Below are 57,671 nucleotides of genomic sequence, written 5' to 3' on the forward strand. Positions count from 1 at the left end.
TGGTTCCGTATCCGCAAGGCGGCATTGGGCTATGATGTTCCATAATCGCTAACACGTTGACTTTCGGTTCATGTTTCCGCCAGTGGTTTACACTTAACAGGCTACCACTTGTAACGGAGGTTTTATGAAGCGATTGAGTTTGGCAATGGTGACGCTGCTGGCCTGTGCCGGGGCGCAGGCCGCAAGCGAAAAAGTAGAGATGAACCTGGTGACTGCACAGGGTGTGGGGCAGTCAATCGGTACTGTGATTATCGATGAAACCGAAGGCGGATTAAAATTTACCCCGCACCTTAAAGCGCTACCGCCTGGCGAGCATGGTTTCCATATTCATGCTAAAGGCAGCTGCCAGCCGGCTATTAAAGATGGCAAAGCCGTTGCGGCAGAAGCTGCTGGCGGTCATCTGGACCCACAAAATACCGGCAAGCATGAAGGACCGGAGGGCCAGGGGCACCTGGGCGACCTCCCGGTACTGGTCGTTAATAACGATGGCATCGCAACCGAGTCGGTTACTGCGCCACGTCTGAAGACGCTTGATGAAGTAAAAGATAAGGCGCTGATGATCCATGTTGGCGGTGATAATATGTCCGATCAGCCGAAGCCGCTTGGCGGTGGCGGGGCGCGTTACGCCTGCGGCGTTATTAAATAACCTGACAGCGTGCCTTGCGCTGGCGCCTGTTCCAGCTGCGACAGCGAACAGTGTAAACGCCAGATAATCGCCGCCAGCTCATGCGCGGCAGGTTGATGATGATGTGCGAGCGTGTCGCAGATACGTTGTAGTTCCTGTAGCGTGACGGCAAGCGGGCGTTGCTGTACGCCGCGCTCGCTCATCACATCACGTAGCAGAGAAATACACATATCCCGCACGCGGGAAAGCGGATCGGAACGCGACTCCCAGGCACGTAGCTGCCACACAACATGCGAACAGTTCAGGAGTACCACTCCCCATCGTAATAACCAACGTCGTGCCAGCGCGTCCTGGCTGTTGCTGAGCTGGCTGACATGGTGATACGTCAGGGATTCAAACTCACTTTCACTGTGAGAAGGGTGGCGGCTAAGCTGATCGACGAAGTCCCGGCGTAATGCGCGGATATGGCGGCGGCTTTTTACGGCATCAGAACCGGGGCGCAAAATCGCAAACGCCAGCCAGGAGATCGCGACGCCGACGATCTTGGCGGTATTATCGTTAAGAAAGTCGGCGAAGTCGTATATCGGCGGATTGGTCACCGCAATGAAGGAGCCCATAAAGACGATAAGTTGTCCCCACAGACCTGCCAGCCTGGGCATTTGCAGTTTAAGCAGTTGCATTGTGGTGAGCAGGGGAAAAAGGAAAAGCAGGAATTGCCACAGATCGGTGATTTGTACCATCAGGCCAAATTTAACCACAAAACTAAATAATGACAGCAGGATTAAGGTGCGCATTAATAAAGAAATTGACTTAAACGGCGTCGCGACGATGGAGTAGAGAACGCAACTGATCGCCGCCAATGTTAACGCGCCGGATCCTTCTTCCCACTGCGCGCCGATACTCCAGGCGCCAATAACCGTTAGTGTGCAAAAGGTACGCACGCCGCTCCAGATAGCCTCTGCGTTATCCGTATGGCGTGCGAGACCGGGAGTGCGACGGATTTTGATTTGATCCATTGGCGCGCCGCTTTCAATCAAATATAACTGGCGGCTGCTGCGCAGGTATAACTGGCAAAAATAGCGTAATCGCTGCCAGAACGCGAGGTGGCGATAATCCTGTTCATCCTGCGGACGTAGCGGCGCAATAATACGCGCCACCGTATAGCTATCCGCACGAGGTTTTGCCAGCTCGGCCAGGAGTTGTTCAATGACATCACGGCTATTTTCTGGCGGCGTCGGCCAGTTTAAAAGCATCCTGCGCAGACTGGAGATCACGCTGGTCAGCCGTAACTGCTGGTGTAACAATGCATTTAGTAACGCATTCTGGCGACGAAAGCGGTAATGACTCCAGAAGGCCTGGATACGCAGCAGGTTCATGGTCAGTATTTGCCCAATAACACCCTCATGCGCAGAGCGGATAGCGTCAGTGGTATCCGGCTGCCAAAGTAGGCTGGCATGTTCCAGCAGGCGCGCGTGCATGTTTTTCAGCGCGGTGAGCAACGCGGTGCCATCGGAGGTACTGGGCAGAATCATCATCATTGTGCCGCCGCAGAGAATGCCGACGATAACTTCACATACGCGCGCCTGTGCAATATCCCACAGTTGCGTGACTTCTATAATATTGACCATCGGGAACGCGATAATCGCCGCGGTGTAACCAGACAACTGAAATGCATAAGCGGCGTTATTGGTAAAATGCGCGCAGGCCCAGGTACAAAAACCGATCCAGGCGGCCATGCTAAATAAGAACAACCAGGGTTCATTTAAGGTATGACCGGCAATCATTAACGCGGCGGTGGCACCAAGCAAACTGCCGGCAATACGTCCCAGGCTTTTACTGATCACGCCGCCTACGGTTGGAAAACTGACCACTGCAGCTGAGGTCATCGCCCAGTAGGGCTCATCCAGATTAAGGTAATAGGCGAAGGTCAACGCAAGACACATGGCAATCGTGTTACGCAAAGCGTAACGCCACTGGCCGGAGGTCGCTTTTAACCAGGGGGTATTGCGTAGTGTCGGCAGGGAGAGTTTCATTAATGCTGTCCAATCGCCACGCTACAGGTCGTGCCGGAGACCAGCGTTATATCGTGCGGTAGGGCGTCAAAATCGATACGTACCGGTACTCGCTGCGCCAGACGCACCCACGGTACATTGGGTTTGATATCTGGCACCAGACCGGAATCGCTTTCAACGCTTTGGTCGTAGATCGCCCGCCCAATACTGGCAACGTGACCCTGTAACTTAATATTGCCACTATACAGAGTTATTAATGCGGGTTCTCCTTCGCGGATATGGCGCAGTTTGGTTTCTTCGAAATATCCCATTACATAAAAGGAGTGGCTATCCACCAGAGCGAAAAGCGGCTTACCGGTACTCGCATAATCACCGGTGCGAGTGGAAAGATTGGTCACCCAGCCGGAGACAGGCGCTTTCACTTCTGTCTGGCTAAGCTGCCATTGCGCCTGTTTTAAGGTTGCCAGAGCAACATCCACACTGGCTTGCATTGCTTTCACATTCAGATTAGCGCTATCCAGATCTTCAGCGGAAATGTAATTACGTGATAAATGTCGACGTCGGTTGGCTTCGTTATTCGCTTTTGCCAGATCGGACTGCGCTTTAGCTAACTGCGCCTGAGCGTTAAGTTCAGCGATATGGAAGGGGGTTTTGTCAATGACAAACAGGACGTCACCCGCATTGACGAACTGATTATCGTTGACATTGAGTTGGGCAATGCTGCCAGAAACCTGTGGCGTTATGCTGACCTGTTCCGCGCGGACTTTGCCGTCGCGTGTCCACGGCGACTGCATATAGTAATTCCACAACCACCACGCGGCCAGGACGGCGACGGCGGCGACAAGGAGAGTAGAAAAATATTTAATTGTTTTAAAAGACATATTTACCACGCGATCAGTAAAACGAGGCCCAGACACACGCAAAGCGTAAAGAGTGAGAGATCCATTAACAAAGGGTGCCAGACGTCACCAGAGTATATCCGTTCACGCAGGAGTCGGTGAATAAACAACCAGATAACGAAGCCAAGCGCAAAGGCTTTAAAGAATGGCGGAAAGTAAACGGATGCTCCCAACATGAGATCTTGTAAGGGCAATCCTGTGGCGTTGAGTATACACTTCACAAGCAATGTTCCTTTGCGTCAGACAACGATGCTTTAGTTTTAGCCAAAACTGAAGTCATTGGCGCTAATTGCGTACTATGTCTGAAAAAATGTCTATTGGTAAGCAAATTTAGCAATACATTTGTTTTGAGAATGCAAATACTGCACACTATTCTAAAATCAGCATAATAACTTAGCAAGCTAATTATAAGGAGATGAAATTGGAATCGCCACTAGGTTCTGATCTGGCACGGTTGGTGCGCATTTGGCGTGCTCTGATTGACCATCGCCTCAAGCCTCTGGAATTGACGCAGACACATTGGGTCACGCTGCACAATATTCATCAATTGCCGCCCGACCAGTCGCAGATTCAATTGGCTAAAGCGATAGGCATTGAGCAGCCATCGCTGGTACGCACGCTGGATCAACTTGAAGATAAAGGGCTCATTTCGCGGCAAACCTGTGCCAGCGATCGCCGCGCTAAACGCATTAAACTGACCGAAAAAGCGGAGCCGTTAATCACCGAGATGGAAGCGGTCATTCATAAAACGCGTGGTGAAATTCTTGCCGGGATTTCGTCAGAGGAGATTGATCTTCTGATTAAACTTATCGCGAAACTTGAACACAACATTATTGAATTGCACTCTCACGATTGAGACGCAGGGGCGTACGTGTGGCCATGACTGACCACACGTAAAGCCTGTTCTAGCGTGGTGAAACAGTCACCTGGCTGCCGTTGCTGGCCAGCACGACGCGTTGACCTGGTGAGAAACGTGTGCTCCCTTGTTTCTGCACTACCATAATGGTGTTGCCATCGTCCTTACGAATTTCCAGTTCTACACCCTGCGTTTTGTTCATCGCGCTTTCGACGCCCTGGCCTGCCACGCCGCCAGCCACCGCGCCGGCAGCCGTCGCCAGTGAACGGCCCGTGCCGCCGCCGATAGTGTTACCAAGGAAACCGCCCAACACCGCGCCGCCGATAGCGCCAATCACGTTAGAATCATTACCGCCCTGAATTTGAACCGGACGAACGTTAACGATAGTACCGTACGTTACATTCTGAACCTGTTTAGCCTCAGATGCGGTATAAACATCACCCGAAAGGCTATCATTGTTAACACAGCCGGCTAAAGATAACCCCATCAGTGAAACGGCCAGTACACGTTTAATCATTTATTCATCTCCTGTTCTTCACGAAACGCTATTTCAGCATCCCTATTGCTAAATTATATGGCATTTATGCAGTTAAGGTCATATCTTCTGCTGAAAGAATGTAAAAATCATAACCAGATGTTAATTAACCAACCTTCAACGAAATGTGACGGATGTATGACATGAGGAAAGGCAGATAACAGACATCCGCGAACGACACGGCAAAAAACGTTACGCGAGCGTGCCATTACAGCATATTTTTTGCTGGTGTGTTAACGCGTAATCCAGCTTAAAAGGAAGAGGTATGAAATCAGGCCGTTTTATTGGCGTTATGTCCGGAACCAGCCTTGATGGCGTCGATGTTGTACTGGCGGCGATTGATGAAACAATGGTTGCCCAACAGGCAAGTCTCACCTGGCCTATTCCCGTTCATCTGAAAAAAGGCATTCTTGATATTTGTCAGGGGCAGACGCTTACACTCTCGCAACTTGGGCAACTTGATACACAGTTAGGCCGGCTTTTTGCGCAGGCAATTAATGCACTATTGGCGCAACAACATTTGCAGCCACGGGATATTGTCGCTATTGGTTGCCATGGACAAACGGTATGGCATGAACCTACCGGCGATGCTCCGCATACGCTACAAATTGGTGATAATAATCATATCGTCGCCCATACCGGGATCACGGTGGTAGGGGATTTCCGGCGGCGGGATATTGCGCTGGGCGGACAAGGCGCGCCGCTGGTGCCCGCGTTCCATCACGCCTTGTTGGCGCATCCGACGGAAAGACGTATGGTTCTGAATATCGGCGGCATCGCCAATTTATCTCTGCTTTTCCCCGGACAGGCGGTGCGCGGATATGATACAGGCCCGGGCAATATGTTAATGGACGCGTGGATTTGGCGGCAATGCGCGCAGCCTTACGACAAAGACGCGGCGTGGGCGAAAGAAGGTAAGGTTATTCTTCCTTTGTTGCAAAAGATGCTGAGTGATCCGTACTTTGCTGCGTCAGCGCCTAAAAGTACAGGGCGCGAGTACTTCAATTATGGTTGGTTAGCACATCATCTGGCGGCTTTCCCCGGCGCAGACGCGCGTGATGTACAGGCCACACTGGTAGAACTCACGGCGGTCTCTATCGCACAACAGGTATTGCTTAATGGCGGTTGCGAACGCTTGATGGTCTGTGGCGGTGGAAGCCGCAACCCATTAGTCATGGCCCGTCTGGCTGCGCTGTTACCGGGTATTGAAGTGTCAACCACCGATAAGGCGGGGATCAGTGGCGATGATATGGAAGCGCTGGCATTTGCATGGCTTGCCTGGCGAACCCTTGCGGGTCTGCCGGGCAATTTACCTTCCGTGACAGGGGCTACACAAGCCAGTGTTTTAGGCGCTATTTATCCGGCTAACCCAGCAACTCAGAGTTAACTGAATTTTTTTCGGGCGATATATCGGTACACTAGGCATGTCAGGAAGGGGCGTTGGTCCCTTCAGAAGCAGGAGAGCTTTCGGGATATGCCTATGAAAAAGATAGTAATAATGTGTTTACCTGTGCTTCTGACAGGCTGTAGCGTTTACCAGCAATTTGTTGAACGTATGCAAACGGATACGCTGGAATACCAGTGCGATGAGAAGCCGCTTACCGTCAATGTCAATAACCCGCGTGAAGAGGTCAGTTTTGTTTATGACAATAAATTGCTGACCCTGAAGCAGGGGTTATCGGCCTCAGGCGCACGCTATACGGATGGGATTTATGTTTTTTGGTCACAAGGTGAAAACGCCACCGTCTATAAGAGAGACAGAATTGTGCTGAATAACTGCGAGTTACAAAATCCGAAGCGTTGAGATTTTCAGTCCGGGGGCGCACAATAGCGCCACCTACTGATTATTTCTGATCAACGCCATGTCTGACAACGACCAATTGCAGCAAATTGCGCATCTACGCCGTGAGTACACGAAAGGTGGCCTGCGTCGCCGTGATTTACCCGCGGAACCGTTAACCCTGTTTGAGCGCTGGCTTGGACAGGCGTGTGACGCCCGCCTCGCCGATCCGACGGCGATGGTCGTGGCAACAGTAGATGACACGGGGCAGCCGTACCAACGTATTGTATTGCTCAAGCATTACGACGAAAAAGGGCTGGTCTTTTATACCAATCTGGGAAGCCGTAAGGCTCACCAGATTGAGCATAATCCGCGTGTCAGTCTGTTATTTCCCTGGCATATGCTTGAACGCCAGGTGATGGTGACAGGCAAAGCCGAGCGTCTCTCCCCCCTTGAAGTGGTGAAATATTTCCACAGTCGCCCGCGTGACAGCCAGATTGGCGCATGGGTCTCTAAACAATCCAGCCGTATTTCCGCACGTGGTATCCTCGAAAGTAAATTCCTGGAGCTCAAGCAAAAGTTTCAGCAAGGTGAAGTCCCGCTGCCCAGCTTCTGGGGCGGTTTTCGCGTTAGCATCGAACAGATGGAATTCTGGCAGGGCGGTGAACATCGCCTGCACGATCGCTTTTTATACCAACGCGATGACGGCGCGTGGAAAATCGACCGTCTTGCGCCTTAAAGATGCAAAAATCTTGTTGTAAGCACTGGTGCGGATGAATCCGGCGTTTTATGCTATGTCTCTTTCGCGTCTGGCGAAAAGTCGTGTACCGGCAAAGGTGCAGTCGTTTTATACATGGAGATTTTGATGGCAAGCAGTAACTTGATTAAACAATTGCAAGAGCGGGGGCTGGTAGCCCAGGTGACGGACGAAGACGCGTTGGCAGAGCGACTGGCGCAAGGCCCGATCGCGCTCTATTGCGGATTCGATCCTACCGCTGACAGCTTGCATTTGGGGCATCTGGTTCCATTGTTATGCCTGAAACGCTTCCAGCAGGCAGGGCATAAACCTGTCGCACTGGTGGGCGGTGCAACCGGTCTGATTGGCGACCCCAGTTTTAAAGCCGCCGAGCGTAAGCTGAATACTGAAGAGACGGTTCAGGAATGGGTGGCTAAAATTCGTAAACAGGTTGCCCCGTTCCTGGACTTTGATTGTGGTGAAAATGCCGCCATCGCAGCCAATAACTATGACTGGTTCGGCAGCATGAATGTGCTGACTTTCCTGCGTGATATCGGTAAACATTTCTCCGTAAATCAGATGATCAATAAAGAAGCGGTAAAGCAGCGTCTGAACCGTGACGATCAAGGGATCTCTTTCACCGAGTTCTCTTATAACCTGCTACAGGGGTACGACTTTGCCTGCCTGAATAAACTCCACGGTGTTTCGTTACAGATTGGTGGTTCTGACCAGTGGGGGAATATTACCTCCGGTATCGACCTGACCCGTCGTCTGCACCAGAATCAGGTATTTGGTCTGACCGTTCCGTTGATCACCAAAGCTGACGGCACGAAATTCGGCAAAACCGAAGGCGGCGCTGTCTGGCTGGATCCGAAGAAAACCAGTCCGTATAAATTCTATCAGTTCTGGATTAATACCGCGGATGCTGATGTTTATCGCTTCCTGAAATTCTTTACCTTTATGGATATTGAAGAGATTAACGCTCTGGAAGAGGAAGATAAAAACAGCGGTAAAGCGCCGCGTGCCCAATATGTGTTGGCCGAACAGGTGACGCGTCTGGTTCACGGCGAAGAGGGATTGATTGCAGCGAAACGCATTACCGAAAGTCTTTTTAACGGTAATCTGAGCGATCTTAGCGAGGCGGATTTTGAGCAACTCGCCCAGGACGGCGTGCCAATGATCGAACTGGAAAAAGGTACCGATCTGATGCAGGCGCTGGTAGATGCCGAGCTCCAGCCTTCTCGTGGACAGGCGCGTAAAACTATCGCCTCCAATGCAGTCACTATTAATGGTGAAAAACAATCCGATCCTGAATACATCTTTAACGATGAGGACCGCCTGTTTGGCCGCTATACCTTATTGCGTCGCGGCAAAAAGAACTATTGTCTGATTTGCTGGAAATAAGGCATTAAGTAACAGGGAGTGAGAAATCACTCCCTTATTTTTGATGTTCAGGTAAAAAAATGAAGAATATCCTCGCTATCCAGTCCCATGTTGTTTTCGGACATGCGGGCAACAGCGCTGCCGAATTTCCTATGCGTCGTCTTGGCGCTAATGTCTGGCCGCTGAATACCGTTCAGTTTTCTAACCACACGCAATATGGTAAATGGACTGGCTGCGTCATGCCGCCCAGCCATCTGACGGAGATTGTCCAGGGAATTGCGGACATTGGCCAGTTAGCGCATTGCGATGCCGTACTCAGTGGTTATCTGGGGTCCGCCGAGCAGGGTGAACATATTCTCGGTATTGTGCGCCAGGTTAAAGCGGCCAATCCGCAGGCAAAATATTTCTGCGATCCCGTGATGGGACATCCGGAAAAGGGCTGTATTGTGGCGCCCGGCGTCGCAGAGTTTCATGTGCGTTATGCGCTACCTGCCAGTGATATTATCGCGCCTAATCTGATTGAGCTGGAAATACTCAGCCAACATGCCGTCAATAATGTGAACGATGCTGTACAGGCTGCACGTGAACTGATTGCCCAGGGACCAGAAATTGTGCTGGTGAAACATCTCGCTCGCGCAGGATATAGTCCGGATCGCTTTGAAATGCTGCTGGTGACAGCGCAGGAAGCCTGGCATATTAGCCGCCCTCTGGTGGATTTCGGCTTACGTCAGCCGGTTGGCGTTGGCGATGTCACCAGTGGCTTACTGTTAGTCAAACTTTTGCAGGGCTCGACGTTGCAGCAGGCGCTGGAGCATGTTACGGCGGCAGTATATGAGATTATGATCACCACCAAAGCGATGCAGGAATACGAACTGCAGGTCGTGGCAGCGCAGGAGCGGATCGCGAACCCTGAACATTATTTTAGCGCGACGCGACTGTAATCCGTGATACTGAAAGATGCCGGATAGCGGTAAGGATAAGCTATCCGGCAAAATAACATTAATTTAATCCTTCCGCTTTAAGCGCGGCTGCAACAGCCGGTCTTTCCGCAGCGCGCTTCATATAACTCTCAATATGCGTGAACCCGTCAAGAGGCAGTTTTACCCCATACGCCCACCGCAAAACGGTAAACAGATAAGCGTCTGCGATAGTAAAACGTTGACCGCAAATCCATTGATCGTCTGCAAGCGCCTCATTAACGTATTGTAATTTCTTTTCCAGTCCGGCACGGACGGCAGGCTTAAGCGTTTCGGGTGTGTCAGGGCGAAACAGCGGCGTAAACCCTTTATGCAGTTCCGTTGCAATATAGTTTAGCCACTCCAGCGTATGATAACGCGCAAGACTGCTTATGGGGGCCAGAAGCTGGCGGTCGGGAACGCTGTCTGCAAGATACTGCATAATGGCGACCCCTTCAGTCAATAATGTGCCGTCATCCAAAAGCAGAGCAGGAACCTGTCCTTTCGGGTTTAGCGCAAGGTAATCATCGCCATTTTCCAGACGCTTTTTCGCGAGATCGACACCCTCAAGCGTGAAGTCTTTGCCAATCTCGCGAAGGGTAATGTGGGAAGCAAGAGAACAGGCACCCGGTTTGTAGAACAGTTTCATCGGTAACTCCTTTTTGCTGAGGTTTAAAGTATGGTAGTGCGGGGATGGGCAAAAAAAAAGCCGCTAACGCACAGTTAGCGGCCTGAATGTTGTTTCCCGGAAAATTAAACTGTAGCGGCTTTAGCGCCTTTCTCAGCGGTATCATCATCCTGAGTCATACGGTTCAGCTTAGGTGCTGTCAGCAGCATCAGGACGGCGATAACGGCGGTTGCTACGCCAATCTGCATAAATACGCGGCCGTAGACTTCCAGGGACATCAGCGGGTCAGTCACGTCGCTTGGCACCGCCATCATGTTGGCGACATAGCCACCAATGATGTTGGCGCCTGCCGTTGTCAGGAACCAGCTCCCCATGATGAAGCCCATCAGACGCTGCGGAACCAACTGCGCAACCATTGCCAGCCCCAGACCGGAGATCATCAGTTCACCGATACTTTGCAGACAATAACTCATGATCAGCCAGTTTACGGATACGATGCCGGCATCGTTCGCAAATTTAGCGCCCAACGGCAGAATGAGGAATGCGCCAGAGCACAGCACCATGCCAATGGCAAATTTCATCGGCATTGGGAGGGTATCGCCCATCTTGTTATAAATTGCGGCCAGAATCGGGCTACCGATAATGATCCAGAACGGGTTTAGCGCCTGATACTGTTCCGGTTCGAAAGCGATACCGAGAATAGAATGCTCAACGTTACGAATCGCGAAGAAGTTCAGAGAGGTCGGCATCTGGCTGTACAGTACGAAGAAAATGATCGCCTGCAGCATCAGAATGAAGGCAACGATCATTTTACGACGCGCGGCGCCATGCATGGAAAACGCTTCTTTACCAAAGATAATAACGATGCCAAGCGCGATAACGCCCAGTGCCATTCGCGCGATATCCTGGTTATGCAACAGCCAGGTCGCCACCGCAATCAGGACGATAACGCCAACAATAGTCAACAGCAGATTACGGAAGTTGATCGGTTCAAAGTCAGGTTTGGAGCCGTAACTTTTGACCCAGCGTTGGCAGAAGGCAAAGTTAACGACGGTTATCAGCATACCGACGACGCTAAGCGCAAACGCGGTGCTCCAGCCATAACGCGCCGCCAGCCATGGCGTTGCCAGCATGGAGAAGAAGGAGCCGATGTTGACGGACATATAATACATGGTAAACGCGCCGTCGAGACGCGGATCGTCCTTCGCATAACAGGTAGAAAGCAGAGAAGACGGGTTAGCTTTAAACAGACCGTTACCCACCGCGATAGCCGCCATGCCCATATAGACGATGCCGGCGTCATGGCCAGACCACGCGACCAGCGCATAACCGATAGCCAATACCACGGCGCCCAACATGATAACGCGTTTAGTACCCAGGACTTTGTCACCTAACCAGCCGCCAATCGCGACCAGACCGTATACCAGCGCGCTGAAGGAAGAGAAAAGGGTGATAGAATCCGCTTCTGACATACCCAGTTGTTTTACCAGGTAGACGGCCATAATGCCTTGCAGGCCGTAATAACCAAAACGCTCCCACAACTCTATCGAGAAGATGAGATAGAACGCCTTCGGTTGTTTGAAAGCGTTCATACTAACGCTTTCAGTTGGTTTATTGTTTGCAGTAGACACTTTTACCTCTTTTTTTACGCCCTGTATTAACAGGGATTGTCTGGCGCGTGATGAGACAGACTCATCCGTCCGATTGTTATATTGGAGGGGAAACGGCAGGTAATGTTCACTATCTTTCCTTTTCAGACAAGTCTTTTGTAATAATCTGTTACATATAACTCGCGTGGTCGAATCGTCGGGCAACGGAAATGTTATACAGCGTTAAATTTCTTCATTTGAAGAATGGCAGATTTTTACACTGTGAAACGGCCATAATTTTGGGTGAAAGGCGATATCTTCTGCTATTTAATGCAAAATGCAGTGATATAGGCCATTATCTGAAAAAAAGCCAGATTAATATTTTGTAGTGAAAAGGTACCTTCAGTCCATCTGGTTGAAAATGTAACCTTAGATGACACTAAATTTCACATTAAGTTATCAAAGTGATCTTGATCACGTATAGATAGAAATTTTTGCTATTAAAAAAATGATTAACCTGGTATGGCGCTAAAACGAAAGCACATGACGTCAGAAAAGCAGCGAGAACGGGTATTATTAGCGGCTGTAATAGAGAGAGCGGGCAGGGGAGCGCGCTGGGGCACTCCCCACCTTTCAGATGTCGGCTTTTTCTTTGTATTCGCAAAGATCTTCAATGATGCAAGAGCCGCAGCGGGGTTTCCGGGCGATACAGGTATAGCGACCGTGTAAAATTAACCAGTGGTGGCAATCTACTTTGAACGCATTTGGCACCACTTTCAGCAGTTTCTCTTCTACCTGCTCGACATTTTTGCCTGGGGCGAACCGGGTTCGGTTGCATACACGAAATATATGCGTATCAACGGCAATGGTCGGCCAGCCGAAGGCAGTATTCAGCACCACGTTAGCCGTTTTACGCCCCACTCCGGGAAGCGCTTCCAGCGCCTCTCGATCCTCGGGTACTTCGCCGTTATGCTTTTCCAGTAAAATACGGCAGGTCTTAATCACATTTTCCGCTTTACTGTTAAATAAGCCGATGGTTTTGATATAGGATTTCACGCCCTCAACGCCCAGTTCCAGCATTGCCGCTGGCGTGTTGGCGACCGGGTAAAGTTTAGCGGTGGCTTTGTTCACGCTGACATCAGTCGCCTGTGCGGAAAGCAGCACGGCAATCAGCAGCTCAAACGGCGAGGTAAAATTAAGTTCCGTCGTGGGATGCGGATTGTTGTCGCGCAGGCGTGTCAGAATTTCCAGCCTTTTTGCTTTGTTCATCAGACTTTCCCTGTTTCACCTGCCGGAACGGCGGAGGGTGCGGTTTCGGCACGGCGTTTTTTCATTTTTTCATCAATAAGATATTTTACTGCCAGCATAAGGCCCAGGCCGATAAACGCGCCGGGCGGCAGCATTGCCAGTAGAAAAGGCGAGTCGGTGTGAAATATCTCAACCCGTAATGCTTTCGCCCAGCCCCCCAGCAGACTGTCAGCGCCATCGAAAAGCGTTCCATTCCCCAGGATCTCGCGCAGCGACCCCAGTACAAACATGGCGCCTGTCGCGCCCATGCCGATGGAAAAACCGTCCAGCGCGGAAAGCCACGGGCCTTTCCTGGCAGCAAACGCCTCGGCGCGCCCGACAACAATGCAGTTGGTGACGATCAGCGGAATAAAAATGCCTAAAGACTGGTACAAACCGAAGGCGTATGCATTGATCAGCATCTGTACTGCGCTTACCACCGAGGCAATGATCATCACGTAAATCGGGATACGGATTTCCGCGGGTGTCCAGCGGCGCAGGGTGGAAACCGTCAGGTTTGTTAGTGTTAATACCAGTGTCGTGGCAAGACCCAGCCCCAGGGCATTGGTTGCCGTAGAGGTAACCGCCAGCAAAGGACACAGGCCAAGCAATTGCACCAGAGCGGAGTTATTTTTCCACAACCCCTGAACAACAATATTTTTTATTTCGCTCATGGTTATTCTCCACAGGCGGTTAAGTAAGGAAGTTGCGCGGGCAAAGATTCGGCATACAGTCCTGCGCGCTTAACTGCATTCACTACTGCGCGCGGCGTAATGGTGGCGCCGGTAAATTGGTCAAAATCACCGCCATCTTTTTTCACCGCCCAGTGTGTATCATTTTCACCGCTGATCGTCTTCCCGCTAAAGTGGGTAATCCAGTCAGACAGGCGGCGCTCAATTTTATCACCCAATCCTGGCGTCTCATGATGTTCCGTAACGCGCGTACCCATGATAGTGCCGTTGAAATCTGTGGCAACGATGAGCTGAATAGCGCCGGAATAGCCGTCTGGCGCGGTGGCTTCAATGATGGCGGCTACGGGTTTATCATCTTTGCGAGCGATAAAAACACGGTGCGTGCCCTTTCCCAGAGCAGGCGCATCGACCAGGTAGCAGCTCTCTTGCAGGTTATTATTGTAATGCTCAGGCGGCAATACCTGATCGAACAGCGCATGTTGTTGTTGTAGCGCCTGTTCGTGAATGGTTGATTTGGTCATCTGATTGATCACCGCGGTTAGTCCCGTAGAGCCTGCGGCAAAAAGCGCCAGCGTAATTCCGTGTTTACGAATCGTTTTTAGCATGGTTTATCCTTTACGATGTCCATAGACGCGGGGACGCGTGTAGTAGTCGATCAGAGGAACCGTGATATTCGCTAACAGGACGGCAAAAGCAACGCCGTCCGGATAACCGCCAAAGCTTCGAATCAGCCACACTAATACCCCAGCCAGCGCACCGAAAATTAAACGTCCCCGGTTGGTCGTGGAGGCGGTTACCGGGTCTGTTAAAATAAAAAACGCGCCCAGCATGGTAGCGCCTGACAGCAGATGAAGCTGCGGCGATGCCAGCGTATCGGGTGAAAAAAGCCAGCCTAACGCGGCGCATAACGCCAGCGTGAACAGGAAACTGGCCGGGATATGCCAGCGAATCGCTTTTTTCCACAGCAGAAATATACCGCCAATAAGCCAGGCAATATTAACCCACAACCAGCCTACGCCAGCCAGCACGCTGCTGTATATCGGGTACTGCATGATTTGCTCAACGGAATGCCCGGCGCGCAAAGAGGTTTTAAACGTATCCAGCGGCGTTGCCTGGCTGATACCGTCAATTCCTATACGTAGCATCGCCATATCGCCACCGCTGGCGGTATGGCCAGTAAAAATCATCCATAGCGCATCCAGCATACCGGGAGGCGTTGCCGCTATTTCATATGGCGGTAGCCAGCTTGTCATTTGTACCGGAAAGGAAATTAATAATACTACGTAACCGATCATCGCTGGATTGAAGGGATTTTGTCCCAGCCCGCCATACAATTGTTTGGCGATAATAATGGCAAATCCCGTCCCTAATACTACCATCCACCAGGGGGCGAGCGGGGGAATACTGACCGCCAGCAAAAGTCCTGTTAGTAACGCAGAATAATCCTTCAGATGAGTGGCGACCGATTGTTTGCGCAGCCTCAGGACAATGGCTTCAGCGACGAGCGCCGTGACGGCAGCCAGAACGATCTGGAAAAGCGTTCCCCAACCAAAAAACCACGTCTGCGCGGCAATCCCCGGTAGAGCGGCGATTAACACCAGCAACATAATTCGTGATGTCTGGCGCTGGTTATGGGTATAAGGCGAGCTTGCGATTCTGAATACCATTTAGTCCTCGTTAACAACCGGCTGCTGTGCTGCTTTTTTTGCCTGAACGCGGGCGATCGCCGCAGCAACCGCGGCTTTACGCGGGTCGACCGGTTCGGCGGGCGCGCTTACGGCCTGCTGCTCCTGCTTACGGGCTTTGGCGCGGGCGATGGCTGCCTCCACCGCGGCTTTACGCGGGTCGACCGTTTCGGTGGGCGCGCTTACGGCCTGCTGTTCCTGCTTACGGGCTTTGGCGCGGGCGATGGCTGCCTCCACCGCAGCTTTACGCGGGTCGACCGTTTCGGTGGGCGCGCTTATGGCCTGCTGTTCCTGCTTACGGGCTTTGGCGCGGGCGATGGCTGCCTCCACCGCGGCTTTACGCGGGTCGACCGTTTCGGTGGGCGCGCTTATGGCCTGCTGTTCCTGCTTACGGGCTTTGGCGCGGGCGATGGCTGCCTCCACCGCGGCTTTACGCGGGTCGACCGTTTCGGCGGGCGCGCTTACGGCCTGCTGTTCCTGCTTACGGGCTTTGGCGCGGGCGATGGCTGCCTCCACCGCAGCTTTGCGCGGGTCGTCGCCGGTGGTTGTATGGTCAGTCGTCGGATGACCGGCGTGTTTAGCGCGCGCTTGCGCCTTACGCGCTTCACGCGCTGCAATAGCGGCGCTATTATCCGGTGTCCCGCCAGCCTGAATGATAACAGGCTGCATTGCCTGCGCCTGTTTTTCTTTTACCCGCGCCAGCGCTGCGGCAATGGCATCCTGATCTTTTGCCGCAGGCTGTACGGCGGCACTCTTATGTCGTGCAAGGCGGGCGGCTTTTTCGCGCTCAAGTCTTGCCTGACGAGCCTCAAAGCGTGCTTTCGCCTCGGCAGCACGCTTTTCTTCTTGCCTTATTGCATTAATCTCCGCTTTTTCCTGACGAAAATACTGGACGAGAGGAATATTACTGGGGCAAACCCAGGCGCAGGCACCGCATTCTATACAGTCGGCAATATGGTGAGCAGTAGCCTTGTCATGCTGCTGTCCTTTGCTGAACCAGTAAAGTTGCTGCGGTAAAAGGTCGGCAGGGCAGGCGTCAGCGCAGGCGCTGCAACGAATACAGCTTTTCTCTTCCTGCGGCGCTCCCATTTCAGTCACGGATGGTGCCAGCAGGCAGTTGGTGATTTTTACGACCGGTACATCAAGCCAGGGAAGGGTGAATCCCATCAACGGGCCGCCCATGATGACCATCTGGTCGGCGGAAGGGCAGAACCCGGCATCGTTAAGTAAATGACGAACGGGAGTGCCGAGCCGCGCCCAGACGTTACCCGGACGGCTTACCGCTTCACCCGTTAAGGTGACGACGCGTTCTGTTATGGGTTCGCCGTCAACCACGGCGCGTTTAACAGCATAAGCCGTACCGACGTTTTGCATCAGTACGCCAATATCAGAAGAACGCCCGCCATGGGGTACCTGTTTTCCCGTCAGTATCTGGGTAAGCTGTTTTGCGCCACCGGAAGGGTATTTGGTTGGGATAACACGTAACGATATATCGTGGGCATCAGACAGTACGGCGCGCAGCATGGAAATAGCCTGCGGTTTGTTATCTTCAATGCCGATTAAGACCTCACGCGGTTGCAGAATATGCGCCAGGATGCGAATACCTTCCACAATCTGCGCGGCACAGTCCTGCATCAGACGATCGTCCGCTGTGATGTAAGGCTCGCACTCGGCGGCATTGATAATAAGTGTAGTGATCTTATCACCGCCGCCCTGCAATTTAACGCCAGTGGGAAACCCCGCACCGCCAAGCCCGGCGACGCCATACTGATGAATGCGTTCAATGAGCGCTTCACGGCTGTGGGCGCGGTAATCAGACCAGCCCTCGCGTTCAATCCAGCGGTCTTCGCCGTCGGCATCAATGATGACGCTCAACTCCGCCAGCGCCGAAGGATGCGCTGTTGAGTGGGGCGCAATAGCGATAACTGTGCCGGAGGTGGGCGCGTGTACTGGCAGCATTCTCCCGCGTCCACGGGTGAGCGGCTGGCCGCGCAGCACACGATCACCGACGCTAACGCACAACTCACCCTCAGCGCCAATGTGCTGCTTTAAGGGGATAACGAAGCGCGGCGCTAAAGGCACCTGACGCAGTGGTGTACCGTTTGACTGGCTTTTCATTTCGGGCGGATGAATACCGCCGTCAAAATCCCAGATTTTATCTTTTCTAAACGCGGAGAATAAGTTAAGCATGGTGTTCCACGGGAATGATGCGAACGGGAATGGTGTTCAAATCCCACTTCCAACTGTCGGGCGTCTCATTGACCGGACGTAATTCGATACAGTGCGTCGGACACGGATCAACGCACAGATTACAGCCGGTACAGAGATCGCTCATGACCGTGTGCATGGCGCGCGTTGCACCAACGATGGCGTCAACCGGGCAGGCCTGAATGCATTTTGTGCAACCAATACAGTTATTTTCATCAATAACCGCCAGCATACGTACCGGTGCGGCCTGCTGTTCTTCACCATCGCATGGCTGCGGCTCTACATTTAGCAGCTCCGCAATTTTCAGCATAACGGCGTCGCCGCCGGGCGCGCAGCGATTGATTTTCTCGCCCTGCAGACCTACCGCTTCGGCGTACGGACGGCAGCCTGGATAGCCGCACTGTCCGCACTGGCTCTGTGGCAGGATGGCATCAATTTTTTCAACAACCGGATCATCTTCAACCGCGAATCGGCGGGAGGCATAACCCAGAATGGCGCCGAACACCAGACCTAACAAGGCCAGAGCGCCAACGGCAATCCAGATAGTATTCATTACAACTTCACCAAACCACTAAAGCCCATAAAGGCTAACGACATTAACCCTGCGGTGATCAATGCTATCGCGTTACCACGAAAAGGCGCAGGGACATCCGCCACGGCGAGACGCTCGCGGATAGCGGCAAACAGAACCATTACCAGTGAGAAGCCGACGGCGGCGGAAAAACCGTACAGCGCTGACTGAAGAAAGTGATGACCGAGATTAATATTTAATAATGCCACCCCCAGAACCGCACAGTTAGTGGTGATCAGCGGTAAGAAGATCCCTAACAGACGGTATAACGCGGGGCTGGTCTTTCGCACCACCATTTCGGTGAATTGTACGACCACGGCAATGACGAGGATAAAGGCCAGGGTCCGCAGATAAATCAGGTCAAGCGGAATAAGTATCCAGGTGTCGATAAGCCAGGCACATATCGACGCCAGCGTCATGACAAAGGTCGTCGCAAGGCCCATCCCCATGGCGGTTTCCAGTTTTTTGGATACGCCCATAAAGGGACAAAGGCCCAGAAACTTGACCAGTACAAAGTTATTGACCAGTACAGTTCCGACAAAGAGCAGCAAGTAATCAGTCATTATTCGGCCTGAAATAAAAAAGCCGCCTATTATCTGTCAAACTGCAACAGGCGACAACAGGTTAACTGTAGGGTTATTACGGATTAACAAACGTTGTTTTGACACGCACTGAACGTTTGAGATAAGGCACTATCAGTGCCGTTGCCAACAGCGGAAAAAGTAACTGGCGAACGGCAAAGGCGTCTGATACGGGCGAGAAGGCAAATGCTTTAACCGCCAGTAGAACTGACACCAGTAGCCAGATAATATAATGCTTCGGCACGCAGCGTCTGCGCTTGAAGAATGCGATCGTTAACCACAGGGTATAGTACCACATGGCGATAGCAGTAATAAATGAGATGCCCCATAGCAGTAAATTAGTGGTTTCCTGTCCGCTCAGCGTTTTTAACGTTTGCGGCGTGGCAAGCGCCATAACGTAGAGCAATAACGCCAGCGAGGCGCTCAACAACGCGACTAACAGCCAGGCTAACGGGCCAAGAAGCCAGCCTCCAATTCGTTGTGGCGGTGTTGTGGTCATATCTTCTCCGGAGTTACACGCGTTAACGGCCATGCCGCTCATTTTGGGGCAAATATTATAAGGTTTTTAGCATTAAACGCTACTTTCTTTATTGCACATAACGCCAGACAGACTGCGGCACCTGACCTACATCGAACAAGCGTCCCCCGGAAACCAGTTCGGCACGGCGATGATCCGCAGCACGATACATATTAACGATATCCATATCATCTGTAAGGGTGTAATTGAGGTGGTCGAACAGTTTTTCCAGACTTTCGAGTGAACTAATTTTGCGGAATTTTAATAGATAATCCTGAACAGTCATAAAAGTTGATCCATATTAAATATAATGCCAACGGAGTAGTCACTGATAAAAAATAAACAAAATTGCACCAGATAGTGGTCAGGGGTGCAGGTAAAACAGGAATATTCTTATCGGTAAAGAATCAGGCGCCACATGGCGCCTGGGGCGAAAGGTTAACGCGCTTTACTACAACAGGCAATAAACGTCAGACCATGATAGAGCATATTACGTTTTTTTGGACGATTTTTGACTTTTCCCGACAGGTTTGGCAAAGACTGTGTGAAAACGCCTTTACGTTATTTGACGTCTACTTCTTCTGAACAGAAGCTACGGGCTCCGGTGGATGGTAATTGTCAATATGGTTAGCAATACCTAAAAGAATGACCGAGATAACGAGAACTATCCAGCCTGTTAATTCAATAAGACGATTCATTATTGATGACATTTGCTTTGATTTATCCATAAACACAGGCAGTAAATATTACTTGCCTAACGAACTATCGGCAAGGGGATGGGAACGATTTCAGACTCTGTTATGCCACATGTAAGCCGTCTGGTGCAGCATGGTCGGCCAGGAGGCTATTGCGGCTAATCGTGCGATGGTGTGGAATAGCGATATCTTAAACCGGAGGCAGTGAAATGAGTGACAGAATCCGCGTTGGTTTAATAGGTTACGGTTATGCCAGTAAAACCTTTCATGCGCCCTTAATTATGGGTACGCCAGGGTTAGAGCTCGCAGCAGTATCCAGCAGCGATGAAACAAAAGTAAAAGCAGACTGGCCGGCTGTGACCGTGGTCGCCGAACCCCGCCATTTATTTGACGATCCGCACATTGACCTGATTGTAATCCCGACGCCCAACGATACCCATTTCCCGTTGGCTAAAGCCGCCCTGGAAGCGGGTAAACATGTGGTAGTAGATAAACCTTTTACCGTGACACTGTCACAGGCGCGAGAATTAGAGGCGCTTGCACGAAGTACTGGCCGGGTGCTTTCTGTTTTCCACAATCGTCGCTGGGACAGCGATTTTTTGACGCTTAAAGCGTTGTTGGCAGACGGCGTGCTCGGTGAGGTGTCGTCGTTCGAATCTCATTTCGATCGTTTTCGGCCTCAGGTGCGTGACCGCTGGCGTGAACAAGGTGGACCGGGAAGCGGTATCTGGTACGATCTGGCGCCGCATTTATTGGATCAGGCTGTTCACCTTTTTGGCCTGCCGGTCAGCATGACGGTGGATTTAGCGCAACTACGCCCGGGTGCGCAATCCACAGATTATTTCCACGCGATTCTATCTTATCCCCAGCGACGCGTAATTTTACACGGAACGATGCTTGCCGCGGCAGAGTCGGCGCGATACATCGTTCACGGTTCGCGCGGCAGCTATGTAAAGTATGGTCTTGATCCGCAGGAAGAACGGTTAAAAAATGGCGAGCGCTTGCCGCAGGAAGACTGGGGATATGACATGCGTGACGGTATATTGACGCTGGTTGAGGGGGAGACACGCAAAGAAGAGCCCTGGCTTACGCTGCCGGGAAATTATCCGGCGTATTATGCCGCTATCCGTGATGCGTTGAATGGCAAGGGTGAAAATCCTGTGCCAGCAAGTCAGGCGATCCAAATCATGGAGTTGATTGAACTGGGCATTGAGTCGGCAAAACATCGTGCGACGCTGTGTCTGGCCTGATTTACACTATTTTTCCGCCTGGGATAGCGTTTAATCGCAGGCGGAGAGATAGCATTAATTTCGAGGAGGTAATCTTACATCGCGGCTACTTTCTCGCGCAGGGCACGTTTTTCTGCATCGCTCAGGAAAGCTATCTCCAGACCGTTAATTTGTGCCTGGCGGATCTGTTCGCGGCTTAACCCTGCTGCTGGCGCGGCAACGTGATATTCATGAATGATATCTACGCCCTGAACGGCTGGATCGTCCGTATTCAGGCTGGCGAGAACGCCATGCTCAAGGAAGGTTTTGAGCGGATGATCGGCCAGCGATGCGACGGTGCTGGTCTGAATATTCGAGGTCAGACAGGACTCAATACCGATGCGTTGTTGCGCAAGGAAATCCATTAACGCACGATCTTCAACCGCTTTTACGCCATGTCCGATACGTTCAGCTCCCAGCTCGCGAATCGCCTGCCAGATACTTTCCGGCCCTGCGGCTTCGCCGGCGTGGACAGTAATATGCCAGCCAGCATCGCGTGCCCGGTTAAAGTGTGACAGGAACAGGCTACCGGGAAAGCCCAGCTCATCGCCAGCTAAATCCAGCGCGGTAATTTTTTCACGGTGTGCCAGCAATGCGTCAAGTTCCTGTAAGCAGGCCGCCTCGCCAAAGGTGCGGCTCATAATGCCGATAAGCCGTGCCTCGACGCCAAACGCGTTACAGCCGTCCCGTACGCCGTCGATAACGGCTTCAACTACGCCTGCGATCGGTAGCTGGTGCGCCATGGCCATATAGCCTGGCGAAAAGCGCAACTCGACGTAATGCAGGCCGTTACGCGCCGCATCTTCAATATTCTCAAAAGCCACGCGACGGCAGGCGTCAAGCGAGGCCAGGACTTTTACGCCCCAATCGAGCTTAGACAGAAAACTCACTAAATCAGGTTCGGTTGAGGTGACCTGAACATGTGGGATTAGCGTTTCCAGCGTTTGTGCGGGTAGGGCAATATTGAACTGGCGGCCAAGATCCAGAATAGTTTGGGCGCGAATGTTGCCATCAAGGTGGCGGTGGATGTCAGTTAAAGGCAGAGTAATATCAATCATGGTCGCACTCAATTTTGAATAAAGTGCGCACCATTATACTACAGATCCGTAATCCTCTAAAAATTTTGCGAAAACTGAGCTATTGCATTGTAAAAATAGACATAGTGGCGATATTCACCGCCATATCGCGGAGGGAGTGTTAGAAAGATGGTATTATTCTCTAACACTCTCCCTGTCAATGCATGTGGCTTGCCTTAGTCATCGCATCTTAGGATACACCGTTAATTCCCAGCTTGAAGAATGTGAGGATTGCTGTCCATTGGCCGCAATCACCATACATTCAATGTAATATCTTGCTCCAAAGCTTCCGTGGATTTCCCCAAGCGATTTCAACGCCTCTTGCGGGATGACCACAGTGGTGTTTTCACCATAATTGACTTTTTGTACCGGGCTCGTCCAGTCCGTTTCTGATGCGGTTCCCATGGTATAGACCATCGAACACTGAACCGAATCTGAGGTATACATATCCATCCACGGTTTAACGGGCACTGAAAAACCGTCAGGTGCTTCGGTGGCGACAACTTCGCTACTGAAGGGTAAGTCAAGGCTTGGCTGAGTGGTCACTGCGACATAGGGCGCGTGAAGAGTAACGCTGTTGGAGCTCATATTATTGACCGTCGCGCTGACTGTCGCTTCGCCATAGTCATTGAATCCCAGACCCAGCGTCGCGCTTCCGTCTTTTTGCGTCGTCTTTTGCGTAACGCCATCAATGATTATCCCTTTAGACGGGATATTCCAGGTCACGCTGGCATCAGGTACCGGCTCGCCTCTCTCATTCGTCACCGTGAGCGTTGCGGTATCATAATTCGGGTTTTGCCAGCCGCCGGAGGTATGGTTATCGACGGTCACCGCCAGGTTAAGGTTAATCGTATGCCTGAAAGTCACCGTGATACTGTCAGTACTGTTGCCCGTAGAACCCGAGACAGTCACGGTTTCCGCCGTGGTATCCGTCAAGGCTGCTGTCGCCATCCCCTCGCTGTTCGTCATGTTGCTGGAGGATTTTAGTTTGGCTCCTCCCGAAACTTCCCATGTCACCGTCTGGTTTGCCAGAGGCGTTCCGTTCGCGTCAGTGACCTGGGCGACTACGCTATTTTCATCCTTTCCCGATGCGGCGGCATTATCGGATTTGATTGTCAGGGCAATGGTGGCAGAAACGGCAAAAACACTATCCGCGGCACCTGATTTACCATTTTCCAGCGTAGCGATAACCTGAACGGTTTCCGCTGTTTTATCGATGATATTCACCGTTGCCAGTCCATTCGCGTCCGTTTTGCTACTGCTGGCTGAGGCTATTTTTGCAGAGCCATTGACACTCCAGGTGACAGTGGCGCCTGGTACACTATTACCATTCTCATCTTTAACCGTAACCTGCGCCACATTGGGCGTTGTCCCATTTGCCGGGCTATTATTCGTCGTCATTATAACCGTCGGGATGCCGGCTGTTTTATCCGCCGTGAACGAAGAGCGCTGAGTCTGGTTATTTCCATTCTCCAGCTGCGCTTTTATCGTCACGGTCTCGGCTTTTGTATCGGTAAATTTCACCGTCAGTGTACCCTTCGTATCCGTTTTTCCGGAAACGGCCTGGAGTTTTGCTGAACCATCAATGCTCCAGGTAATATCAGCGTTTGGTACGGGATTTTTGTTGCTGTCCACGACGGTTACCGTTGCCTGGTTAGTCGCCGTACCATCAGCGATAGCATCACTTGTGGCGGTTAGGGTGCTGATAATTTCGCTGGCTGAGTCAACGATAAATTTGCTTTGCGCGCTTAGCGTGCTGCCATCAGATAAACTGGCGGTAATGACCGGGTTTTCTGCAACGGTATCGGTAAAGTTGACGGTTGCTTTACCGGTGGCATCTGTTTTTGACGCGGAGGCAAATTTAACTGTCGACTTGTCGGCGCTCCAGCTTACTTCCATATTGGCTATAGGGTTACCTTGTGCGTCTTTTACATAAACTTCGGCCACATTGGCGTTTGAACCGTTTGCTGGTGCGCCATCGGATGTAACTTTTAAATCCTGCAACACCGCACTTTTATTATCGGCAACAAAATTTGCCGCCGCTGTTTTTGTATTGCCGTTATCCAGCGAGGCAGTCAGAACTACCGTCTCTGCTACTGTATCGGTGAAACCGACGGTGAGCGCCCCCTGGGCGTCAGTATGAAATGATTTTTCCGCCGTGGCTTTTGCCCTGGCCGTCGCCGCGCCGAAGACAACGGTATCCTTGTCGGCGCTGAGGGAGACGTTCGCATTGCCTACCGGCGCGCCGTTACTGTCTTTCACCGTGATAGTGACCTGGTTTGCCGATGTACCGTTCGCCGGGCTGTTATTGCGAGTCACATTCATCGTATCGATCATGGCGGTGGCGGCATTCGCGGCAAAATGTCCCTGGCCGGAGGCACTTTTATCTCCCGCAGTCACGGTGACTGACACCGCGCCGGCCATTGTAGAGGTGAACTCTGCTGTCGCCTGTCCATTGGCATCCGTGGTGGCGCCGGCATTTTTCAGGGTGCCTGGCGCACCCACGCTCCAGCTTACCGGGCTATTGGCGATGGCCCGGCCATTAACGTCAGTGACAGTGGCCTGGGCCTGGTCAGTCGCTTGTCCGTCCGCTATGCTGTTATCCCGAGTGATTTTCAGGGCGATATTGCTGACGGTCACCGTGTTAAAACGGCTATTCTGGCTGGCGACCACCGCACCGCTTTTCGCGGTGATGTTCACTACCTCGGCGACCGTGTCGGTGTAATTTACCGTGGCAATCCCGTTGTCGTCTGTCACGCTGGTCGGGGCGGCGATTTTTGCCGTACCGGTGGTGGTCCAGGTAATCGCGGCGTTACGAACCGGTTGGCCATCCTTATCTGTGGCCTGGACCTGTGCGGTGTCCGGTGTCAGACCGTCTGACGGACTGTTGTCTACCGTTACCTGCAGGTTAAGGTTGCTGACACTCTGCTGTTCTTTCTTTTTGTATTGCAAAATAATCTGGTTATTACGCTCCACCAGATCGTAGCGGCTGCCCGCCAGGCTACGCTGAATCCGGACATTGTCCGGATCGATCTGGTAACGCCAGTCATGACCAAAATCATAGCGAAAGTTCGCCTGCAACTGCGTGTCGTCCATTGAATCCTGGCCGCGTTTATAGTTTAGCGCCAGTTGTACCAGCGGAATCGGAGTATAACTGATGCCCGTCGTGATGGCGGAAGGATTGTTCTGCAAATGATCGGTGTCGAACAGAGCGACTTTATCGCCATAGTATTGTTCGTACATCAATTTTGCGCCTAACTGTGGATAAGCAGGAAGATAGCCCTCGGCGCGGATATCAAAACCATCCGCCGGTTTTTCGTTGTAGTCATCGAAATCCCGTGAGCTGTGCCAGTCGGTAGTGCCAATATAGGTATTAGCCGATAACTTCAGGTTGTTAGTCCAGGCTTCCGCGCCAAAACCAATGCGGCGGTTTTTACCGGTAAAATCGTCGTCAAAAAAGACGTTACCACCAAACATCCAGTTCTCAAGATAAAATGTACGCACGCCCAGGCCTACGTTGCCGGTAGTGCGACCGTCTGGCGCGCGAAGCCCCAATTGTGTAAAGAGGACCGATTTTTTATTGTCATAAATCGGCACCAATAAATCCAGAGCGCTGTCGTCCCAATTGCCGTTATCATCGACATTAAGCTGGACGCGTGCTGTGCCAAATTGATTCAGCCACTGCTCCACAGAAGAGGCCGCCGCGCCGGTTGCCATAGTTGTTGCCGCGCTTTTTATGCCATCAGAACCATTAGCGGCACCGCTGGCGAGGGCGCTTAATTGTTGGGAATAGGGCGTTGTTGTCGCGGTCTCTTCAGGCTGAGTAGAGGCCGCATGAGCCGGGAAAACCGTAAAAAGCGGAAATATTGTCTGGAGTATGATCTGGCACCAGACAATAATCTTACTTCTCACATTAAGTAGAATATTAATTTTAGATATTTTCATTTTCAGCACGCAAGAATGAGACGCAACGCTGGGTTGCGAATCTTTAGGTTTAAAATAAAGTTCGTTAAATCCTGTAATAAGGATAGAAGAGATAATTTAAAATAAAATTTTATTTGAGCGGATGATACAGGAAATTTTAGGGTTTTTGTTATGGCTGTCTTAAATTGGATAAAATGTATAATTGTTTGTTTTATATGAATTTATATCTCCACAATACACTGGTGTGCTTTTTCAGATGCCTCATGTGATGTGAGTTAAAGATGTGGCTGGTATTCTGACGCGTATAAAAACCACATATTACCTTAGGGAAATAAAATACCTGCGTTCAAATACTGTTATCCGTGGCCGGGTAAGAAATGCGTCAGGCAGGAACGTTATGTTTGTGGGATCTTTAATGTATTCTATAAAGGTATTTTGCTCTCAATCTGGCCGTTTTATCATTCTCATGTGACACAGTCGAATGATAAAACGGCATAACCTCTTTATGGTGTGGCGGATATCAGCGAACAGTACGAATAGCGTTAATTAACCCGTTGAGGCCTTTTTCAAGTTTTGTACGTGGACATCCGGCATTCAGCCGCACAAATCCCCGACCCTCTGCGCCATAGGTATCGCCGGGCATAATGGCAACTTTCTCCCGGTGAATCAGCGTATCCTGTAATTTTTGATCGTCGATGTCGAGCGGACGGAGATCAATCCAGGCCAGATAGGTCGATTGCGGCGCCTGCCAGTTCAATGTTGGAAAAGCGTTATTCAGCGTCTGCTCGATATAGCGCATATTGTCTGCCAGGTACGTGCGTAACGCATCCAGCCACGACGCGCCGTGCTGATACGCAGCAATATGCGCTGTCAGGGAGAGCACCGCAGGCGAGGAGAGGCCGTCGCGGCCTTTTAATGCGGCCAGGTAGCGTTCCCGGCTTTCGCTATTTTCAATTACGCCATATGCGCCGGTTAATGCCGGAATATTGAAACTTTTCGAGCCGGAGGAAAGCAGTGCCCAATCGCCACGCGCGACATTGCTCCAGGGAATATGCGGCTGGCTTCCCCATACCATATCCATATGAATTTCATCAGAAATAACCCGTACACCATGACGCTCGCACAGCCCGGACATCGTTTCAAGCTCGTCACGCGTCCACACTTTACCGGTAGGATTTTGTGGACTGCACAACAGCAGGATTTTGCTTTCCGGACGTGCCAGCGCCGCGTCCAGCTTTGCCATGTCGCAATACCATGCGTTGCCTTCTTTCTCCAGAGGTACAGGGGTGATGCGACGACGGTTACCTTCAATCGCTTTATAAAAAGCGTCGTAAGCAGGGGTATGCACTACCACGCCATCGCCTTCATCGGACCACTGGCGGATAAGTTCCGATACCATATAGATGACGGAAGGGCCATATACAAGGGCATGGGCATCAAGCGTGGTCTGATGACGTGTTGCAAACCACCGGGAAATCGCGCCTAAAAACGCTTCGTTTTTCCAGCGGCTGTAACCCAGCACGCCGTGGGAAAGTCGTTGGTTTAGCGCTTCCAGGATACACGGTGCGGTGGCAAAATCCATATCCGAAATAGTAAACGGGAGCAGATCGGCTTCGCCAAAACGATCGGCGACATAATCCCACTGCGTACACCATGTACCGTGACGGTCAACTTCCTGTGAAAAATCGAACATATCTCATCCTTATGCCTGAACGGTATTCATCAGACCAACCATTTCATCTTTTACAGATTGAACCTGCGGGCCAATAACGACCTGCAAATTATGCTGATTAAGCTGCACTACGCCTATTGCACGATTGTCCTTTAACGCCTGGACATCCACAAGCGCCATATCTTTCACCGACAGACGCAGACGGGTAATACAGTTGTCCAGGCTCACGATGTTTTCTGTACCACCTAACGCCGCCAGGATGGCAGGGACGTTGTAGCCGGATTTCCCAGGAGCGCCAGCAATGGCTTTTTCGATGCTGGCGGCGATTTCCACTTCGCGTCCCGGTGTTTTGAGGTTAAAGCGTGTAATGGCGAAGCGGAAAATGACGTAGTAAACCGCAAACCAAATCGCCGCCACCACCGGTACCAGATACCATTTTGTCGACAGGCCATGCAGGATGCCAAACACCACAAAGTCGATAATATTGCCATCCGTATTGCCGATAGTGACGCCGAGAATCGCCATAATGGTAAAACCCAGTCCGGTAAGCAGAGCATGAATAACGTACAGCACGGGCGCGACGAACAGGAACAAGAATTCAAGAGGTTCCGTTGTGCCGCCGACGACGCAGGCGATTAAACCGGAAATCAATAGACCTTTAATTTTAGGGCGGTTTTCCGGACGGGCGCAGTGGTACATCGCCAGTGCAGCACCTGGCAAGCCGCCGAGAAACGCCGGCATTTTGCCTTGCGATAAGAAGCGAGTGGCGCTTTCAGAGAAGCCGTGGGTTGTCGGGCAACTGAGTTGGGCCTGGAAAATGGTCAACGCGCCGCTGACGGTATGACCGCACACCTCTTGCGTACCACCCGCTTCGGTAAAGCGAATCAGCGCCACCAGAATGTGATGCAAGCCAAAGGGCAACAACAGACGTTCGCCAGTGCCGAAAATCATCGGTCCAAAGTTGCCGGCGCTGTTGATGATATGGCCCAATCCACTAATGCCCAGCGCAAAAACCGGCCATACAAGCGGGATAACCAGCCCGATAAGGCCCATAACGACGGCAGAGACGATAGGCACAAAACGCGTGCCGCCGAAAAAGGCCAACGCATCCGGTAAACGAATATTATGGAATCGTTCGTGCAGCATCCAGACAATAATACCTGCAATAACGGCGCCGAGGATGCCGGTATCGATTGAGGGGATGCCCAGAATGTTTTGTACGTTATTGGCTTTCAGCACCACTGCGTCAGTGGTCGGCAGGATGCCTTTTGCCGTGAGCCAGAAGTTGACCGCAAGGTTCATTACCGCGTAGCCAACGAATCCGGCAAACGCGGCGACGCCTTTATTTTCTCGGGCCAGACCGAGCGGGATGGCAATACAAAACATCACTGGCAGAAAGCTAAAGGCAAAAGAACCCACTTTACTCATCCAGGTGAAGATGGCCTGTAGCAACGGATTGCCCAGCGCCGGGAGCAAGGTGATAACGTCGTGACTACTGAGCGAGCTGCCGATACCGAGCATAATGCCGCAAAATGAGAGCAGGGCGACGGGCAACATAAACGTTTTGCCTAATTGCTGGAAAAATTCCCAGAGCGTTATTTTGGGCGTGGTGTTCGTCGTCATCTAACGATTCCTTGTAAGTAAAGTCGGGGGTGAGGTTATGATGACGAGAAGATAAAACGTTTTACCCAATTTTAGTGCGGCATTAATCACATTACTGACTGATAATAACGCGTATAAAAGTAGTAATCAGATAAAACGTTTTATCTGGTATATTCCGGAGTGCTTTGTTGACATGGCTATTGCCAAAAAAATCACTATCCATGATGTTGCGCTGGCGGCCGGGGTGTCGGTAAGCACCGTTTCCTTAGTGCTGAGCGGGAAGGGCCGAATATCGGCGGCGACCAGCGAGCGGGTGAACGCGGCAATTGAACAACTGGGCTTTGTGCGTAACCGCCAGGCATCCGCGTTGCGCGGCGGACAAAGTGGTGTTGTCGGTTTGATCGTCCGTGATTTATCGGCGCCGTTTTATGCTGAATTAACCGCAGGATTAACAGAAGCGCTGGAAGCGCAGGGACGCATGGTCTTTCTTCTTCATGGTGGGAAAGATGGTGAACAGTTAAATCAACGATTTACGATGTTGCTCAATCAGAGCGTGGATGGTGTAGTGATTGCCGGTGCGGCTGGCTGCAGCGAAGCGCTGAGAACGCAGGCCGAAAAAAAAGGTATTCCGCTCGTGTTTGCCTCACGTGCCAGCTATCTTGATGATGCGGATACCGTTCGGCCCGATAATATGCAGGCGGCGCAACTCCTGACGGAATATCTTATTCGTCAGGGTCATCAGCGCATCGCCTGGCTGGGCGGGCAAAGCGCCTCCCTGACCCGGGCGGAACGCGTAGGCGGCTACTGTGCGACGTTGCTAAAATATGGTTTGCCGTTTCACAGCGAGTGGGTACTGGAATGCGTCTCCAGTCAGAAACGGGCCGCCGAAAGTATTACCGCGCTGTTGCGTTATAATCCGACCATTAGCGCCGTCGTCTGCTACAACGAAACCATTGCGATGGGGGCATGGTTTGGGTTATTGAGAGCAGGGCGACAGAGCGGCGAGAGCGGTGTCGATCGCTATTTCGAACAACAGGTGTCGCTGGCGGCATTTGCTGACGTCGCAGAACAGGCGCTCGACGACTTGCCGATTATCTGGGCCTGCACGCCGGCGCGGGAAATTGGCTATACTTTGGCTGAACGCATGTTACAGCGTATTGCTCACGACGAGCACCATTTGCGAAGTCAAACGATAGCCGCCCGGCTGGTGATGCCAAAATAGCGAGCAATAAAGCCGGGTGCGGCAGGTGCGACACCCGGCAAGACGATTACTGTTGCGGCAGCGCCGGAACGTCCGGAACGGAAAGCGTAGGCATGCCAAAAAGACCGACAAAGTCTTCCAGCGGCATTTTTTGCCCGTTGAGCGTGACTTGGCCATTAGCGTACTGCAAACTGGAGGCGATGGTATTATCCTTCAGCGTCGTGAGCCGGAACATCTGGCCCATTGCGGACAGCCCCTGAACCTGTTGTTTGGCCAGTTTTTCCGCATCATCCTGTTGATAGCCTTCCAGTTTAGCGATCTGCGTCATGAATTCGACCGCCATGTCCATCGGAATCGCCAGTTTTGCATCCAGCGATTTTACGGATTGGTCAACTTCTTGCGCCAGGGTTTGCGGTTGTGCCGTTGTCGTTGCCGGATCTTTCAGGAACAGCGACAGGTTCAGCGTGGTTTCCCCTTTGGCGTTTTTCCAGCTGAGCGGCGCCAGAGTCAGCACGGGGTCGCCTTTTAGCAGCACAGGTAGCGCGCTAAAGAACGCTTCGGTGACTTTTTGCTGATAAAGCTCAGGGTTTTGTGCCACGTCCGGCTGGTTCAGCAGTGCCTGCGTTTGTGCATTATATTGCTGACTAAACTGATGCCAGGCTTCGCCGTCGATTTGCCCGACTTTCAGCGTTAATTTACCGCTGCCCAAATCCTGATTCTGCACTTTCAGGCTGTCAAGCGTGTAATCCAACTGGCTATTAATGGTTTTTCCATCGTTAACGAGATCGGACTTACCGGCGATTTCCATCCCCTCCAGCACCGCCATCTCCTTGCCTTCAATCGCGATGGACAGCTTATCCAGGGTTAACTTTTGGTCGCCGACTCGTTCGCCAAAGCTTGCCAGTTTACTGGTGCCGTCTGTTTTTAAATTATTAAAGGTAAGTTGTACCTTCTGATTGTATTCGTTAACGGCGTCGACCAGACCACTCTGTGCTTCCCCTGATAGTGAGACCACATTACCGTCTTTATCGGCATTAAGTTGAAAATCTCCGCCGCTAAAGGCGACTTTTTCACCAGCATTCTCATAATTTAATGGATTGAGAGAGATATCAGAGCGGGTATCACCGCCGTAGCCAATACGGGTATTGATAACAAAAGGCCTCTCTCCTTTCGCAATATCAAAGAGTGGTTTTGTTGCGTCGTTATTCACCAGTGTGGTTTTTACCGACGCCATAGAAGGAATAAGATTGAACGTTTTGAGCTGGGCGAGCGGGAAGGGGCCATGAGAGACGGACTCGTCCAGCACAACGCTTTGCCCAGGTTTTAACCAGGTATTATCTGCGCCGGCAACCGGTTTGACAACCAGTTGCAGATGGCTACTGAAGACGCCGCGCTGATAGTTTTGATAACTTAATTCAACTCCGGCCTCTGGCGCAGTACGTTTGAGTTGCTCATTGGCTTGAGTCACCATTTCTGCAAGATGGCTCTCCAGCTTCTTCCCCGTATACCAGGCGCCGCCTGTCCAGACGATGCCAAGTGCAATCACTACACCTGCAGCTACCAGCGTTTTTTTCATATCAATTGTCCATAAAATGAAACCAGGCGGATTAGACCGCCTGGAGGAGTTTCACGTCTTTTATAAGCTTAGCAAGAGTTGTTAAAAAATTCAGTACGTTGCTACAGCTTGTTATAAACTCGCGCTAAACGGCCTGTACCGCTGGCGTTAACCGGAGATTCATCTGCGCCGATGAAGGCGGATTCTCCCGGCTTCAGTATCAGGCGTTGTTCGTCTTTACGTAATACCGCCTCACCCTCAACGCAGAACAGAATCGCCGCGCTGTGCTGGTCAATACTTGTCTCCTGAAGTGACAGGTCGTGCAGCGAGAAGGCAAAATCGTCAACCGGAATCGGGAAGTCCAGCTCCGCGCCGCTTTTCACAGGAGTGGTTAGCAACTCGCGGGCTGGCTTAGGTTCGAACTTCACGTTTGCCACCAGTTCAGGGATATCGATATATTTGGGGGTAAGACCGGCGCGCAGGACGTTATCGGAATTCGCCATCACCTCCAGCGCAACGCCCTGCAGATAAGCATGCGGTGTTTCAGCAAACAAAAACATCGCCTCGCCGGGATTCAGTTTGACCACATTCAGCAGTAAAGGAGAGAAAAGCCCGCTGTCGTCAGGATAGTACTCTGAAATCACGCGGATCGTTTGCCACGGTTCGCCCTGTTGGCTGTTAAGCGCTGCTTTGAGTACGGCTAACGCGCGGGATTTTTCCTCACCTTGCATATTCAGCAGGCTGGCGAAAAGCTGGCTCAGTCGTTCGGCATCCGGCGCTTGTAAAAAATGAGCGATGGCAGAATGCGCCCCCGCGATAGGTTGCAGTAAAGAAACAATGTCAGAAAATTCACGAAACGCATTCATCGCCAGAAAGGGAGTCAGGGCAAAAACCAGCTCCGGCTTATGATTGGGGTCTTTATAGTTCCGCTCGGCAGCATCCATGGGTATACCTGCCGCATTTTCTTTAGCAAAACCGACTTCAGAGTTGCGCTTATTGGGATGGACCTGAATAGAGAGCGGCTGCGCGGCGCATAGCACTTTAAACAGAAACGGCAATTCGCCGAAACGCCTGGCTACAGCATCGCCCAGTAGCGCGGTTTTATTATTTTCGATGATATCGCGCAGAGAGACGGTTTCGCCGTCGGCGCTGGTAATGCGCGAGCTGCTCTTCGGGTGAGCGCCCATCCAGAGTTCGGCCATTGGCTGCTGCTGCGGATTTTCAATGCCATAAAGTTCCGTTAACGCAGTTTTACTTCCCCAGGCATAGTTTTGCACTGAGTTAATGAGTTTTTGCATTATCAAGCCCTGTTTCAATGTGGAAATGAATAGGGGTATTAAACCAAGAAACCCGGCTGAAGTAACCTCCGGGCGTAAAAAGTCGTACTTGTCTCAGTTTTTGTTAAAAAATTGTGTAGGATAGTGTAACTCGCTTTTAGTCGGGCAATGGAAATACCTGCCCAGAAAATAACCATACCGAGCGGTAAGTGAGAGTACAATGTCAAACAAACCCTTCTTTTATCAGGATCCTTTTCCTCTTAAAAAGGATGATACCGAATACTATTTATTAACCCGCGAACATGTTTCCATCGCCGAATTTGAAGGACAAGAGATCCTGAAAGTTGCGCCGGAAGCGTTAACGTTGCTGGCGCGTCAGGCCTTCCACGATGCGTCTTTTATGCTGCGTCCGGCGCATCAGCAGCAGGTGGCGGATATCCTGCACGATCCGCAGGCCAGTGAAAACGACAAATATGTTGCGCTGCAATTCCTGCGAAATTCCGATATCGCGGCGAAGGGCGTATTGCCTACTTGCCAGGACACCGGTACAGCCATTATTGTCGGTAAAAAAGGCCAACGGGTGTGGACGGGAGGAGGAGATGAAGCCGCGCTGGCTCGCGGCGTGTATAACACCTATATCGAAGACAATCTGCGCTATTCGCAAAACGCGGCGCTGGATATGTATAAAGAGGTTAATACCGGCACCAACCTGCCGGCGCAGATCGACCTCTACAGCGTCGATGGCGACGAATATAAATTCCTCTGTATCGCCAAAGGCGGCGGATCGGCGAATAAAACCTACCTGTATCAGGAAACCAAAGCGCTACTGACGCCGGGTAAACTCAAAAACTATCTCGTCGACAAGATGCGTACGCTGGGAACTGCCGCCTGCCCGCCGTATCACATCGCGTTTGTGATTGGCGGTACCTCAGCAGAAGCCAACCTGAAAACGGTGAAGCTCGCCTCGGCAAAATACTACGATGCGCTGCCAACCGAAGGAAACGAGCACGGGCAAGCGTTCCGGGATGTTGAGCTGGAAAACGAATTGTTGCTTGAGGCGCAAAATCTTGGTTTAGGTGCGCAGTTTGGCGGCAAATATTTCGCTCATGATATTCGTGTTATCCGTCTGCCGCGCCACGGGGCATCGTGTCCGGTTGGCATGGGCGTCTCCTGTTCTGCGGATCGGAACATCAAAGCCAAAATCAACCGCGAAGGGATCTGGATTGAGAAGCTGGAGCGTAATCCCGGTCAATATATCCCGGAAGCGCTGCGTCAGGCAGGAGAGGGCGAAGCGGTACGTGTCGACCTTAACCGTCCCATGAGCGAGATTCTGCAACAGCTTTCGCAATATCCTGTATCGACGCGTCTGTCGCTGAACGGCACGATCATTGTGGGGCGTGACATTGCGCACGCTAAACTGAAAGAGCGGATGGACAGAGGCGAAGGCTTGCCGCAGTACATTAAAGATCATCCCATCTATTATGCAGGGCCGGCAAAAACGCCAGAAGGTTATGCCTCCGGGTCGCTTGGACCTACGACCGCAGGGCGGATGGACTCGTATGTGGATCAGCTCCAGTCGCAGGGCGGCAGTATGATTATGCTCGCGAAAGGCAACCGCAGCCAGCAAGTGACCGATGCCTGTAAGAAACATGGCGGCTTCTATCTGGGTAGTATCGGCGGCCCGGCAGCCGTTCTGGCGCAGGGCAGCATCAAGCGCCTGGAGTGTGTGGAATATCCTGAGTTGGGTATGGAAGCTATCTGGAAAATTGACGTGGAGGATTTTCCGGCCTTCATTCTGGTGGATGATAAAGGCAACGATTTTTTCCAGCAGATTCAGACATCACAGTGCGCACGCTGCGTTAAATAATGTCGCCGCCTTTCGCGGCGGTGACATTAAGCGGTTTCGCCGGATAGCGTCTTATCCGGCCTATACCATTATAGGGTTATCGTTAATACTCATAAAACCGCAAACACGTGGGCAATGTCGACACATGACCTAATCAACTTGCATAAGGAGAAGGTAATGGTAACGGTACGCCGCGAGAAAGATTCGATGGGGGCGATTGAGGTCCCGGCAGATAAACTGTGGGGGGCGCAGACGCAACGTTCGCTGGAGCATTTTCGGATTTCCACGGAGAAAATGCCCGTTTCGCTCATTCACGCTCTGGCGTTGACCAAGCGCGCCGCTGCGCAGGTCAACCAGGACTTAGGGTTGCTGGCAGCCGAAAAAGCCAGCGCGATTATCCAGTCGGCGGATGAAGTGCTGGCGGGAAAACATGCTGATGAGTTTCCGCTGGCGATTTGGCAGACCGGGTCCGGTACGCAAAGCAACATGAATATGAATGAGGTGTTAGCGAACCGCGCCAGTGAAATTTTGGGCGGCGTCCGGGGTATGGAACGCAAGGTACATCCCAACGATGACGTCAACAAAAGCCAAAGCTCGAATGACGTCTTTCCGACCGCGATGCATGTGGCGGCGCTACTGGCATTACGCGAACACCTCATCCCACAATTATCTGCGCTAACGGAGACGCTGCGCGATAAATCCCACGCCTTCGCCGATATTGTCAAAATTGGCCGTACTCATCTGCAGGACGCGACGCCACTCACCTTAGGCCAGGAGATTTCCGGTTGGGTAGCCATGCTGGAACATAACCTCAGACACATTGAGCACAGTTTACCGCACGTCGCGGAACTGGCGCTCGGCGGAACTGCAGTGGGGACAGGGCTTAATACCCACCCGGAATATGCCCGGCGCGTCGCTCAGGAACTGGCGACGATTACCGCGGCGCCGTTTGTTACCGCCCCGAATAAATTCGAAGCGCTGGCGACCTGTGACGCGTTGGTACAGGCGCATGGCGCATTAAAAGGACTGGCGGCCTCGCTCATGAAAATCGCCAACGATGTTCGCTGGCTGGCATCCGGCCCGCGCTGCGGCATTGGTGAGATTGCTATCCCGGAGAATGAGCCGGGGAGTTCTATTATGCCAGGCAAAGTGAACCCGACCCAGTGCGAAGCGCTAACGATGCTGTGTTGCCAGGTAATGGGGAACGATGTCGCGATCAATATGGGGGGGGCATCGGGCAACTTTGAGCTCAACGTGTATCGCCCGATGATCATTCATAATTTTCTGCAAACGGTGCGCCTGTTGGCTGATGGCATGGAAAGTTTCAATAAACACTGTGCGTCAGGGATCGAGCCAAACCGTGAGCGTATTGCGCAGTTACTGAATGAGTCGCTGATGCTGGTTACTGCACTCAATACGCATATCGGTTACGATAAAGCGGCAGAGATTGCGAAAAAAGCGCATAAAGAAGGGTTGACGCTGAAAGCCTCAGCCCTGGCATTAGGGTATCTTACTGACGCCGAGTTTGACGCCTGGGTACGTCCGGAGCAGATGGTTGGCAGTATGACGCCGGGACGTTAATCCGCCACATACAGGTGCAGCCGTGGGATAATCAGTCGCAGCGGCTGTGCCTGTGGTTTAAAACGGTGCTGAATATTATCTGCGTCATAATTTTCCAGCCCGCCAATATCCGGCACGCCTGCGCCATTATCAGTATTGATGAGCGCAATAATCGGCGTGGGGCAGGCGTGTTGCACCTGTTTCTGCTGACCTTTATACCAGATGCGGGCGATAGGCTGTACTTTCACCGGGCGCTTAATCTTGAGTTTAGCCTGCTGCGGTAACGCGGCGATATCCTGATATTCCCGTTCCAGTTTGCTTTGCCACTGCTCACGCGTCCACGGCGGTACGCTACGCGGTGACGCGAGGCTTTTTTTCAACTGAGCCAGAACTTCATCCCGGCTCAGATTCTTAATAATATGTTTATTTGCCCAACCGAAACGTATAGTGGCTGGGTTATTAATCAGCGTCAGTGTGCGGTAAGCGTTCAGTGTAATTAAGCCGGGTAGATGCCGGTGTACCCACTCAAAACGCGCCGCCGAAGGGAGACCGGACTCTACCGTCACCAACTGCTCGAAGGCGGTTTTCAACTGGTTAATGCGCTGCACCTGGCTCTCCAGATCTGCCTGCGTGGCATTATTCACCTGATAACACATAACGCCGGGCAGGCGAACGGCAGCTTTACTGCTGCGGTTTTCGGACTGCTGTTGAATAAATAAATGGCGATAGTGACGCAACGTCAGCGCTTCGGCCTCTTTCCCCAGATGTTGCGTTACCTCGATAGTGTCCAGCGGCGCATGTTCCGCCTCTTTGGTTATCTGAGGTAGTGAAAAAACACGGGCGATGAGCAGTGAATGCTGTTGTAGATTATCTGTCAGCGCCGCCAGGTGTTGTTCTATCTGGCGAAAAGTACCGTTCAGGCGTTCAACGAGATCGTAGCGGGACATTATAATGCTCATTTTAGTTACAACATACTTTATGTATAGCATACTTTCCGCCACTTAACCATCGTGCAAAAAAGTCAGGCAGGCGTTATGTCGGGGATCGCGTGCCAGACCGGCCAGTGAAAGCTAAATTTTGCGCCGCCCAGTTCGCTATCGTCACAGGCGATGCTACCGCCCATTGCCAGCGCGATAGAGTGTACGATGGCGAGCCCAAGCCCACAGCCGCCTGTCGCGCGATCCCTGCTGGGGTCAAGTCTGACAAAAGGTTCAAATACGCGTTCGCGCGCCTCTGCTTCAATGCCGGGACCATCATCCTCGACGATTAGCACTGCCTGACTGCCGTCGAGTAGCAGACTGACCTGAACGGTGGTACGACTGTAGCGCAACGCATTATTCAGCAGGTTATCCAGCACTCGCGCCATCAAACGCATATCCAGCGCGCCATAATCACCTGATGCGCAGGCGTGAAGATTGACTGTGCGTTCCGGATTCACACTTTGCACATCCTGCACATGCGTGCTTAACCAGGCGGGGAAATCCGGGTGAGTCAGCATCAGTTCATTTTGTGGTCTGTCAAGGCGCGCATAGGTAAGCAACTCTTCAATCAGTGCTTCCAGCTGGCCAATATCACGGTTGAGCGCCTGTGATTCCGCGGGTGTCAGATTTTCGCTCATTTCAAGCCGGTAGCGTAAACGTACCAGCGGCGTACGAAGTTCGTGGGCGATACCGTCAATCAGCTGTTTTTTACTGGCGATCAGAGCGTTAATATTATCCGCCATCTGGTTGAATGCCACACCCAGACGTTCGAAGCTGGAACCACTGTCAAAATGCAGACGCTCATTTAAATGGCCTTCACCAAAGCGCTGTGCGGCGGATTCTAGCCTGAGCATTTCTTGCCAGTGTGGGCGCATCCAGATAAAAACAGGAAAGGCGAGTGAAAAGGCAATGAGCGCCATTAAGGCGATATCCAGCAGCCGCATTTGATGCAGGAAATAGAGATAAGGAACCGGGCCGACCGCCAGGACGTAATGGCTGCGCGGGATACGCTGAATAAAAGTATATTGATTGTCAAGCGCGACAATATCGCCTTCGCGCAGTCGCTGTGTGGTGGCGGTATCAAGTTTATAGTGATTGAGCGCTTCAACGCGTAAATCGAAAGAAAGGTTCAGATCCATTTCTTTCAACGTTTTCCCCCATTCACGCGGCGGAATTTCCCGCAGTTCGCTGCGCATCAGATAGAGCGAGCTTTTCATCAGATCGTCAAGCGATTGTCTGCCCGCGCGTTCGGCGGTGAATTTGTACACCAGCCCGACCAATAATGTCATGACCAGAAAACAGACGAACAGCAAAAGATAAAACTGCACAAACAGCTTTTTCATCAAAACCCACCGGATATCAATATATTAACTCTATCGCGGCGTTGGCGGAAAAGGTAACCCACCAGCGGCGCTGGTGGGTTATAAAAGCAGGCTTTGCGTCAACTGACAACCTCATTGTCCGGCTTTAAGCTCCGGACTTTCGTGGACAATGCGTCCATCAACAAGCGTCAAAACAGCGCGGATGGTATCAATTCTGTCTTCCGGCATCGTCATAAATGGCTGATTGAGTACCGCCAGATCGGCCTGTTTTCCGACGCTAAGCTGCCCCCGGTTTTGTTCGGCAAAGGCGAGCCAGGCGGCATGACGTGTATATAACGTTAGCGCTTCCAGACGTGTGAGACGCTCGCTGGCGGGTTTTCGTACGGAACCGCCTGACGCTATACCGGTGATATGATATTCGATAGCGTGCCAAATGCCGGCAATGCCAATACGTGTCGAATCGGTGCCGCCAGCCACGACAAGCCCTTTATCCAGCGCCAGTCGAACCGGCGGCGAACTGTCCGTCGTGCCGGGCGGGTTGGCGTCACGAATGGCAAGCCCCTCAAAGTAAGGACCCATTTGCACAGTGTATGCCAGGCCCAGCTTGCGCATTCGTTCAAGTGTCTGTGGCGAACCGGTATTCAGATGCGCAATAGACCAGCGGAGAGGGCGCAGATCGTACTGCTGCGCTACCTGCTCAAAAATCGTCAATATTGCGTCGGCGCTGTCATTGGTATAGGCGTGGATCTCAAGCGGTATTCCCCGTTTTGCCGCAAACGTCGCGACCTGGCGAAGCGCGGTTTTGTCCTGCTCTGAGGAAGAAAATCCTGGGGCCATCCGCACGCCGTCATTCATTCCGGCCACCAGGCTTTCCCCCAGGCCAAGAAAAGCCAGTTGCCCATCATCGGCACGCGCCGGGCGAAAGGCCATGAGGTCGCTGAACCACTGCGCTTCATGACCTTTCGCTTCCGGCTGTACCGGAATACGGTACCCTACGCGCAGCGGTAAATCCCCCTGGTTTCGCATGGCAAATAAAGGCTCATAAGCGGCGGCAGGCCCGGCAGAGGGGTCAATGATGCCGGTCACGCCGCGAGCGTTCATATCAGCGAAAAATTGCCGCAGACCGCCCTCGCGATCGGCGTTACTACTTATGCTGGCAAAAAGCTGATTGAACGCGGCGATGTCACCAAATAATTTCCCCGTGGCGCTACCTTTTGCGTCGCGCTCTACGCGGATTCCCGCTAAATCAGGAGGTGGGGCGGCGTTAAGGCCAAGTACGTCTATGCCGCGTTGATTCACCAACGCATAGTCGTAAAGATACTGAATATAAGCCGGATGATCGGGAAGGGCGTGGCTCAGTTCGGCTACCGTCGGCGCCCGGTTTTCTGCAAATTGCGCTGGTATCCACGATCCCACCACGGCGACCCATTGATCGTGGGGCCGACGGTTAGCGTCGGCGCGTAATTTATCCAACGCGTCTTTAAGCGAAGGGCTGTCGTACCAGTAAGTTTCGAATGTCCAGGTTTGTCCGCCGCGAATGGCGTGGATGTGGGTATCAGTCAGGCCGGGTATCACGGTTTTACCCTGTAAATCGATGATACGGGTATGGTTGCCGTGCCATTCATCTGTCGCCGCATCATCGCCAATCGCCACAATCCGCGAGCCGGAAATTGCCAGGGCGCTGGCCTGCGGCTGGGCATCATTAAGGGTGATGATATTTCCGTTATGTAAAATAATATCCGCTGCCGGGCGGGCAGCGGTGGCTGCGCCTGTGGCCGTGAGCAGAAAAAGGAAAACCGTTCTGGAAAACAGAGACGGGATGAGACGGGTCATTGGTGTGTTCCTTCTGTCGGGCGGTAAGCAAACGATAGAGAGTGAACAAGAATTGTTCAATCTGTACCCGGAGAACGGAGCGTTCTGTTTTTAGAACAGTAATGCTAAAAAAAGAAAAACCCGCCGTGAGGGCGGGTTTGAGAATAATGAATGAAAGATTAGAACTGGTAAACCATACCCAGTGCGACGATATCATCAGTGCTGATACCGGCATCTTTATAGAACTGATCGTCGTCATCCAGCAGGTTGATTTTATAATCAACATAGGTGGAGAAGTTTTTGTTGAAATAGTAGGTAGTACCAACAGAAACATATTTAACCAGGTCTTTATCGTCTGTGGTGCCAGCAGGGCTTGCCGCTGTGCCAGGCATATTCAGATCCTTACCTTTAGACATCAGGAAAGAAACTTCAGGACGCAGACCGAAATCAAATTGGTACTGTGCAGTTACTTCATAGTTCTGAGTTTTATTCGCTACGCATGAGCCGCAATCGTCATTGCCGTAAGGCGTCATATTACGGGTTTCTGAGTACATTGTGGCCAGATAGATATTATTGGCATCATATTTAGCGCCAACAGTCCATGCATCCGCTTTATCACCGCCAGCGGTAGAGTAATTAACCTGCTCATTAGTACGATCGGAAGTGGTATATGCGGCGCCGAAACTTACGCCCATACCCAGATCATAAGTTGAGGAGATACCGAAGCCGTCACCGTTAGCGTTCTTCACGTTACGATCGCTACCGTTATTAGTGCCTTCCTGCTCATGAGAAACCTGGTTTTCATTGGCACCCTGATATTGCAACGCGAAGTTCAGACCGTCTACCAGACCGAAGAAATCAGTGTTACGGTAGGTGGCCACACCGTTAGCACGACCGGTCATGTAGTTGTCAGCGTAAGTATAGGAGTCGCCACCGAACTCAGGCAGCATATCGGTCCAGCCTTCTACGTCGTACAGAACACCGTAGTTACGACCATAGTCGAATGAGCCGTAGTCGCCGAATTTCAGGCCGGCGAATGCCAGACGAGTCCAGGAATTAGCGCCTTCGCTTTCGGTAGTGTTAGCCTGAACGTTATATTCCCACTGGCCATAACCGATCAGTTGGTCATTAATCTGTGTTTCGCCTTTAAAGCCGAAACGCATATAAGTCTGGTCGCCATCTTTAGAAGAGTCATCAGAGAAATAGTGCAGGCCGTCTACTTTCCCGTAAAGGTCCAGTTTGTTGCCGTCTTTATTATAAATTTCAGCGGCGTGCGCCGCACCCGCTGCCAGCAGAGCCGGGATGACAAGTGCCAATACTTTTCTTTTCATTTTTTATCCTTAAAAACTTAACTTATTTGCAAAAGATTGAACTTCTACAGATTCGTTGAATCAAAGGCATCCTAATCTGAATAATATTATTTCAGCAAATACTAACTTTTCTTATATGTTGTTAATTAATACAAAAGTTACCATCAGAAATGTATATATTTAAAGTGAATATATTGGTGATTATATATTCATGGATATGATTTGTTTGATTTCACACTTTGTGAAAAAAGGCGTCAATATATCGTCAGGCAGATATTTCGTTATCGATTTTGTGAGCGGGGTTGGAGTTTTTTTATTTAATCTTTTTTGGCAAAAAAGACGGTATGCTCAGCGAGAGGGGCAAAAAAACGCCAGTTGATGGTCCACTCCTGCCTATAAAAAATAGTATTCACGTATGCAATGACTGTTTTCTGAACAGTGGCGGCAGTGAGTGTCGCCACGATGATTCGATAAAAGCAGGTAAAATCGGATGGATTGATTACCCCGCCATCGTCTCGTCCCAGGCATGAGGGGCAAAAAGATAACCTTTATTGCGGATGGTTTTAATACGATAGGGCTCAGCAGCGTTGTCCTGTAATTTCTTACGCAAGCGGGAAATCGCGACATCTACGCTACGGTCCAGCCCATCATAATTGACGCCGCGCAGCGTTTTCAGTAACGCGTCGCGATCCATAATTTGTCCGGCGTGGGTGGCCAGTTCCCAGAGCAATTCAAAATCAGCGGTAGAGAGCGATATGAACTCGCCGTTCAGCTGGACAGCACGATTAAGGGGATCAATAGCCAACGCGCCAAAACGTAACGCTTTATGCGGCGTAAGTGCGTTCTCTTGTAAACTTTTTGCCTGCTGCGCCTGTTCATTTTGTCGCAGGTGTAAGCGTAATCTCGCCAGTAAAACGGCGGGGGGCGTGGTTTTGAGGATGTAGTCACACGCCCCCATTTCCAGCGCCAGGATATGGTTCATATCACTATCCAGCGAGGTGAGCAGGACAATCGGGCCTTGCCAACGGTGGCGTAAATCGCGACATATTGTCATGCCATCTTTACCGGGAAGCATAATATCCAGTAGGACCAGATCTGGCTGAGCGGTGAGGATCAGCTCTTCCGCCCGGTCTCCTCGCGGTTCAACAATGACATCAATGTCATGTTTCGCCAGATAGGCGGCAATGAGCGAACCCACTTCGGCGTCGTCTTCAACAAATACAATGCGGTTCATATTATTAACGGCGAATAGAAAACGCCAACATACACCGCCTCTGTGTTACCTTCCATAAATCTTTTCTAAACAAGGGCGGTTCCGTTATGCTACACACTGTTGTTATTGGGATGTCAGGAAAAGGTAATGGGACTTGTGATTAAAGCTGCCCTGGGGGCGCTGGTTGTCATATTGATTGGTCTGTTGTCAAAAACGAAAAATTATTATATCGCCGGGTTAATTCCTCTTTTTCCAACATTTGCGCTTATTGCGCACTACATCGTGGCCAGTGAGCGTGGTATTGACGCGATGCGAACCACTATTGTCTTTAGTATGTGGTCGATCATTCCTTATTTTATTTATCTTGCGTCGCTATGGTATTTCAGTGGCATGATGCGCCTGCCTGTCGCGCTTGGCGGTGCGGTGGTTTGCTGGGGGCTAAGCGCGTGGCTGCTAATTTTTTTCTGGATTAAGTGGCATTAGTCCAGGTAAAAACCCATCGTCATCTTTACAGGTATTAAACGATGGGTAAGCCTTTATCCCACCAGCATCCATGTAGCCGGAACTGCGGCCACCAGCAACAAACCAATCAGCACCATTTCCTGACGGTTTAATACGTTGCTATGCGGGTGTGTACGGCGCGCATACAGGAAAACCAGTAATCCAGGCGCATACAGGACGACGGACAGCAACAGATGCATGGGGCCCGATGCGTATAATAACCATAAGCCATAAATGCAGGCACCGATACCTACCGCCCGATGGAGGGGACGCGCCGCAATCTTCAGTAAAAATGCGCCGACGAGAAAATAGGGGACCAGAATCATCTCTGACGCGATCGTCAACAGCGTGTTGTAGTCCGAACCGGTAAGCCATATGAGTACCAGACAGATTTGTACGCAGATATTGGTGAGCCATAACGATGCAGACGGCGCGCCTTGCGCGTTTTGCCGTGCGAAGATGCCCGGGAAAGATTGATAAGCCGCCGCCAGGAACGGTACTTCCGCCGCCATGATGGTCCAGCTTAGATAAGCTCCGCAGACAGACACAATCAGTCCCGCGGCAATAATAATTTCGCCCCACGGCCCCATCATTTTCACCATCAGGCCGGCCATGGACGGGTTGCGCATCTCTGCCAGCTCAGGACGGGCAAGAACGCCCAGTGAAAGTAATGTGACGAGGAGATAAATGCCCAACGCTGCGAGTACCGCCAGTAGCGTGGCGCGGCCGACATCCCGTTTATTTTTCGCGCGGGCAGAGACGACAACGGCACCTTCAACGCCAATAAACACCCATAGCGTAATGAGCATGGTGTTTTTGACCTGCTCCCAGACGGGGACACCGAGTTCAATGCCCGTAAAGTCCAGGCTGAAGGTATCCAGTTTGAACATCATGATAGCCAGGACAATAAACGCCCCAAGCGGTAACAGTTTTGCCAGGGTCGCAACAAGGTTGATGCTGGCTGCCGTTTGTACGCCGCGCAGGATGAGGAAATGGACAATCCAGAGAAGGACCGAGGCGCCCACGATAGCCTGCCAGGTATTACCGTCGCCAAACAGACGCAGCTCAGGTGTATCGGTAAAGAAACTCAGCGCTGAAAAGACGATAACCAGGTAAGATACGTTGGCAATGACCGCGCACAGCCAATAGCCCCAGGCGGAACAGAAGCCGATCAGTTCGCCGAAGCCTTCGCGGGCGTAAGTAAAGATGCCGCCGTCAAGCTCGGCGCGAATACGCGTAAGGATTAACATGGCGAATGCCAGTAAGAGTATCCCCACGCCGGTGATAGCCCAGCCAATTAATAGCGCAGCCGGACTGGCAACGGCGGCCATATTCTGGGGCAGACTGAAAACGCCCGCGCCAAGCATTGAGCTTAAAACCAGCGCGGTCAGTGCGCTCAGTCCCAGTTTTTTTTCCATCGGTATCCAGCTATAAAAATGAAAGTGGAAGAATAATTATTATGGCAAAACGCATAAAAATGGTGAAAGCCACTAAGGCGCGGGATTTTACGGAGAGAAGGGACCTCATGCAACGGCCTGGGTAAGATTTATCGCTAAAAAAGCGAAAAGTGAGATTCATCGCGACATTTGTCAGAATGGGAACCCCGGGAGTGAGTGCCTGATGGCGCGACTTTTATGGTTTATCAGACCTGGCGTTGAACAATAGTGTAGACAGGTTAAGGCAGTTATGCCGCCATCTGGCAAGAAAGCCTGATGGCGACGCGCACCTTATTTATACAGATCGGCGCTGATGGTGATATTGTTGCCGCGCTCCTGCCACTGACGCGTAATATGATAATACTTCGCCCCTTTCTTCGCCGCGCGTTTGGCGACCTGATAAGAGATTTCCGTCATATTGCCGTAGTTGCCGGTGAATTTAATACTGTCGAAAGGCACCATCATCGCTGCGGTGGCTTTGTTCAATTCTTCAACTTTCGTGCCATCCGGAAGCGTGACAGTGTAACGTCCGCCTTTGGTCGATTGCGTTTCGAAGAAACGGCCCACCTCAGCGCTCGGCGAGGCTGACGTCGCTACGCCTGGAATTTCGACTTTCTTCGCAGCTTCGCCACCCTGGGCCAACGCCGCGCGGCCAGCGTCAGAGTCTGCCGGAATAGCGTCGGGGCTCTGCACGATGCGCTTTTTCGCGTCTTTTTTATAGATAAACGCGGTGATGCGTTGGTTGCCGCCCTGGTTCGCATCAACCTGACGCACAATATAGAAAGCGTAAGCGTCTTTCTGCTTAGCCGCTTTCGTAATGGCATCGTTCACTTCCGGTTGGCTACGGTAGAAGCCCTGAACGGTGACCGTATCGTACGGTTCCAGCTGTACCGCCTGATCTTTCGGTAATTCCACAATACCATTAATGACACGATTTTTCGGCGCGTCGGCTTTTGGCGCGTCGGCTTTATAAACATCGGCTACAACTCGCCAGTTACCGCTATTGCCAAATTCAGAGGTGTCGACAACATAGAAAGAGGCTGCGCCTTCTTTATCTGCGCGGCGGGACACGGCGGAAACCGCATCACCAATAGCATTAAAACGACCGGTAATCACGATGCGGTCATACGGTTTTAGTGCAGCCGCTTGCTCCGGCGTCAGTTCTGTTGCTGCATGGACAGAAAAAGCAGCCGCAGAAAGCAGTGCCGACGCCAGGAGAGTGTTCTTAAGCTTCATAAAAATAATCCTTCGCCTTGCGCAAACCAGGTACTGGTATTGTTATTGACTAGAAACGTGGCTGATTATTGCATTTAAACCCTATGGATGTCTGCGGGATTTTTCACGCATCGTGTCATGTGCCGTCACGTGAACGATAACTTTTGTTAAGAAGTCGAAAAAAACGCCACCCATGGAGCTAACCAGATGAAGCACATGAATTTAATAAGTTAACTTGATGTTAATTTCTTGTTTCTGGCAGGCGTTAAATGATGTTGTACCGCCGGAATGGAGCGAATTATCAGCCTTTATAGGCGGTTTTGGAGGCATTATGGCTGCTTAGCGGCTGAATCGTTCATATTTTGCAAATTTGATAAAGATTTCTGTTTTTAGGCGCTAGATCACAGGCGTTATTTTCAGTAGGTTATAGAGAGTTTGTAACGGTTTTACCTTGCTGAGGTAACATTTACCTCAAACGCGGGCAGGCATAGGCTTCTCGCGCTTACTGACAAACCATCATCAAAAATACCGATGGAAGGGAATATTATGCGAATTGGCATACCAAAAGAGCGGTTACCCAATGAAACCCGAGTCGCTGCGACGCCGAAAACGGTAGAGCAGCTGCTGAAGCTGGGTTTTAGCGTCGCTGTCGAAAGCGGAGCGGGTCAACTGGCAAGTTTTGACGATAAGGCGTTTGCGCAGGCTGGCGCGGATATTGTAGACAGCAATGCGGTCTGGCAGGCGGAAATAATCCTCAAGGTTAATGCGCCTGAAGAGAATGAAATTGCTTTGCTTAATCCAGGCGCCACGCTGATCAGTTTTATCTGGCCTGCACAAAACGCCTCGTTAATGGAGAAACTCGCCGAACGTAAGGTTACGGTGATGGCAATGGACGCCGTGCCGCGTATTTCGCGCGCCCAGTCGCTCGACGCATTAAGTTCAATGGCGAATATTGCTGGCTATCGCGCAATTGTGGAGGCCGCGCATGAGTTTGGGCGCTTCTTTACCGGGCAAATCACCGCTGCCGGGAAAGTGCCGCCGGCAAAGGTGATGGTGATTGGCGCGGGCGTAGCCGGTCTGGCGGCTATCGGCGCAGCAAATAGCCTGGGAGCGATTGTCCGCGCGTTTGACACTCGTCCTGAAGTGAAAGAGCAAGTCCAGAGTATGGGAGCGGAGTTCCTCGAACTGGATTTTAAAGAGGAGGCCGGTAGCGGTGATGGTTACGCTAAAGTGATGTCCGAGGCGTTTATCAAAGCTGAAATGGACCTCTTTGCCGCCCAGGCTAAAGAGGTCGACATCATTGTGACCACCGCGTTGATTCCGGGTAAACCGGCGCCGAAGCTGATTACTCGCGAAATGGTAGATGCGATGAAGGCCGGTAGCGTGATTGTCGACCTGGCCGCACAGAATGGCGGTAACTGCGAATATACCGTCGCCAACCAGATCGTAACGACAGACAATGGCGTGAAGGTGATTGGCTACACCGATCTGCCGGGCCGATTGCCGACGCAGTCCTCTCAATTGTATGGCACCAACCTGGTCAACCTGCTGAAACTGCTGTGCAAAGAGAAGGATGGCAGTATTGACGTGAATTTTGATGATGTCGTTATCCGTGGCGTCACCGTAATTCGCGAGGGTGAAATTACCTGGCCGGCGCCGCCAATCCAGGTTTCTGCACAGCCCCAGGCTGCGCCTAAAGTCTCCCCTGCGCCAAAAGAACCGGAAAAGCCCACTTCACGCTGGCGAAAATATGCGCTCATGGCGCTGGCGATTCTTCTTTTCGGCTGGCTGGCCGATGTCGCGCCAAAAGAGTTTCTCGGTCACTTTACCGTCTTTGCGCTCGCCTGTGTGGTCGGTTACTACGTGGTGTGGAATGTGTCTCACGCGCTTCATACGCCATTAATGTCTGTAACTAACGCAATTTCAGGGATTATTGTTGTCGGGGCATTATTGCAAATTGGCCAGGGCGGCTGGGTCAGCTTCCTGAGCTTTATCGCGGTACTCATCGCCAGCATTAATATTTTCGGTGGCTTCACCGTGACTCAGCGTATGCTGAAAATGTTCCGGAAAAACTAAGGGGTAACACATGTCTGGAGGATTAGTTACAGCTGCATACATTGTTGCCGCAATCCTGTTTATTTTCAGTCTCGCCGGGCTTTCAAAACATGAAACGTCCCGACAGGGGAATAATTTCGGTATTGCCGGGATGGCGATCGCGTTGCTGGCGACCATATTTGGGCCGGATACCGGCAATGTGGCATGGATTCTGGTCGCCATGATTATTGGCGGCGCGATTGGCATCCGCATGGCGAAGAAAGTTGAGATGACCGAGATGCCGGAGCTGGTCGCGATTCTGCACAGTTTCGTCGGTCTGGCGGCGGTACTGGTTGGCTTTAACAGCTATCTGTACCATGACGCCAGTCTGGCGCCGGTGCTGGTCAATATTCATCTGACCGAAGTCTTCCTTGGTATCTTTATTGGCGCAGTGACTTTCACCGGATCGGTCGTGGCGTTTGGTAAGCTACGTGGTAAAATTTCGTCTAAGCCGTTGATGTTGCCTAACCGTCACAAAATGAACCTGGCGGCGCTGGTTGTCTCTTTCCTGTTGCTGCTGGTTTTTGTCCGCACCGAAAGCGTGGGTCTGCAGGTTCTGGCGTTACTGCTGATGACTATTATCGCGCTGGCGTTTGGTTGGCATCTGGTCGCCTCTATCGGCGGGGCGGATATGCCGGTCGTTGTTTCAATGTTGAACTCCTATTCCGGTTGGGCGGCGGCGGCGGCGGGCTTTATGTTAAGCAACGATCTGCTGATTGTGACCGGTGCTCTGGTCGGTTCATCAGGCGCGATTCTGTCTTACATTATGTGTAAAGCGATGAACCGCTCTTTTATCAGCGTTATTGCTGGTGGTTTCGGTACCGATGGCTCCTCAACCGGTGACGATCAGGAAGCAGGCGAACATCGCGAAATCACGGCGGAGGAGACCGCTGAGATGCTGAAAAATTCCCATTCCGTCATCATTACTCCGGGCTATGGGATGGCGGTGGCGCAGGCGCAGTATCCGGTGGCGGAAATTACCGAAAAACTGCGCGCGCGCGGCATTAACGTACGTTTCGGCATTCATCCAGTGGCGGGGCGCCTGCCGGGGCATATGAACGTGCTGCTGGCGGAGGCGAAAGTGCCTTATGACATCGTGCTGGAAATGGACGAAATCAACGATGACTTTGCCGATACCGACACCGTGCTGGTGATAGGCGCGAACGATACGGTGAACCCGGCGGCGCAAGATGATCCACGCAGCCCGATTGCCGGTATGCCGGTTCTCGAAGTGTGGAAAGCGCAGAATGTCGTGGTCTTTAAGCGTTCAATGAATACCGGTTATGCGGGTGTACAGAACCCGCTGTTCTTTAAAGAGAATACGCAGATGCTGTTTGGTGATGCTAAAGCCAGCGTGGATGCGATTCTGAAAGCGCTTTAATTTATTAACTATGTGGCGGCCTCTTTGGAGGCCGTTTTTTTATGGTGTGTTCTATTTTTTGTTTAAATCGCTAAGCAGAATGGCAATACTCTGCCCGCCGGTAGTCTGTTCCAGGGCGATTTTGACAATAATGGTTAACGGAACGGAGAGCAACATTCCTACCGGACCTAATAGCCAGCCCCAGAAAATTAACGACAAAAATACAACTAAGGTAGAAAGTCCTAAACCACGTCCCATGATACGCGGCTCAAGAATATTGCCGAACACCAGATTAATCAGTAGATAGCCCGCCAGTACCAGCAGCGCATCATAAAATCCGTTAAATACCAGCACCTGAATAATGGGCGGCAGGGCAGCGAGCACCGATCCAATATTAGGAATATAGTTCAGCGCGAAGGCCAGTAGCCCCCAGACAAAGGCGAAGCGGACATCCAGCGCGGCCAGCATTCCCCATGCGACCAGGCCCGTCACGATGCTGATCGCCGTTTTCAACACCAGATAGTGCGAAACGCTATCCAGCGCGCGTTGAATCGCTGCCATGCCTTCCACCGGACGGCTCATCATTTGTTGTAGTTTCTCAGGCAGTTGCGGGACCTCCAGTAACATAAACACCACGGTCAATAACAATAAAAAGATGGATGACATCGCATTGGATAACTGTGTGAGCAGGTTCGTTACCAACGTCATAGCGGCGTTCGGGTCGACGTATTTCGCCAGCTCATCAACCGACACACCAATTCCTGCCCGTTGTAACCATGGTTCAATACGTTGCAACGGTATAACGAAGGAGGAGCGATATTGCGGCAGAGTGCGGCCCAACTCATTTAAAGAGGTCCCTAAATAGGCCATCAGTAATACCATTAGCATTACAATAATCACAATGAGTAATGAAACGGCAATGACGCGCGGGATTCGGCATTTGACCATCCGTTGCACAACAGGATTCAGGACTACTGCAATAAATAATGCCAGAATAAAAGGAACAATGATGTCTGCCGCGAAGCGGATACCGCTCAGAATAACGACCAGCATACCCAGCATAATGACGATTTTTAAACCATTGAGCGTAATGATCGGTTTTGCCATATCAATCCCTGTTTTTCTGATGTCAGCACTAATAATGTGATGTTGGTCGAACGGTTCTGGTTAAAATCAAGGCCTTGAGGTAAAGAAATGAAAAGATTTTGAGTTAATTCCTGGCTTATGATACAAATCAGGCGTGTTCAACTACCGAGGACAATTATCATCCGCGATGACGAGAAGCAACACTGCGGATAATTGTAATATTATGGACAATATGTTCAGAGCTTTTTCTTTCACCCACACTTATCGTCACACGACCTCCTTTTCTCTGCTTATTGGCGAGCAGCACTGGCGTAACGCGCTTTAGTCCCTTACTTCTGCCTGAGCTGGCGCAATGCGCTGTGCTAACTGATTTTATTTTTTAGTTTGCTGCGTGCAGCAGACTCGGAAGAGTATATTCTCATGCAGGAGAAGTGTCATGTTTTACTGGATTTTATTAGCTCTGGCCATCGCGGCTGAAATTACCGGCACGCTCTCAATGAAATGGGCTAGCGTAGGCAATGGTAACGCTGGTTTTATTTTGATGCTGGTGATGATCGCGTTGTCATATATATTTCTTTCCTTTGCCGTAAAAAAGATTGCCCTGGGTGTGGCGTATGCCTTATGGGAAGGGATCGGCATTTTATTTATTACCGTTTTTAGCGTACTGCTATTTGATGAAGCATTATCAACCATGAAGATTGCTGGTTTACTGACGCTGGTCGCCGGGATCGTATTGATTAAATCAGGTACGCGTAAACCGGGTCAATCGGTGAAGGAGGCGAACCGTGCAACAATTTGAATGGATACACGGTGCCTGGCTTGGACTGGCAATAATACTGGAAATTGTCGCCAACGTATTGTTGAAATTTTCGGACGGCTTTCGTCGTAAATGTTATGGTCTACTGTCGCTGGCCGCGGTCCTGGCTGCCTTTAGCGCGCTTTCACAGGCAGTAAAAGGAATAGATCTGTCAGTGGCATATGCGTTGTGGGGTGGTTTCGGTATCGCCGCCACGCTGGCGGCTGGCTGGGTGCTTTTCGGCCAGCGTTTAAATCCCAAAGGTTGGGTTGGCGTGGTACTGCTGCTGGCCGGTATGGTCATGATCAAATTTGCCTGAGACGATCGCTGCCTGTCGGTTCAGGCAGCGATGATTCCTGCGATTGATTGTATTAGTCCTGCGCCAGCGCTTGCAATTTATCGCGAAAGCCGGTGACGGAGATTGCGCGGTTATCGGCGCGCCAGCGATCTTTAGCCGCAGGGGCGGAGCTCTGTACGCCAATAAGTTGCCATCCGCTATCCGTATGTAATAACAGTGGTGAGCCGCTGTCGCCAGGTAAGGTATCGCACTGGTGCGAAAGCACAGCCTTTTGTGCCCATCCGGTTACCATGCAATCCTGATGGGAATAGAGCGCATTCAGATGATCCTCCGGATAACCGGACTGAGTCACTTTGCGGTCTGCGGCTTTCAGCGCCGCAGTGAGTGCCGCTTTATCGCCGGCAAATAAAGGCACCGGCGTAATGCCGGAAGGCGGGTAACGTAATATTACCAGGCCAAAATCCCAGCTTGCAGCGGCAGGCGGCACAATCCAGCCATCGCCATCTGCTTTCAGGCGCCGGCCCAACGACGGCTCAACGCGGCCTTCGATGCCGTGAATTTCATAGCGCCAGATCCCTTTTTGCGCCACAAAGCGCAGCGCAATGGCTTTGTCCGGCTTTCCTTTTGGTGGCGTCAGCAGACAATGACCGGCTGTCAGCGCGATATGTGGCGAGATAAGCGTCGCAGTACACAAATTACCGCTGGCGGTCTCTAACTGTCCGATAGCATCCCACGGTGCCTGTGTGGGATCAGCAACCGGCACCCGGTCGTCATGATTAAAAAAAAGCGTTTTGATGTCGCTGGCATCCGTAGCGTCTGTATCAGGCTCGCTGGCCTCCGCCATGACCGGTAAAAAACAAACTATGCCCAGTAATACAGCAATGGTTTTATGCATATCACACTCTGGTGGGTAATTATGATTATTAACAGCAAACCCTCAGTACTACTATAGACGCGACGGCAAGAAAGTGGGAGTAAAATCAGATAACTACGCTCAGGAAAGATAGAAATGCGTGGCAATAATAGCGCATAAAATAAGCGCGATAAGAATGAACTCAAAGCGATAACGAGACACTCTTTTGCCCTCCGGAAAGGCGGCGCTAAACCAGAACGATTTAGCGCCGTGAAGACTGGCGCGGGGGAGCGCCGCAGTATGTTACGACTTACGCAGCCGGCTGAGTCGTTGGTTTTGACGTGGTTTTGGTTGGCGCTTTGCCACCTTTTTTCTGGTGCTTTTTAGCCGCCTGCGCTTTTTGCTCAACGGTTGTCTTAGTCGCTTTTTTATGCTTTTTCTGGTGGTGCGTGGTCTGGGTTGTTTTGGCTGGCGCTGTGTTTTTCGCAGGCGTCGCTGTCTCTGCCGCGAATGCTGCGGAAGAGAGACCCATTGCAGCGGCAACAACCAGAGCTAATACTTTTTTCATTTTAATACCCTCAATTCGGTTTTTCATTCAACCCCACTGCGGGGCCGGTGAAATGACTATATCGCTACTATCAAAAGGCTTCCGTGAGTGATTGGTTTCGGCATGTAACGCTATGTACAATCACCCCGTTAACGCGACGTAAGCCCACCATAATGGGTAGCTTTACGTTGCCGGCCGTTATTTTTGGTCGCAGAGTCGGTAATATCCGCTCTCCAGAATAAAAAGCACACCGCATATGAATCCAATACTCTGGGTGGTATTTGCTCTTCTGGCGCTGGACGCAATGAGAGAAGTGATGGGCGTATCAAGCCTGACAGGTCTGTGGTGAACAGTGAAGTATTGAGTGAAAGCCCGCCCGGCGACAGGCCACTTTTTGTTGCTATCGCCGGGTTATTTCTTTTCAGGCGTGAAGACGATGATGTAATCGCATCCCGACCAGGATGGCAAGTACCAGCAGTAATGCAATAAAACCGCCTACGCCGTTCCAGCCGTAGCGATGCCAGAACACACCGCCCAATGTCCCCGCAATACTGGAGCCCAGATAATAGCTGAATAAGTAAAGTGACGAAGCCTGCCCCTTCGCCCGGCGCGCACGCGGACCAATCCAGCTACTGGCCACCGAGTGCGCGGCGAAAAAGCCAGCGGAAAAAAGTAACATCCCAGCAAAAATCAGCCAGAGTGAGGTGAATAACGTCAATAAAAGCCCACACAGCATCACCACGGTAAAGAACAGCATGACCGGCCCCCGGCCATAGCGAGAGGTCATTGCTCCTGCTTTCGGCGAACTCCATGTCCCGGTGAGATAGGCGACTGATAACAATCCGACCATCGCCTGGCTTAATTCCCAGGGGGAGAGCATCAGGCGATAACCAATGTAGTTAAACAGGGTCACAAATGCACCCATCAGTAAAAAGCCTTCAGCAAACAGCAGCGGCAGCCCATGATCGCGCCAGTGGAGACGGAAATTAATCAATAGGGTCTTAGGCCGTAGCGACGTTGGGCGGAAATGTTGCGAGGCGGGTAAAATTTTCCAGAACATCAGCGCTGACGCCAGCGCAAAACAACCGATAGCGGCCAGCGCGATGCGCCAGTTAAAAAAATCAGTCATGACGCCGCTTAATAAGCGGCCACTCATCCCGCCAATGGAGTTACCGCTAATATAAAGCCCCATGGAAAAGGCGACAAAGCTGGGATGAATTTCCTCGCTCAGATAGGTCATTCCAACGGCAGCGACACCGCTTAATGACAGGCCGATAAGCGCGCGCATAATCAGGATGCCGTGCCAGCTGGTCATCATTGTTGATAACAATGTGCAGCAGGAGGCTAACAATAAGGCAGTGACCATTACCGGTTTGCGGCCTATCGCGTCGGAAAGTGGGCCAGTGAAAAGTAAGCCGAGAGCCAGCATAGCGGTGGAGATAGACAGTGAAATACTGCTGTTGGCGGGGGAGACGCCAAATTCCTGTGAAAGCACCGGTAAGATAGGCTGAACGCAATAGAGGAGCGCAAATGTCGCCAGACCCGCAGAAAAGAGGGCCAGCGTAACGCGCATAAAAGGTGCGGTACCGCGTTTAATATATTGAACCGGCTGAGAATGGCATTGCTCATCGATATCGCTCGCCGTGGCGTTATCGAGAATAGTTGTACGACTCACGTTAAATCCTTGCTTAACATCCCCGCAATCAGGGGATGGATACAGTCAACGTGTAAAGCATAGAAAAAGCAAAATATTCTGTCTAATATATTAATTATCTCAAATAATACTTTAAAAATATGAATATCGAATTACGTCATCTGCGTTATTTTGTGGCGGTAGCGGAAGAACTGCATTTTGGCCGCGCCGCAGCGCGTCTTAATATCTCGCAACCGCCGCTGAGTCAGCAAATACAAATCCTGGAACAACAGGTCGGCGCGCGATTACTGGCGCGAACTAACCGCAGCGTAGCCTTAACCGCCGCCGGGCGACAGTTTCTGGCGGACAGTCGACAGATCCTGAGCCTGGTCAATGACGCCGCCGCGCGCGCCGAACGGTTGCATCAGGGGGAGGCGGGTGAAATTCGTATCGGTTTTACGTCATCGGCGCCTTTTATCCGGGCGGTATCGAATACCTTTTCATTGTTCCGCCAGTCCTATCCTGGTGTGCATATGCAAACCCGTGAAATGAATACGCGTGAACAAATTGCGCCACTCAATGAAGGCGTGCTCGATATCGGCTTACTACGTAATACGCCGCTGCCTGATACGCTCAATCACGAAGTGATTTTGCATGAGCCGCTTATGGCAATGATCCCACGCGAGCATCGGCTGGCGCAAAAGCCAGTCGTTACTCTGGCGGAGCTGGCGAAAGAACCATTTGTCTTTTTCGATCCGCATGTCGGGACGGGGCTCTATGACGACATTCTTGGCCTGATGCGTCGGTATAACCTGACGCCGACCATCACGCAGGAGGTTGGCGAAGCGATGACTATTATCGGTCTGGTGGCGGCGGGTTTGGGTGTTTCCATTCTGCCTGCGTCCTTTAAGCGCGTGCAGATGAATGAGATGCGTTGGGTTCCCCTCGCGGAAGAGGACGCTGTCTCAGAAATGTGGCTGGTATGGCCCGCACATCATGAGCAAAGTCATGCCGTACAACGGTTTTGCCAGTTGCTGTTAGCCGCCGTTCGGCATGAGTAATTTCGCTTAAAAAGGGTGAAAATGTGCAGTAAATCACACGGCTAAGCAAAAAGTTGACGGCAAGCATTGAAGTGTTTCACCATAGCACACAGATTATTTCGGAGCGCGAAAATAAAGGGAGTGAGCGGTGGTTGCTGATAGTCAGCCTGGGCATATCGATCAAATTAAGCAGACCAATGCTGGCGCAGTGTATCGCCTGATTGATCAGCTCGGACCGGTATCGCGAATTGACCTGTCTCGTCTGGCGCAATTGGCGCCTGCCAGTATTACCAAAATTGTCCGTGAAATGCTGGAAGCGCACTTAGTACAGGAGCTTGAAATAAAAGAAGCAGGCAGTCGTGGACGTCCTGCCGTGGGGCTGGTAGTAGAAACTGAAGCCTGGCACTATTTGTCTATTCGTATTAGCCGCGGCGAAATTTTCCTTGCGCTGCGCGATCTTAGTAGCAAGTTGGTGGTTGAGGAGTGTCTGGCGCTGCCGCTAACCGAAGCTACGCCGTTGCTCACTCGAATTATCACGCATGTTGATCAGTTTTTTATCCGCCATCAGCAGAAGCTGGAGCGTCTGACCTCTATTGCGATTACGTTGCCGGGCATCATCGATACCGAAAGCGGCATTGTGCACCGTATGCCTTTTTATGAAGATGTCAAAGAAATGGCTTTAGGCGATGCGCTGGAACGCCACACTGGTGTGCCGGTTTATATTCAGCATGACATCAGCGCCTGGACGATGGCAGAAGCGCTTTTTGGCGCTGCGCGTGGCGCACGCGACGTTATCCAGGTTGTGATTGATCATAATGTGGGAGCGGGCGTTATTACCGACGGCCATTTGCTTCATGCGGGCAGTAGCAGCCTGGTGGAGATTGGCCATACTCAGGTCGATCCCTATGGTAAGCGCTGTTATTGCGGCAATCATGGCTGTCTGGAGACAATTGCCAGCG

General features: G+C 51.6%; 55 protein-coding genes (2 of these 55 only partly in view). 21 read left to right on the forward strand and 34 right to left on the reverse strand.

Annotation, left to right across the window (positions count from 1 at the left end):
• Positions 1 to 45, forward strand: the 3' portion of a protein-coding gene (locus tag SBG_RS06560; RefSeq protein ID WP_000250722.1) for an aldo/keto reductase. The gene continues 852 nt to the left of window position 1, outside the view; the window shows 45 of its 897 coding nt (coding positions 853-897); its start codon lies off the left edge, out of view; it ends in the stop codon at positions 43 to 45.
• 79 nt (positions 46 to 124) lie between these two features.
• A complete protein-coding gene (sodC2, locus tag SBG_RS06565) occupies positions 125 to 646 on the forward strand; it encodes a superoxide dismutase [Cu-Zn] SodC2 (RefSeq protein ID WP_000826814.1) in 522 nt (173 codons plus the stop codon).
• Here the strand turns inward: sodC2 and SBG_RS06570 are convergent.
• Genes SBG_RS06570 through SBG_RS06580 form a run of 3 tightly spaced genes read right to left on the reverse strand, consistent with a single transcriptional unit; the run spans position 622 to position 3,757 of the window.
• Positions 622 to 2,658 carry an FUSC family protein gene (locus SBG_RS06570; protein ID WP_000777644.1) on the reverse strand — a complete coding sequence of 679 codons (2,037 nt, stop codon included), beginning with the start codon at positions 2,656 to 2,658 and terminating at the stop codon, positions 622 to 624. The two genes, sodC2 and SBG_RS06570, sit on opposite strands and share 25 nt — an antisense overlap.
• Positions 2,658 to 3,518, reverse strand: coding sequence for an efflux RND transporter periplasmic adaptor subunit (locus SBG_RS06575; RefSeq protein ID WP_020844162.1), 861 nt, complete (start codon positions 3,516 to 3,518; stop codon positions 2,658 to 2,660). The genes SBG_RS06570 and SBG_RS06575 overlap by 1 nt, the downstream gene beginning before the upstream one ends.
• Before the next feature lie 2 nt (positions 3,519 to 3,520).
• Complete coding sequence (locus SBG_RS06580) at positions 3,521 to 3,757, reverse strand: DUF1656 domain-containing protein (protein ID WP_000649759.1); 237 nt, start codon at positions 3,755 to 3,757, stop codon at positions 3,521 to 3,523.
• Between the two features lie 194 nt (positions 3,758 to 3,951).
• Here SBG_RS06580 and slyA point away from each other — a divergent pair, with 194 nt between their 5' ends.
• Positions 3,952 to 4,392: a transcriptional regulator SlyA gene (gene slyA, locus SBG_RS06585; RefSeq protein WP_000764555.1), complete on the forward strand. Its 441-nt coding sequence runs from the start codon at positions 3,952 to 3,954 to the stop codon at positions 4,390 to 4,392.
• Positions 4,393 to 4,441: 49 nt separating this feature from the next.
• Here the strand turns inward: slyA and slyB are convergent, their stop codons facing one another.
• Positions 4,442 to 4,909 carry an outer membrane lipoprotein SlyB gene (slyB, locus tag SBG_RS06590; protein WP_000597181.1) on the reverse strand — a complete coding sequence of 156 codons (468 nt, stop codon included), beginning with the start codon at positions 4,907 to 4,909 and terminating at the stop codon, positions 4,442 to 4,444.
• 283 nt (positions 4,910 to 5,192) lie between these two features.
• Between slyB and anmK the strand changes: the two genes are divergently transcribed.
• The 5 genes from anmK to pdxY all read left to right on the forward strand — a co-directional run bounded on the left by anmK (position 5,193) and on the right by pdxY (position 9,767).
• Positions 5,193 to 6,314 (forward strand): anhydro-N-acetylmuramic acid kinase, encoded by a 1,122-nt coding sequence (anmK, locus tag SBG_RS06595; protein WP_000835030.1) that lies wholly within the window; start codon positions 5,193 to 5,195, stop codon positions 6,312 to 6,314.
• Positions 6,315 to 6,401: 87 nt separating this feature from the next.
• Positions 6,402 to 6,731: a C-type lysozyme inhibitor gene (mliC, locus tag SBG_RS06600; RefSeq protein ID WP_001132093.1), complete on the forward strand. Its 330-nt coding sequence runs from the start codon at positions 6,402 to 6,404 to the stop codon at positions 6,729 to 6,731.
• Between the two features lie 58 nt (positions 6,732 to 6,789).
• Positions 6,790 to 7,446, forward strand: a complete 657-nt coding sequence (gene pdxH / locus SBG_RS06605) for a pyridoxamine 5'-phosphate oxidase (RefSeq protein ID WP_001282335.1) — start codon at positions 6,790 to 6,792, stop codon at positions 7,444 to 7,446.
• Positions 7,447 to 7,572: 126 nt separating this feature from the next.
• Positions 7,573 to 8,847, forward strand: coding sequence for a tyrosine--tRNA ligase (tyrS, locus tag SBG_RS06610; RefSeq protein WP_000168618.1), 1,275 nt, complete (start codon positions 7,573 to 7,575; stop codon positions 8,845 to 8,847).
• A 59-nt stretch (positions 8,848 to 8,906) separates the two neighbouring features.
• A complete protein-coding gene (gene pdxY, locus SBG_RS06615) occupies positions 8,907 to 9,767 on the forward strand; it encodes a pyridoxal kinase PdxY (RefSeq protein ID WP_000789741.1) in 861 nt (286 codons plus the stop codon).
• A 58-nt stretch (positions 9,768 to 9,825) separates the two neighbouring features.
• Here the strand turns inward: pdxY and gstA are convergent, their stop codons facing one another.
• From gstA to blr, 12 genes are all read right to left on the reverse strand, one after another.
• Positions 9,826 to 10,431, reverse strand: coding sequence for a glutathione transferase GstA (gene gstA, locus SBG_RS06620; protein ID WP_000765730.1), 606 nt, complete (start codon positions 10,429 to 10,431; stop codon positions 9,826 to 9,828).
• A gap of 104 nt (positions 10,432 to 10,535) precedes the next feature.
• Complete coding sequence (dtpA, locus tag SBG_RS06625; protein WP_000100920.1) at positions 10,536 to 12,041, reverse strand: dipeptide/tripeptide permease DtpA; 1,506 nt, start codon at positions 12,039 to 12,041, stop codon at positions 10,536 to 10,538.
• Positions 12,042 to 12,632: 591 nt separating this feature from the next.
• The gene (nth, locus tag SBG_RS06630) at positions 12,633 to 13,268 is read right to left on the reverse strand and encodes an endonuclease III (protein WP_001030322.1); all 636 of its coding nucleotides are present in this window, start codon (positions 13,266 to 13,268) and stop codon (positions 12,633 to 12,635) included.
• Entirely contained in the window at positions 13,268 to 13,960 is a 693-nt protein-coding gene (locus tag SBG_RS06635; RefSeq protein WP_001289704.1) for an electron transport complex subunit E, read from the reverse strand. Before SBG_RS06635 ends, nth begins: the two co-directional genes overlap by 1 nt.
• A 2-nt stretch (positions 13,961 to 13,962) precedes the next feature.
• Positions 13,963 to 14,583, reverse strand: coding sequence for an electron transport complex subunit RsxG (gene rsxG / locus SBG_RS06640; protein WP_000920824.1), 621 nt, complete (start codon positions 14,581 to 14,583; stop codon positions 13,963 to 13,965).
• Between the two features lie 3 nt (positions 14,584 to 14,586).
• Positions 14,587 to 15,645: an electron transport complex subunit RsxD gene (gene rsxD, locus SBG_RS06645; protein ID WP_000231895.1), complete on the reverse strand. Its 1,059-nt coding sequence runs from the start codon at positions 15,643 to 15,645 to the stop codon at positions 14,587 to 14,589.
• Positions 15,646 to 17,853: an electron transport complex subunit RsxC gene (rsxC, locus tag SBG_RS06650; RefSeq protein WP_000933240.1), complete on the reverse strand. Its 2,208-nt coding sequence runs from the start codon at positions 17,851 to 17,853 to the stop codon at positions 15,646 to 15,648. It abuts the gene before it with no gap.
• Positions 17,846 to 18,424 (reverse strand): electron transport complex subunit RsxB, encoded by a 579-nt coding sequence (gene rsxB / locus SBG_RS06655; RefSeq protein ID WP_001092591.1) that lies wholly within the window; start codon positions 18,422 to 18,424, stop codon positions 17,846 to 17,848. Before rsxB ends, rsxC begins: the two co-directional genes overlap by 8 nt.
• Positions 18,424 to 19,005 carry an electron transport complex subunit RsxA gene (rsxA, locus tag SBG_RS06660; RefSeq protein WP_000133179.1) on the reverse strand — a complete coding sequence of 194 codons (582 nt, stop codon included), beginning with the start codon at positions 19,003 to 19,005 and terminating at the stop codon, positions 18,424 to 18,426. The genes rsxB and rsxA overlap by 1 nt, the downstream gene beginning before the upstream one ends.
• A 76-nt stretch (positions 19,006 to 19,081) precedes the next feature.
• Positions 19,082 to 19,522, reverse strand: coding sequence for a DUF2569 domain-containing protein (locus tag SBG_RS06665; protein WP_000214062.1), 441 nt, complete (start codon positions 19,520 to 19,522; stop codon positions 19,082 to 19,084).
• Positions 19,523 to 19,610: 88 nt separating this feature from the next.
• Positions 19,611 to 19,826, reverse strand: a complete 216-nt coding sequence (ydgT, locus tag SBG_RS06670) for a transcription modulator YdgT (protein WP_000217946.1) — start codon at positions 19,824 to 19,826, stop codon at positions 19,611 to 19,613.
• Between the two features lie 286 nt (positions 19,827 to 20,112).
• The gene (gene blr / locus SBG_RS21565; RefSeq protein ID WP_015702854.1) at positions 20,113 to 20,238 is read right to left on the reverse strand and encodes a division septum protein Blr; all 126 of its coding nucleotides are present in this window, start codon (positions 20,236 to 20,238) and stop codon (positions 20,113 to 20,115) included.
• A 206-nt stretch (positions 20,239 to 20,444) separates the two neighbouring features.
• On the opposite strand from blr, the gene SBG_RS06675 reads away from it, so the two are divergent.
• Positions 20,445 to 21,485 carry an oxidoreductase gene (locus SBG_RS06675; RefSeq protein WP_001283782.1) on the forward strand — a complete coding sequence of 347 codons (1,041 nt, stop codon included), beginning with the start codon at positions 20,445 to 20,447 and terminating at the stop codon, positions 21,483 to 21,485.
• Positions 21,486 to 21,559: 74 nt separating this feature from the next.
• On the opposite strand, the gene add is transcribed toward SBG_RS06675, so the two are convergent.
• From add to malX, 4 genes are all read right to left on the reverse strand, one after another.
• On the reverse strand, positions 21,560 to 22,561 hold the full coding sequence (gene add / locus SBG_RS06680; protein ID WP_000565557.1) for an adenosine deaminase: 1,002 nt from the start codon (positions 22,559 to 22,561) through the stop codon (positions 21,560 to 21,562).
• Positions 22,562 to 22,759: 198 nt separating this feature from the next.
• On the reverse strand, positions 22,760 to 26,524 hold the full coding sequence (locus SBG_RS06685; RefSeq protein WP_043942388.1) for an inverse autotransporter beta-barrel domain-containing protein: 3,765 nt from the start codon (positions 26,522 to 26,524) through the stop codon (positions 22,760 to 22,762).
• A 499-nt stretch (positions 26,525 to 27,023) separates the two neighbouring features.
• Positions 27,024 to 28,196, reverse strand: a complete 1,173-nt coding sequence (locus tag SBG_RS06690; protein ID WP_000459422.1) for a MalY/PatB family protein — start codon at positions 28,194 to 28,196, stop codon at positions 27,024 to 27,026.
• A 9-nt stretch (positions 28,197 to 28,205) separates the two neighbouring features.
• A complete protein-coding gene (gene malX, locus SBG_RS06695; protein WP_000210762.1) occupies positions 28,206 to 29,798 on the reverse strand; it encodes a maltose/glucose-specific PTS transporter subunit IIBC in 1,593 nt (530 codons plus the stop codon).
• Between the two features lie 172 nt (positions 29,799 to 29,970).
• Between malX and SBG_RS06700 the strand changes: the two genes are divergently transcribed.
• Positions 29,971 to 30,999 (forward strand): Mal regulon transcriptional regulator MalI, encoded by a 1,029-nt coding sequence (locus SBG_RS06700; protein WP_000951923.1) that lies wholly within the window; start codon positions 29,971 to 29,973, stop codon positions 30,997 to 30,999.
• Between the two features lie 46 nt (positions 31,000 to 31,045).
• Here SBG_RS06700 and SBG_RS06705 read toward each other — a convergent pair whose 3' ends face one another.
• Complete coding sequence (locus tag SBG_RS06705; RefSeq protein ID WP_000753345.1) at positions 31,046 to 32,554, reverse strand: YdgA family protein; 1,509 nt, start codon at positions 32,552 to 32,554, stop codon at positions 31,046 to 31,048.
• 101 nt (positions 32,555 to 32,655) lie between these two features.
• A complete protein-coding gene (manA, locus tag SBG_RS06710; RefSeq protein ID WP_001170631.1) occupies positions 32,656 to 33,831 on the reverse strand; it encodes a mannose-6-phosphate isomerase in 1,176 nt (391 codons plus the stop codon).
• Between the two features lie 199 nt (positions 33,832 to 34,030).
• Here manA and fumB point away from each other — a divergent pair, with 199 nt between their 5' ends.
• Together fumB and fumC are read left to right on the forward strand one after the other, a co-directional pair.
• Positions 34,031 to 35,677, forward strand: coding sequence for a class I fumarate hydratase (gene fumB, locus SBG_RS06715; protein ID WP_000066589.1), 1,647 nt, complete (start codon positions 34,031 to 34,033; stop codon positions 35,675 to 35,677).
• Positions 35,678 to 35,833: 156 nt separating this feature from the next.
• On the forward strand, positions 35,834 to 37,237 hold the full coding sequence (gene fumC / locus SBG_RS06720; RefSeq protein WP_000259127.1) for a class II fumarate hydratase: 1,404 nt from the start codon (positions 35,834 to 35,836) through the stop codon (positions 37,235 to 37,237).
• On the opposite strand, the gene tus is transcribed toward fumC, so the two are convergent.
• The 5 genes from tus to rstA all read right to left on the reverse strand — a co-directional run bounded on the left by tus (position 37,234) and on the right by rstA (position 43,874).
• Positions 37,234 to 38,163: a DNA replication terminus site-binding protein gene (tus, locus tag SBG_RS06725; RefSeq protein ID WP_000092485.1), complete on the reverse strand. Its 930-nt coding sequence runs from the start codon at positions 38,161 to 38,163 to the stop codon at positions 37,234 to 37,236. The genes fumC and tus overlap by 4 nt on opposite strands.
• Before the next feature lie 74 nt (positions 38,164 to 38,237).
• On the reverse strand, positions 38,238 to 39,539 hold the full coding sequence (rstB, locus tag SBG_RS06730) for a two-component system sensor histidine kinase RstB (protein ID WP_024135002.1): 1,302 nt from the start codon (positions 39,537 to 39,539) through the stop codon (positions 38,238 to 38,240).
• A 111-nt stretch (positions 39,540 to 39,650) separates the two neighbouring features.
• Positions 39,651 to 41,351, reverse strand: coding sequence for an amidohydrolase (locus SBG_RS06735; protein WP_000197462.1), 1,701 nt, complete (start codon positions 41,349 to 41,351; stop codon positions 39,651 to 39,653).
• 158 nt (positions 41,352 to 41,509) lie between these two features.
• A complete protein-coding gene (gene ompC, locus SBG_RS06740) occupies positions 41,510 to 42,661 on the reverse strand; it encodes a porin OmpC (protein WP_000824300.1) in 1,152 nt (383 codons plus the stop codon).
• Between the two features lie 478 nt (positions 42,662 to 43,139).
• Positions 43,140 to 43,874, reverse strand: coding sequence for a two-component system response regulator RstA (gene rstA / locus SBG_RS06745; RefSeq protein WP_001080052.1), 735 nt, complete (start codon positions 43,872 to 43,874; stop codon positions 43,140 to 43,142).
• A 126-nt stretch (positions 43,875 to 44,000) separates the two neighbouring features.
• Here rstA and SBG_RS06750 point away from each other — a divergent pair, with 126 nt between their 5' ends.
• Complete coding sequence (locus tag SBG_RS06750) at positions 44,001 to 44,336, forward strand: GlpM family protein (RefSeq protein ID WP_000524856.1); 336 nt, start codon at positions 44,001 to 44,003, stop codon at positions 44,334 to 44,336.
• 53 nt (positions 44,337 to 44,389) lie between these two features.
• Here SBG_RS06750 and SBG_RS06755 read toward each other — a convergent pair whose 3' ends face one another.
• Entirely contained in the window at positions 44,390 to 45,772 is a 1,383-nt protein-coding gene (locus tag SBG_RS06755; protein ID WP_000412347.1) for an amino acid permease, read from the reverse strand.
• Positions 45,773 to 46,081: 309 nt separating this feature from the next.
• A complete protein-coding gene (gene ydgH / locus SBG_RS06760) occupies positions 46,082 to 47,026 on the reverse strand; it encodes a DUF1471 family protein YdgH (RefSeq protein ID WP_000769291.1) in 945 nt (314 codons plus the stop codon).
• 525 nt (positions 47,027 to 47,551) lie between these two features.
• Here ydgH and pntA point away from each other — a divergent pair.
• On the forward strand, positions 47,552 to 49,081 hold the full coding sequence (pntA, locus tag SBG_RS06765) for a Re/Si-specific NAD(P)(+) transhydrogenase subunit alpha (protein ID WP_001219371.1): 1,530 nt from the start codon (positions 47,552 to 47,554) through the stop codon (positions 49,079 to 49,081).
• Between the two features lie 10 nt (positions 49,082 to 49,091).
• The gene (gene pntB / locus SBG_RS06770; protein WP_000014062.1) at positions 49,092 to 50,480 is read left to right on the forward strand and encodes a Re/Si-specific NAD(P)(+) transhydrogenase subunit beta; all 1,389 of its coding nucleotides are present in this window, start codon (positions 49,092 to 49,094) and stop codon (positions 50,478 to 50,480) included.
• Between the two features lie 51 nt (positions 50,481 to 50,531).
• Here the strand turns inward: pntB and SBG_RS06775 are convergent, their stop codons facing one another.
• On the reverse strand, positions 50,532 to 51,566 hold the full coding sequence (locus SBG_RS06775; RefSeq protein ID WP_001118275.1) for an AI-2E family transporter: 1,035 nt from the start codon (positions 51,564 to 51,566) through the stop codon (positions 50,532 to 50,534).
• 133 nt (positions 51,567 to 51,699) lie between these two features.
• On the opposite strand from SBG_RS06775, the gene SBG_RS23555 reads away from it, so the two are divergent.
• The 3 genes from SBG_RS23555 (at position 51,700) to mdtI (ending at position 52,660) form a co-directional block, all read left to right on the forward strand.
• Positions 51,700 to 51,870 carry a protein YdgV gene (locus tag SBG_RS23555; protein ID WP_077909554.1) on the forward strand — a complete coding sequence of 57 codons (171 nt, stop codon included), beginning with the start codon at positions 51,700 to 51,702 and terminating at the stop codon, positions 51,868 to 51,870.
• A 111-nt stretch (positions 51,871 to 51,981) separates the two neighbouring features.
• On the forward strand, positions 51,982 to 52,344 hold the full coding sequence (gene mdtJ, locus SBG_RS06780) for a multidrug/spermidine efflux SMR transporter subunit MdtJ (protein ID WP_000500274.1): 363 nt from the start codon (positions 51,982 to 51,984) through the stop codon (positions 52,342 to 52,344).
• Entirely contained in the window at positions 52,331 to 52,660 is a 330-nt protein-coding gene (gene mdtI / locus SBG_RS06785) for a multidrug/spermidine efflux SMR transporter subunit MdtI (protein ID WP_001183820.1), read from the forward strand. The genes mdtJ and mdtI overlap by 14 nt, the downstream gene beginning before the upstream one ends.
• Before the next feature lie 52 nt (positions 52,661 to 52,712).
• On the opposite strand, the gene SBG_RS06790 is transcribed toward mdtI, so the two are convergent.
• The 3 genes from SBG_RS06790 to asr all read right to left on the reverse strand — a co-directional run bounded on the left by SBG_RS06790 (position 52,713) and on the right by asr (position 54,060).
• Positions 52,713 to 53,534 (reverse strand): trypsin-like serine peptidase, encoded by an 822-nt coding sequence (locus SBG_RS06790; RefSeq protein ID WP_000549637.1) that lies wholly within the window; start codon positions 53,532 to 53,534, stop codon positions 52,713 to 52,715.
• 99 nt (positions 53,535 to 53,633) lie between these two features.
• Entirely contained in the window at positions 53,634 to 53,714 is an 81-nt protein-coding gene (gene ydgU / locus SBG_RS23560) for a small membrane protein YdgU (protein ID WP_085928773.1), read from the reverse strand.
• Positions 53,715 to 53,802: 88 nt separating this feature from the next.
• On the reverse strand, positions 53,803 to 54,060 hold the full coding sequence (gene asr, locus SBG_RS06795; RefSeq protein WP_024135004.1) for an acid resistance repetitive basic protein Asr: 258 nt from the start codon (positions 54,058 to 54,060) through the stop codon (positions 53,803 to 53,805).
• Between the two features lie 235 nt (positions 54,061 to 54,295).
• Between asr and SBG_RS23095 the strand changes: the two genes are divergently transcribed.
• Positions 54,296 to 54,388, forward strand: a complete 93-nt coding sequence (locus SBG_RS23095) for a KPN_01571 family protein (protein ID WP_210420673.1) — start codon at positions 54,296 to 54,298, stop codon at positions 54,386 to 54,388.
• Positions 54,389 to 54,460: 72 nt separating this feature from the next.
• On the opposite strand, the gene SBG_RS06800 is transcribed toward SBG_RS23095, so the two are convergent.
• Positions 54,461 to 55,714 carry an MFS transporter gene (locus SBG_RS06800; RefSeq protein ID WP_000091803.1) on the reverse strand — a complete coding sequence of 418 codons (1,254 nt, stop codon included), beginning with the start codon at positions 55,712 to 55,714 and terminating at the stop codon, positions 54,461 to 54,463.
• A 119-nt stretch (positions 55,715 to 55,833) separates the two neighbouring features.
• On the opposite strand from SBG_RS06800, the gene SBG_RS06805 reads away from it, so the two are divergent.
• Complete coding sequence (locus SBG_RS06805; protein ID WP_001019573.1) at positions 55,834 to 56,733, forward strand: LysR family transcriptional regulator; 900 nt, start codon at positions 55,834 to 55,836, stop codon at positions 56,731 to 56,733.
• Between the two features lie 127 nt (positions 56,734 to 56,860).
• On the forward strand, positions 56,861 to 57,671 hold the 5' portion of the coding sequence (gene mlc / locus SBG_RS06810; RefSeq protein WP_000225102.1) for a sugar metabolism global transcriptional regulator Mlc. The gene runs 410 nt beyond the window's last position; the window shows 811 of its 1,221 coding nt (coding positions 1-811); the start codon lies at positions 56,861 to 56,863; its stop codon lies off the right edge, out of view.

This window comes from Salmonella bongori NCTC 12419 (assembly GCF_000252995.1).
GTDB classification, from domain to species: Bacteria; Pseudomonadota; Gammaproteobacteria; order Enterobacterales; family Enterobacteriaceae; genus Salmonella; species Salmonella bongori.

Bases quoted from the DNA above. Each gene is read 5' to 3' on its own strand.
- pdxH (WP_001282335.1), top strand. From the start codon at position 6,790: ATGTCTGACAACGACCAATTGCAGCAAATTGCGCATCTACGCCGTGAG.
- SBG_RS06675 (WP_001283782.1), top strand. From the start codon at position 20,445: ATGAGTGACAGAATCCGCGTTGGTTTAATAGGTTACGGTTATGCCAGT.
- ompC (WP_000824300.1), bottom strand. From the start codon at position 42,661: ATGAAAAGAAAAGTATTGGCACTTGTCATCCCGGCTCTGCTGGCAGCG.
- SBG_RS06790 (WP_000549637.1), bottom strand. From the start codon at position 53,534: ATGCATAAAACCATTGCTGTATTACTGGGCATAGTTTGTTTTTTACCG.
- fumB (WP_000066589.1), top strand. From the start codon at position 34,031: ATGTCAAACAAACCCTTCTTTTATCAGGATCCTTTTCCTCTTAAAAAG.
- gstA (WP_000765730.1), bottom strand. From the start codon at position 10,431: ATGAAACTGTTCTACAAACCGGGTGCCTGTTCTCTTGCTTCCCACATT.
- pntB (WP_000014062.1), top strand. From the start codon at position 49,092: ATGTCTGGAGGATTAGTTACAGCTGCATACATTGTTGCCGCAATCCTG.
- sodC2 (WP_000826814.1), top strand. From the start codon at position 125: ATGAAGCGATTGAGTTTGGCAATGGTGACGCTGCTGGCCTGTGCCGGG.
- rstA (WP_001080052.1), bottom strand. From the start codon at position 43,874: ATGAACCGCATTGTATTTGTTGAAGACGACGCCGAAGTGGGTTCGCTC.
- rsxG (WP_000920824.1), bottom strand. From the start codon at position 14,583: ATGCTAAAAACGATTCGTAAACACGGAATTACGCTGGCGCTTTTTGCC.
- SBG_RS06775 (WP_001118275.1), bottom strand. From the start codon at position 51,566: ATGGCAAAACCGATCATTACGCTCAATGGTTTAAAAATCGTCATTATG.
- rsxC (WP_000933240.1), bottom strand. From the start codon at position 17,853: ATGCTTAACTTATTCTCCGCGTTTAGAAAAGATAAAATCTGGGATTTT.
- ydgT (WP_000217946.1), bottom strand. From the start codon at position 19,826: ATGACTGTTCAGGATTATCTATTAAAATTCCGCAAAATTAGTTCACTC.
- slyA (WP_000764555.1), top strand. From the start codon at position 3,952: ATGAAATTGGAATCGCCACTAGGTTCTGATCTGGCACGGTTGGTGCGC.
- SBG_RS06700 (WP_000951923.1), top strand. From the start codon at position 29,971: ATGGCTATTGCCAAAAAAATCACTATCCATGATGTTGCGCTGGCGGCC.
- rstB (WP_024135002.1), bottom strand. From the start codon at position 39,539: ATGAAAAAGCTGTTTGTGCAGTTTTATCTTTTGCTGTTCGTCTGTTTT.
- rsxD (WP_000231895.1), bottom strand. From the start codon at position 15,645: ATGGTATTCAGAATCGCAAGCTCGCCTTATACCCATAACCAGCGCCAG.
- pntA (WP_001219371.1), top strand. From the start codon at position 47,552: ATGCGAATTGGCATACCAAAAGAGCGGTTACCCAATGAAACCCGAGTC.
- mdtJ (WP_000500274.1), top strand. From the start codon at position 51,982: ATGTTTTACTGGATTTTATTAGCTCTGGCCATCGCGGCTGAAATTACC.
- manA (WP_001170631.1), bottom strand. From the start codon at position 33,831: ATGCAAAAACTCATTAACTCAGTGCAAAACTATGCCTGGGGAAGTAAA.
- nth (WP_001030322.1), bottom strand. From the start codon at position 13,268: ATGAACAAAGCAAAAAGGCTGGAAATTCTGACACGCCTGCGCGACAAC.
- mliC (WP_001132093.1), top strand. From the start codon at position 6,402: ATGCCTATGAAAAAGATAGTAATAATGTGTTTACCTGTGCTTCTGACA.
- SBG_RS06575 (WP_020844162.1), bottom strand. From the start codon at position 3,518: ATGTCTTTTAAAACAATTAAATATTTTTCTACTCTCCTTGTCGCCGCC.
- SBG_RS06750 (WP_000524856.1), top strand. From the start codon at position 44,001: ATGGGACTTGTGATTAAAGCTGCCCTGGGGGCGCTGGTTGTCATATTG.
- rsxA (WP_000133179.1), bottom strand. From the start codon at position 19,005: ATGACTGATTACTTGCTGCTCTTTGTCGGAACTGTACTGGTCAATAAC.
- SBG_RS06755 (WP_000412347.1), bottom strand. From the start codon at position 45,772: ATGGAAAAAAAACTGGGACTGAGCGCACTGACCGCGCTGGTTTTAAGC.
- blr (WP_015702854.1), bottom strand. From the start codon at position 20,238: ATGAATCGTCTTATTGAATTAACAGGCTGGATAGTTCTCGTTATCTCG.
- ydgH (WP_000769291.1), bottom strand. From the start codon at position 47,026: ATGAAGCTTAAGAACACTCTCCTGGCGTCGGCACTGCTTTCTGCGGCT.
- slyB (WP_000597181.1), bottom strand. From the start codon at position 4,909: ATGATTAAACGTGTACTGGCCGTTTCACTGATGGGGTTATCTTTAGCC.
- SBG_RS23095 (WP_210420673.1), top strand. From the start codon at position 54,296: ATGAATCCAATACTCTGGGTGGTATTTGCTCTTCTGGCGCTGGACGCA.
- SBG_RS06635 (WP_001289704.1), bottom strand. From the start codon at position 13,960: ATGAGCGAAATAAAAAATATTGTTGTTCAGGGGTTGTGGAAAAATAAC.
- tus (WP_000092485.1), bottom strand. From the start codon at position 38,163: ATGTCCCGCTACGATCTCGTTGAACGCCTGAACGGTACTTTTCGCCAG.
- SBG_RS06705 (WP_000753345.1), bottom strand. From the start codon at position 32,554: ATGAAAAAAACGCTGGTAGCTGCAGGTGTAGTGATTGCACTTGGCATC.
- pdxY (WP_000789741.1), top strand. From the start codon at position 8,907: ATGAAGAATATCCTCGCTATCCAGTCCCATGTTGTTTTCGGACATGCG.
- fumC (WP_000259127.1), top strand. From the start codon at position 35,834: ATGGTAACGGTACGCCGCGAGAAAGATTCGATGGGGGCGATTGAGGTC.
- SBG_RS06665 (WP_000214062.1), bottom strand. From the start codon at position 19,522: ATGACCACAACACCGCCACAACGAATTGGAGGCTGGCTTCTTGGCCCG.
- tyrS (WP_000168618.1), top strand. From the start codon at position 7,573: ATGGCAAGCAGTAACTTGATTAAACAATTGCAAGAGCGGGGGCTGGTA.
- anmK (WP_000835030.1), top strand. From the start codon at position 5,193: ATGAAATCAGGCCGTTTTATTGGCGTTATGTCCGGAACCAGCCTTGAT.
- add (WP_000565557.1), bottom strand. From the start codon at position 22,561: ATGATTGATATTACTCTGCCTTTAACTGACATCCACCGCCACCTTGAT.
- malX (WP_000210762.1), bottom strand. From the start codon at position 29,798: ATGACGACGAACACCACGCCCAAAATAACGCTCTGGGAATTTTTCCAG.
- rsxB (WP_001092591.1), bottom strand. From the start codon at position 18,424: ATGAATACTATCTGGATTGCCGTTGGCGCTCTGGCCTTGTTAGGTCTG.
- SBG_RS06735 (WP_000197462.1), bottom strand. From the start codon at position 41,351: ATGACCCGTCTCATCCCGTCTCTGTTTTCCAGAACGGTTTTCCTTTTT.
- SBG_RS06690 (WP_000459422.1), bottom strand. From the start codon at position 28,196: ATGTTCGATTTTTCACAGGAAGTTGACCGTCACGGTACATGGTGTACG.
- asr (WP_024135004.1), bottom strand. From the start codon at position 54,060: ATGAAAAAAGTATTAGCTCTGGTTGTTGCCGCTGCAATGGGTCTCTCT.
- SBG_RS06805 (WP_001019573.1), top strand. From the start codon at position 55,834: ATGAATATCGAATTACGTCATCTGCGTTATTTTGTGGCGGTAGCGGAA.
- SBG_RS06570 (WP_000777644.1), bottom strand. From the start codon at position 2,658: ATGAAACTCTCCCTGCCGACACTACGCAATACCCCCTGGTTAAAAGCG.
- SBG_RS06685 (WP_043942388.1), bottom strand. From the start codon at position 26,524: ATGAAAATATCTAAAATTAATATTCTACTTAATGTGAGAAGTAAGATT.